Origin of the sequence: Streptomyces botrytidirepellens, assembly GCF_003721215.1 — a bacterium.
GTDB classification, from domain to species: Bacteria; Actinomycetota; Actinomycetes; order Streptomycetales; family Streptomycetaceae; genus Streptomyces; species Streptomyces himastatinicus.
The window spans coordinates 1-54,507 of sequence record NZ_RIBZ01000044.1; the positions used below are offsets into that span (position 1 = coordinate 1).

The window sequence follows — 54,507 nt, forward strand, 5'->3', positions numbered from 1 at the left end:
GGGCGGAGGGGGTGGGGACTGGGGGGTGGGAGTGGGTCGGGCCGGTCACGCGGGCTCCTTGAGCACGCGATCCAGCGGTACGTCCGAGGTCGTGGTGACGGCGGACGGGTCCAGGTCGGCCGGGGTCGGCATCACGCTGCCCGGCAGTTGTACGGCGGCCGCGCCATGGGCCACGGCCGACGCGAGCGCGGCGGCTCCGGTGCCGCCCGCGGCGAGGAATCCGGCGAGCGAGGCATCGCCCGCACCGACGTTACTGCGGACGGCCGTGACCTTGGCCGTGCCAAAGTACGTACCGGTCCCGTCGACCAGCAGCTGACCGTCGGCGCCGAGGCTGGCCAGGACGGCGCGGGCACCCAGCTCGCGCAGCTCCTCGGCGGCCTTGACCGCCTCGCCGACGGTGGCGATCGGGCGGCCGACGGCCTGGGCGAGTTCCTCGGCGTTGGGCTTCACCACATCGGGGCGCTCGCGCAGGGCCGCGGTCAGGGAAGGGCCGGAGGTGTCCAGGGCGATCCTGGCCCCCGCGCGGTGGGCCCGGGCGACCAGCTCGGCGTACCACTCGGGGGCGAGCCCGCGCGGGAGGCTGCCGCAGCAGGCGATCCAGTCGGCGTCGGCGACCCGGCTCCGCACCGCCTCCAGCAGGGCCTCGGCCTCGGCGTCGTCCAGCTCGGGTCCGCTCGCGTTGAGCTTGGTGAGGGTGCCGTCCGGCTCGGCGACGGAGATGTTGACCCGGGTCGAGCCGCGCACCGGCACGCCCGCCGCCTCGATGCCCAGCTCTTCGAGCAGCCGCGCCAGCAGCGCGCCCTCGGGTCCGCCGAGCGGCAGCGCCGCCACGGTGCGGTGCCCGGCGGCGGCCACGGCGCGCGAGACGTTGACGCCCTTGCCGCCGGGGTCGACCCGGTCGGTGGTGGCCCGCAGCACGGCGCCGCGCTCCAGCGCCGGGATCTCGTACGTACGGTCCAGGCTGGGATTGGGGGTGACGGTGAGGATCATGCGCGTGCTACTTCCGTGCCCTGCTTTTCGATGGCGAGGGCGTCCTGTGGGCTGAGCCCGGTGTCCGTGATGAGCAGGTCGACGTCGTCGAGGCCGCCGAAGCGGGCGAAGTGCTCCTGGCCGAACTTGCCGGAGTCGGCGAGCAGCACGACCCGGCGGGCGGCGCTGATCATGGCTTGCTTGACGGCGGCCTCCGCGAGGTCGGGGGTGGTCAGCCCGCTGTCCGGTGAGAAGCCGTTGGTGGCGAGGAAGACGACGTCGGCCTTGACCTCGCCGTAGCCGCGCAGCGCCCAGGCGTCGACGGCGGCCCGGGTGCGGTGGCGGACCCGGCCGCCGACCAGGTGCAGGGCGATGCCGGGGTGGTCGGCGAGGCGGGCGGCGATCGGCAGCGCGTGGGTGACCACGGTGAGCCCGGCTTCCAGGGGGATGGCGGCGGCGAACCGGGCCGCCGTCGACCCCGCGTCGATGATCACGCTGCCGTCGGCGGGGAGTTCGGCGAGGGCGGCGCGCGCGATGCGGTCCTTCTCGTCGGCGGCGGTGCTCTCGCGCTCGGCGAGGTCGGGCTCGAAGTCGAGGCGCCCGGCCGGGATCGCTCCCCCGTGCACGCGGCGCACCAGACCGGCCCGGTCGAGGGCCCGCAGATCACGCCGTACGGTCTCGGCGGTGACCTGGAACTCCTCGGCGAGGGACAGGACATCCACCCGTCCGCTGTCGCGGGCGAGCCGGAGGATCTCCTGCTGACGCTCCGGTGCGTACATGTGGGTTTACGTCCCTTCCATGCCCGAACCTGTGATTTCGCGGCCAGATTACGTCGCCGCTTCCGGAAAGTAAACAGACTCGGGCACGAAACCAACTCGACCGGGCAGACTTGGGTCAGCTTCGAAAGTTCGGGTCCGGTTCGCCCCCACTCATGCGACAGAGCAGTACCTTCAAGGCTCTTCATCGCATTCTTCGCATCCGGGAGCGGACATGACACTCGACGGCAAGGCGGCCCTGATCACCGGCGGCAGCCGTGGCATCGGCGAGGCCATCGCCATCCGGCTCGCCGAGGACGGTGCCGATGTCGCCCTGACCTACCGCGACCGGGCCGACCGGGCGGCCGACATCGTCGAACGGATCAAGGCGCTGGGCCGCCGGGCCCTGGCGGTACGGGCCGACAGCGCGGACCCGGAGGCGCCGCGGGCGGCCGTGGCCGGGGCCGCCGCCGAGTTCGGGCGCCTGGACATCCTGGTCAACAACGCGGGCGTGGGGGTCCTCGGCCCGGTCACCGAGCTGTCGCTGGAGGACATCGACCGCGCCCTCGACATCAACGTCCGGGCGCCGTTCTTGACCGCCCAGGCTGCGGTCGAGCGGCTGTCCGACGGCGGGCGGATCATCAACATCGGCAGCTGCATGGCCGAGCGCATCGCCTTCCCCGGCGGCAGCCTCTACGCAACCAGCAAGACCGCGCTGACCGGCCTGACCAAGGCGCTCGCCCGTGAGCTGGGCCCGCGCGGGATCACCGTCAACCTGATCCACCCCGGCCCGATCGACACCGACATGAACCCCGCCGATGGCGAGAGCGCCGCCATGCAGCGCGGCTTCACCGCGCTCGGCCGCTACGGACTGCCGTCGGAGGTGGCCGCGACCGTCGCCCATCTCGCGGGCGAGAGCGGGCGCTACATCAGCGGGGCGTCGATCGCCGTCGACGGCGGCTTCGCCGCCTGAGCGGAAAACGCGCCACCGGAAAACGCCCCACCGGGAGCCGCCCCGCCGGAAAGCGCCCCACCAGGAGCCGCCCCACCGGGCAACCCGGAAAGGAAGAGCCCCGGCGCTCGGGGGAGTGCGCCGGGGCTCGGTCTATGGGGTCTGTGGCGTGCGATCGGTCCATGCGGACGCTGCGGCTCAGGCCGCGGCGTCGAAGCCGGTCTGGCGGGCCATCTTCTTCAGTTCCAGCAGCGCGTGCTTCTCGATCTGACGGATGCGCTCACGCGTGAGCCCATGCTGCTTGCCGACCTCGGTGAGCGTGCGCTCCCGCCCGTCATCGATGCCGTACCGCGCCTTGATGATGGAGGCGGTCCGGTCGTCCAGGCGGCCGATGAGGTCCTCCAGCTCCTCGCTGCGCAGCAGCGTCATCACCGACTGCTCGGGCGAGACGGCCGAGGTGTCCTCCAGCAGGTCGCCGAACTGGGTCTCGCCCTCGTCGTCCACCGACATGTTGAGGCTCACCGGGTCGCGCGCCCAGTCGAGCACGTCCGAGACCCGCTCCGGGGTCGAACCCAGCTCCTCGGCGATCTCCATGTGCTCCGGCTCGCGGCCGTGCTCACGGTTGAACTCCCGCTGCACCCGGCGGATCCGGCCCAGCTCCTCGACCAGGTGGACGGGCAGCCGGATCGTCCGGGACTGGTCCGCGATCGAGCGCGTGATGGCCTGACGGATCCACCACGTGGCATACGTCGAAAACTTGAAGCCCTTGGTGTAGTCGAACTTCTCCACGGCGCGCACCAGGCCCGCGTTGCCCTCCTGGATCAGGTCGAGCAGGGGCAGGCCACTGCGCGGATAACGGCGCGCCACGGCCACGACCAGGCGCAGGTTGGAGCGGATGAAGACATCCTTGGCGCGGGCCCCCTCGGCCGCTATGGCCTCGAGCTCCTCTCGGCTCGCACCCGCGGCTCCGGTGTCCTCAACCTCCCCGTCCAGGATCTGCTGGGCATATACACCCGCCTCGACAGCCTGGGACAGCTCCACCTCCTTGGCCGCGTCCAGCAACGGGGTGCGAGCGATCTCGTCGAGATACATGCCGACCAGGTCGCGATCGGCGATCTCCCCGCCTGTGGCGCGAACACTGTTGGCCCCATCAGCGCCACCGGTGGTGGCCTGATTGCGGGCGACGGCACGGGTTGCCATGCGTGCTCCCTTACAGATGGATCGGGCGCGGACTATGAACGGACCTTCCCTGGGCGGGTGCCCCGTCCGATGGAAACAACGACTGGAATCCGGACAGAATTCCCAAGCCGCGCCCACCTTTTTACGATCATGCAGTACCCTGTGCCGCCACAGGGGGTTCAGCGCAGCGCAGCAGCGCCGGGAAAGTGCAGGTCAGGGGCGTCCGTCGTACCGGAACGACCACCTTCCCCCCGCTTTCCACCTCGCCTCCCTCTCCACAAGACGGATCCCATGGCCTTCTGGTTGCCCGTACCGGGCTTGCCGGAGGCCGGGCGCGGGTGTGCGCTGGAGGGGAGGAGGTCCCGCCATGAACGGTTCCGTTTCGGCCCCGGCGCGCAGGCGCCACCGGCCGCGTCTCCCCGCCGTGCCGCTCCACCCCGCCGCTTCCTGGGTGGTACCCGTCGTGCTGGGCGTCCTCACCGGCGGCTACGCGATGTTCATCGGCCACAACCAGGGGTCGACGCTGCCCTTCGCCGCACTCCTCGGCGTGGTGGCGGCGGTCGTCATCGGCGCGGTCTGCTATCTGCTCGGCCGGGTCCAGGGACGGCTGCTTCCGGAGGTCCGGGCGGGGCTGTACGGAAGTCTGCTCGGCTGCGTGATCGGCTTCCTGTACTGCCTGAGCGGGGCGGCCGTGGGGCGGGCGACCGGCGTCGGCCTGGGGGTGGCGCTGTCGATGGGGGCGGTGTCGTTCTACATCATCCACGCACGGTCGGACTGAGCCCGCCCCCGGAACCGCCTCAGCCGAACTGCACCGACCGCTTCGCCAGCCCCATCCAGAAGCCGTCGATCACGCTGCGCTGACTGCCCAGTTCCGACTCCGCCGCGCCCATCGTGACGAACAGCGGGGCGAAGTGCTCGGTGCGCGGGTGGGCGAGGGAGCCGCTCGGTGAGGCGTGCTCGAAGTCGATCAGCGCGTCGATGTCCTGCCCGGCGAGTGCGCGCTGCCCCCAGTCGTCGAACTCGGTCGACCAGCCGGGCGGCGTCGGGCCGGTGTGACGCAGCGCGGCCAGGTTGTGGGTGAAGAAGCCGCTGCCGACGATCAGCACTCCCTCGTCGCGCAGCGGGGCGAGCTTGCGGCCGATGTCCATCAGCTTCCGCGGGTCCAGGGTCGGCATCGAGACCTGGAGGACGGGAACGTCGGCGTCCGGGTACATCTCGACGAGCGGTACGTAGGCGCCGTGGTCGAGCCCGCGGTCGGGGATGTCCTGGACGGGCGTGCCCGCGGTGCGCAGCGTCTTGCGGATGCGCTCGGCCAGTTCGGGGGCGCCGGGCGCGGCGTAGCGGACCTCGTAGTAGTGCTCGGGGAAGCCCCAGAAGTCGTAGACCAGCGGAACCGTTGCGGTGGCCCCGATGGCGAGCGGGGCTTCCTCCCAGTGCGCGGAGATCATGAGAATGGCGGTGGGCCGGGGCAGGTCGGCCGACCAGGCGGCGAGCTGTCCGGGCCAGACCGGGTCATCGGCGAGCGGCGGAGCACCATGGCTGAGATAGAGGGCGGGCATGCGCGACACGGCGGCGGCTCCTCGACCAGACGAACACGAGAAAGCTTGAAGTATCAAGCAGTGGCTCAGATGACGGTATCGCACACTTGTTTAAAGTTCAAGAAGTAGACTTACAATGAACGATGTGGACGCCATGAACTCCCCCGCAGACGCAGACGCAGAAACAGCCGCGGACGCAGGCTCGGACACGGCCGCCGACGAGCCCCGCTGGCTGGACGATGACGAGCAGCGCACCTGGCTGGCGTACATCCAGGCCAGCATGTTGCTGGAAGACCATCTCGACCGTCAGCTTCAGCGCGACGCGGGCATGCCGCACGTCTACTACGGCCTGCTGGTGAAGCTCTCCTGGGCGCCCCGCCACCGGATGCGGATGACCGAACTGGCCGAGGCCGCCAAGATCACCCGGTCCCGGCTCTCCCACGCCATCACCCGCATGGAGAAGGACGGCTGGGTGCGGCGCGAGGACTGCGCCGACGACAAGCGCGGGCAGAACGCGGTCCTCACCGAGAAGGGGTTCGGCGTCCTCAAGCAGACCGCGCCCGGCCATGTCGACGCCGTCCGCTCGGCGATCTTCGACCGGCTGTCCCCGGAGCAGATCGCCCAGTTCGGCGACGTCTGCCGGATCATCGCCGACGGGCTCCAGCCCGAGGGCGCCGATCTCCCCTGGCTGCGCTGAGCCGAGACAGCTGAATCGAGACGCACGAAGCCGCGACAGCCGCGACGTACGAAGCCGCGACGTACGACCGCGACGCATCAAGCCGAGGCGCACGCAGGCCCCGCTCCACCGGGCGAACGCCGGGGAGCGGGGCCTGCGCCGTGTGTACGCGGCGTCAGTGCGCCATGGCCGGAACGGCGTCCTCCACCGCCCCGTCGCCCGAACCGGCGACCGCGCCGCCGCCGTCCTGCCGACCGGCGCTGATCAGCGTGGTGGCGATCGCCGCGGACAGCAGCAGGATGCCGACCGCCCAGGCGATGGCCGCGGTGTAACCGTGCACCATCGACTGGAGCTGGAGCAGCTTGGGCGAAGAGGCCGTGGCGACATGGCCCTTGGCGTACGCCGTGGTGGCGCTGGCGGCGATGGTGTTGAGCAGAGCGGTGCCGATCGCGCCGCCCACCTGCTGCGAGGTGTTGACCATCGCGGAGGCGACACCCGCGTCACGCGGCTCGACGCCGTGGGTGGCCAGGCTCATCGCGGGCATGAACGCCGTCCCCATGCCGAGGCCGAGCAGCACGATCGCGGGCAGGATCAGCGCCGGGTACGAGGTGTCGAGGTCGATCTGGGTCAGCAGCAGCATGCCGGCCGCGGCGACCAGGAAGCCCGGGCCCATCAGCAGCCGCGGCGGGACCCTGGTCATCAGCCGGGCGCCGATCTGCGTGGAGCCGGTGATCATGCCCGCGACCATCGGCAGGAAGGCCAGACCGGTTTCGACCGGGCTGTACCCCTTCACGATCTGCATGTAGTAGGTGAGGAACAGGAACAGACCGAACATGCCGATGACGGCGAGACCCAGCGAGGCGTAGACCCCGCCGCGGTTGCGGTCGGTGACGACGCGCAGCGGCAGCAGCGGCGCCTTCACCCGGGACTCGACGATCACGAAGGCGATCAGCAGCACGGCGGCCGCGACGTACAGCGCGACGGTCGGGCCCGCGGTCCAGCCGTCGGACTCGGCGCGAGTGAAGGCGTAGACCAGCGCGACCAGGCCCGAGGTGGCCAGCAGCACACCGGGGACATCCAGCTTGGAGGGGTTACGGCTCTCGGTGGGCTCGCGGATCACGGCGACCGCGCCGACCGCGGCGACGATGGCGAACGGGATGTTGACGAAGAACGTCCAGCGCCAGTCCAGGTATTCGGTGAGCACGCCGCCGAGGATCAGGCCCACGGCACCGCCACCGCCCGCGATGGCACCGAAGACGCCGAACGCCTTGGCCCGCTCCTTGGGGTCGGTGAACATCACGGCGAGCAGCGAGAGCGCGGACGGCGCGAGCAGCGCGCCGAAGACGCCCTGGAGGGCGCGGGCGCCGAGCAGCATGCCGCTGCCCACGGCGGCGCCGCCGAGCGCCGAGGCCGCGGCGAAGCCGACCAGCCCGATGATGAAGGTCTGCTTACGGCCCCACAGGTCCGCGATCCGGCCGCCGAACAGCAGCAGGCCGCCGAAGGCGAGGGCGTAGGCGGTGATGACCCACTGCTTGTTGCCGTCGGAGATGTTCAGGTCGGCCTGGGCCGAGGGCAGGGCGATGTTCACGATGGTCGCGTCGAGGACGACCATCAGCTGGGCGAGGGCGATGAATATCAGCGCTTTCCAGCGCCGGGGATCGGCGTAGGGAGCCTTGTTCAGGGCCGTTTCAGGCATGGGTGGGCCTACCTAGCGGTGCGGAGAGTGAGAAATGGGACGTTTGACACCCGGTGCGGACCGGGCGGAGCCGTTCAGTGAAAGCAGTGGACGAAGGAGAAGAAGACCGAAGGAGAAGAAGGAGAGGAAGGAGAAGACGCAGGAGAAGCGAAAGCCGACGACGCGCGGCGCCGCACACAGATGAAGACCGGTGGACGCGCGAGAAATAAGCGGTGTTCGGTGAACGGCCGGGTGCGAGCTACGTCACGGCCGGTGCTGAAGATCCTCCAAGGTGACGGCGGAGCCGGGGAGTTCGGAGCGCGCCGGAGCCGACAGGCCGTCCAGGAACAGCTGTAGATGCCGGTGCACGAAGGCGTCGAAGTTCACGCAACCGCTGCCGGGCAGCGGCCGGGTGAGCTGAGTGAGGGCGACCATCAGATCGCCGACGTCGATGTCGGCGCGGAGTCGGCCGGCGGCTCGGGCGGCCCCCATCAGGGCGTCGATACCGGCGTCCAGGCGGTCGCGGGCGGCGATGTGGTCAGGGTGCTCCTTGTCGATGCCGTCGGAGAGCAGGGGGCACAGCGCGCCGATCCGCTCATCCGCTGCCGCGTGGACGAAGCGCCCCAGCGCCACGAAGGCGTCGGGCTCCTCGGCCAGGGCCGATTCGGCTTGTTCGGCGACGCGGGACATCACCGACAGGGTCACGTGGTGGATCAGTTCACGGCGGTCCGCGAAGTGCCGGTAGATGGTGGCATTGCCGACTCCCGCCCGTCGAGCGATTTCATCGAGCGGGACCTCGGCCCCGTACTCGACGAGCACTTCGCGTGCGGCACCGATGATCCGCTCCCGATTACGCAGGGCGTCGGCACGCAGCCGGGGTGGCGCCTGCCGTGCGCGATCCGCGGCGCGTGCGGCGGTGGCTCCGGCCATGACAGCTCCCCCTTCCGTGTCCGATCGTCCCTGGTATCGAACGATTCGAGGTTCAACATTTCCGGGGAGTCAGTCCCCGTTTGTGCGATCACCGGTTTAAACGGGGAACCACTCCCCGGAATTTCACAGTCCGTGGGTGACCTGCATCACACCTGAATCGCGGACGTTTCGCCCGCCCGGCCCAGCCGTTTCGCCCGCCCGGACGCACCCCACGGGCGCCCCGGAGCGCACCGGCACACCGTGGGCGGCAATGAAGCAGACCCGCGAGGCCCTCCGCCCTCGAATACGCAGGATCCGCCGAGGCAGCGCGTTCGCCACCGCAGCCGTGCTCACGGTCGCGGTGGTCGCCCCGGCGGCAATGCCGCGTCCGGGCAAACCGGCGGCCGCCAAGCGGGCCCCCGCGCCGGTGACCACGGCGGCGGCCGGGTCACTGGAACCGTGCTCCCTCACCCCCGGGCCCGGGCTCCAGATGTCCGAGGGCATCCCCACCAACCGCGGCTACAGCCGCAGTACGGGGACGGTCAACGCCCTCAACCTGATGATCGACTTCCCGGATGTGCGCGGCAAGGGCACGGCCCGCGAGCGCTTCGAGGAGTTCTTCCCACAGACCTCGCGGTGGTTCGCCCGCAGTTCCTACGGGCGGCTCGACTACCGGCCCGCGATGCCGATCGACCACTGGCTGCGGATGCCGCACTCGTTCCGCTCGTACGGCATAAAGCGCGGCAGCCCCTTCGAGCCCGGCTACCGCAAGCTGGTCGCGGACATAGCGAAGACGGCCGACGACCAAGTGGACTTCCGCCGCTACGACTTGGTGAACGTCCTGGTCACGCCCAACGCCGGGCCGCCCGCCGCGCATGCGGTGCTCTCCGTGACGTACGCCGACAACCAGCGCGCCCCGACCGCGGACGGGGTCCCGCTGGCCAATGTCTCCTTTGTCTACAGCCGTCAGGACGACGGTTCCGGTTCGCTGCGGAAGACCGGCTTCCGAGTCCTTCCGCACGAGAACGGCCACGTCTTCGGCCTGCCCGACCTCTACACCCGCGGCGGCGGCGACAACGTCGGCCACTGGGACGTGATGTCCGAGGACTGGGGCGCCGGCAACGACCTGCTGGCCTGGCACAAGTGGAAGCTCGGCTGGCTCGGCACCCGCCAGGTCCACTGCGCCGCCCACCCCGGCACCACGGTGCACGCGCTGTCCCCGCTGCACCGGCCGGAGGGCACCAAGCTGGTCTTCGTCCCGGTGTCGGACTCCACCGGATACGCCCTGGAGGCGCGCACCGGCGGCGGCAACGACGAGGCGGTGTGCAAGCCCGGCGTCCTGGTGACCTGGGTGGACACCCGCGTCGACTCGGGCGGCGGCCCGGTCACCGTCCTGGACAGCTCCCCCGGCGGCCACGGCTGCACCCAGGAGCGCAACGTCCACCCCGGGCTCAGCGACGCGGCCTTCGGCCCCGGGGAGACGTACCAGGGGGAGGCGGACGGCGTGCGCGTACGCGTCCGCGTCACCGGCCGGGACGCGGACGGTGCCTACCGCGTCGAGGTCACGCGTCGCGCCAGTGCCGGCGCCCGAGGCTGATCAGCAGCAGCTGCTTACGGGCGGTTTCGGCGATCCGCTCATGCTCCCGCTCGTCCTCCTGGGCCTCCATGAACGCGGTCGCCGTCGTCACCATGCGGTCGACGTACAGCTCGGCCAGCATCCGTACGTCCTCCGGCGGCCAGCCCGCCGGGGTGAGCCGGGGCGCGAACGCCGCGGCGACCTCGTCGACCAGCAGGCCCAGCTCGGCACCGATCGCCTCCCGCACCGACCGCACCCCGCCGTGCCGTTCGCGCGCGATGAAGCGGATGTGGGTGCGGTGGTGGCGCACATGCTCGGCGACCGCCTCCATCACGGCGTCGATCCGCTCCTCGTCCCCGTCCCGCTCGGCGAGGATCGCGCGGATCATGCCCTGAAGACTGCCCAGGGACTCCTCGACCAGGGCGACGCCCAAGTCGGCCATGTCCCGGAAGTGCCGGTAGAAGGCGGCCGGGGCCATGCCCACCACCCGGGTCAGCTCCCGCAGACCCAGGCTGCTGAGGCTCTGGTCCTCCAGCAGCCCCAGCGCCGCGTCGAGCAGCGCGCGGCGCGATTTGCGCTTACGGGCCTCACGGATCCCGCACGTGTGACTCATATCATTCCAGTAAACAGGTGTTCGCCGACCTTGGCCAGCCGTACGCGGGGGTAGCCTAGATGTCAGTGAACAGTTGTGAATCCAATTGTTCACTTAATGAGCATCCGCATCCCGGATCCACCCACCATGAGAGAGGCTCACATGCTCTTCATCGTCGCGGCTCTCGCCCTGATGGGGGTTCTGCTGGGCGCGGCGGCACATACCCCGCTCCCGGTCTTCCTCGCCGCTTCCGGCGTCATCGGCGCATGGCTGCTCATCTTCTTCATCCGTGAACGCACCGGACACAAGGGGAGCTGACCCATGGCACTCACCGCACCCACCCGCACCTCGCCGGTCCGCGCGCGCCAGGACGCCGACGGCATGGCCGTCGCCTCCTTCGTGCTCGGTCTGATCGGCACCCTCCTCTTCAACGCGGTCTTCGGCCCCTGCGCCATCGTCCTGGGGACGCTGGCGATCGCCCGGGAGACCAAGCGCCGGGGGCGCGCGCTGCTCGGCATCGCACTCGGCATCGCGGACGTGATCCTGCTGGTCGTCCTGATGACGCTGGACCAGTCGGTCTTCTGGCAGTTCGGCAGCTGATCGCCCCCACCCCTCCCAGCGGCTCCTGGTGGCCCTTCCACTGAGTGGAAGGGCCGTTGCCCGTGCGTGAGCCGCGTCACCACGCTGCTGTGCATGACCGCATTCGCACGGAACCAGTGGTACGTCGCCGCCTACGGCCGGGAAATCGGCCGCGAGCTGCTGGCGCGCACCATCCTCAACGAGCCCATCGCCTTCTACCGCACCGAGTTGGACGGCACCGAAGACGGCGACGAGTCGACCGGCACCGTCGTCGCGCTCGCCGACCGCTGTGTGCACCGCCGCTATCCGCTCTCGGCCAGCCGTCTCGACGGCGACAAGGTCGTCTGCGGCTACCACGGCTTCACCTACGACACCACCGGCACCTGCGTGTTCGTGCCCGGCCAGAAGCGCGTCCCGCGCACCGCCCGGGTCGCCTCGTACCCCGTCGTCGAGCAGGACTCGCTGGTCTGGGTGTGGATCGGCGATCCGGCGCTCGCCGATCCGGCCACGATCCCCCGCGCCCCCTGGCTCGCCGATCCGGGCTGGACGACGGTCGGCGGCATGGAGCCGATCGACGCGGGCTACGGGCTGCTCGTGGACAACCTGATGGACCTCTCCCACGAGACGTATCTGCACGGCGGCTACATCGGCACCCCCGAGGTCGCCGAGACCCCCATCACCACCGAGGTGGACGAGGGCGCGGGCATCGTGCGGGTCAGCCGCCACATGGACGACGCCGCCTGTCCCCCCTTCTACGCCCGCTCCACCGGCATCGAGGGCCGCATCACCCGCTGGCAGGACATCGAGTACCACGCGCCCTGTCTGTATCTGCTGCACAGCCGCATCGCCCCGGTCGGGGTGCTGCCGGAGGCCGACGGCTCCGATCCGAACGCCTTCCATGTGGAGATCACGTACGCGATCACGCCCTCCACGGACCGGACCGTCTACGACTTCTGGGCCGTCTCACGGGACTTCGCGCAGGACGACGACGAAGTCACCACCTTCCTCCACGACTTCAACCGCACCGTGGTGCGGCAGGACGTGGACGCGCTGAACCTGCTCCAGAAGGCGCTGGACACCGAGCGCGAGGGCTACCAGGAGCTGAGCATCAACATCGACACCGGCGGCCTGGCCGCGCGCCGCATCCTCGCCCGCCTCGCCGCCGAGGGCGAGCAGCGCACCGGCGAGCAGGGCACCGGTGAGCAGGGCACCGGTGAGCAGCGCACCGCCACACCGTCCACGGCGGTGTCCGCCCCGTGAACACCGCCGAGGTCTACCGGATCGACTGGCTGCCCGGCACCGACGTGCTGCACGGCGTCTGCCACTGCGGCGCGGAGCGCACCGCCGAGGACCCGGTCGAGCTGTGGCAGTGGATGCTCGCGCACCCCGACGGGCACAGCCCCGCTCCCCTACAGAAAGGCACCGCCGCGTGAGCAGCGTCACCGAAAACCAGGAGTACGACGACACCTTGCTGGTGGCCGCCAGGGCCGACGCGACGCCGGACGTGGTGACGCTCGCACTCCGTCATCCGGCGGGGCACGAGCTGCCCGGCTGGGAGCCCGGCGCCCATGTCGACCTCGTCCTCGACGACGGGCTGGTCCGCCAGTACTCGCTGTGCGGGGACCCGGCGGACCGTACATCCTGGCGGATCGCGGTGCTCCGCGCACCCGACGGACGCGGCGGTTCCGCCCGGGTCCACGACACGCTCACCGAGGGCGCGCGGGTACGGGTGCGCGGGCCCCGCAACCACTTCGCGCTGCGCCCGGCCGCCCGCTATCTGTTCATCGCGGGCGGCATCGGCATCACGCCGATCCTCCCGATGACGGCCGCCGCCGAGGCCGCGGGTGCCGACTGGACGCTGCTGTACGGCGGGCGCACCCGCGCCTCCATGGCCTTCGCGGACCAACTGGCCGACGCCTACGGCGGGAAGGTGCGGCTGGTGCCGCAGGACGAGGCGGGGCTGCTCGATCTCGCCGCGTATCTCGCCGAGCCCGATCCCGGCACCCTGGTCTACTGCTGCGGCCCGGAACCGCTGCTGCGGGTCGCCGAGGAGCGGTGCCGCGCCTGGCCCGCGGGCGCGCTGCGCACCGAGCGGTTCCAGCCCCGTCCGGCGGACGGGAGCGACGAGATCGGCGCCAACGGCGGGGCGGAGCAGGCGGACTCCGGCAGTTTTGAAGTGATCCTCGACCGGTCCGGACGCTCCCTCACCGTCGAACCCGGACAGAGCGTGCTGCGTACGCTGGAGGCGGCGGGGGTGCCGGTTTTGTACTCCTGCGAAGAGGGCACGTGTGGTACGTGCGAGACGGATGTCATCGAGGGAGAGGTGGACCACCGCGACTCCGTACTCACCGACGAGGAGCGCTCGTCGGGCGAGACGATGATGATCTGCGTCTCGCGCTGCCGGGGCCCGAAGCTGGTGCTGGACCTGTGACGCCCCTGTGAAACAGCGCTGAACGACCGCTTACGCCTCTCAAATAATGGGACCGGGTGCCCCCGCCCACTGGACAAACAGGTTGGTTAGGCTAACCTAAGTACGCCTTCGGGGTGACGCCCCCTGGGCACGGTCCCCGTACGTCGTGAGAAAAGGCACCACCATGCGGTCCACGCGCCACGCCAGAGAACTCCCCCTCTCCCGCCGCGGCCTGCTCGCCGCGGGCGGCGCCACCGGACTCGGAGCCCTCGTCACCGCCTGCGGCGGCAAGGGCGGTTCGGGATCCGGCGGCGAAAAGGGCGGCGGCTCCTGGTCGTTCACCGACGACCGCAAGAAGAAGATCACCAACGATGGCCCTCCCCAGCACATCGTCGCGTACGTCGCCTCGGCCGCCGCGCTCCATGACTTCGGCATCGACAAGCAGATCACCGGCGTCTTCGGCCCGACCAAGCTCAAGAACGGCAAGCCGGACCCGCAGGCCGGGGACATCGACGTCGACCGGCTGACCAGCCTCGGCCAGACCTGGGGCCAGTTCAACGTCGAGAAGTACGCCTCGCTCAGCCCCGATCTGCTGATCACCAACATGTTCGACCCGGGCGCGCTCTTCTACATCCCGGACGACAGCAAGAAGAAGATCCTCGAACTGGCCCCCAGCTGCGCCATCACCACCGGCCGGGTCTCCATGCTGGAGCCCATCAAGCGCTACGCCGCGCTGGCCGAGGCCCTGGGCGCCGACCTCAAGGCCAAGAAGGTCACCGACGCCAAGGCGCGCTTCGAGAAGGCGTCCGAGGAACTGCGCAAAACCGCCAAGTCGCACAAGATCCGGGTCATGGCCTGCTCCGCCAGCGCCGATCTGTTCTATGTCTCCAACCCGGAGATCAGCGCCGACCTGATGTATTTCAAGGAGCTTGGCGTCGACCTCGTACAGCCTGGGAAGCCCGACAAGGGCGGCTACTTCGAGAGCCTGAGCTGGGAGAACGCCGACAAGTACGACGCGGATGTGCTGTTCCTGGACAACCGCACCGCGACCCTCCAGCCGGGCGCCCTGAAGTCCAAGCCGACGTGGTCGAAACTGCCCGCCGTCAAGGCGGACCAGATCACGCCCTGGAGCAGTGAGCCGCGCTTCTCCTACGCCGGTGCTGCCCCGCTCATCGAGTCCCTCACCAAGGCCATTCAGGACGCGAAGAAGGTCAGCTGACGCGGCCGACCGGCCACCGGCGCTGACCACGGCACGCCGACCACGGCACGCTGACCACGGCAAGCGAAGGGAAGACGTCGCTCCCATGACCACCGCAGCCACCACCACCCGCCCCTCCACCGCCGTACCGTTCCGCTTCTTCGACGCGCACGTCGTACGGACCCGGGCGCTCGGCCCGTCCATGTCCCGGATCACCTTCAGCGGCGCCGACCTCGGGGACTTCACCGCCGGCGGCCGGGACCAGCGCTTCAAACTGTTCCTGCCGCACCCCGGCCAGCCCGCGCCGGTCGTGCCCGTCGAGGACGGCGACGGCTGGTTCGCCAGCTGGCGGAAGATGGACCCGGCCGTCCGCGGCATCATGCGCTCGTACACCGTGCGCGAGCAGCGCCGCGAACCCGACGAGATCGACGTCGACTTCGCGCTGCACCACGACGGCGGCCCGGCCGCCCGCTGGGCCGCGCGCGCCGAGAGCGGCGACCGCGTCACCCTGCTGGGCCCGGTCGTCGAGGACAACGGCGGTGTCGACTTCCGGCCGCCGTCCGGCACCGACTGGGTGCTGCTCTCCGGCGACGAGACCGCGCTGCCCGCCGTCGCCGGCATCCTCGACTGGCTGCCCGCCGGCACCCCCGCGAAGGTGTGGATCGAGGTGCAGCACGCCGAGGACATGCAGGAACTGCACACCGAGGCCAACGCCGACATCACCTGGCTGGTCCGGGACGGCGCCACCCCCGGCTCCCCGCGCTCCGCCCTGCTGCTGGACGACGTACGCGCCACCCAGCTGCCCTCCGGCACCCCGTACGCCTGGGTCGCGGGCGAGGCCGGAACCGTCAAGGAGATGCGCCGCCATCTGGTGCGCGAACGCGGCTTCGAGCGCAAAGCGGTGACCTTCACCGGCTACTGGCGGCTCGGCACCTGCGAGGAACAGCTCGTCGAGGAGGCCGTGAGCGGCACCGGCCCGAAGTCCGACGACTGACCCGCGCCCCTCTTCCTGACCGCTCCCCTCCCCCTGCCCGCTCCCTCACTGGCCGACGGGATTGACGAACGCCGAGGCGCGCCACCGCGCGCCCGGCTCCCCCGGTCGGCGCCCCGGCATGCCCGCTCCCACCCCACAGCGCCCCTTACACCCCCACAGCACGCCCGCAGACGCGCCCACGCCCGCGCGTCCGCATGCTCCAGGAAGGACAGACCGTGAGTTTCCTCGCGCAGACCGCTGAGGACCCGTCGTCGGAGTCGATACCCGGGGCGGCGGATGGCAGGACCCACCTCTTCAACGACCGTACGGCGGAGAGCTACCGGCGCTCCGTGACCGACGGCGTCGGCCTGGTGGCCTCCACCGTCGCCCGCACCGACCGCCCGTTCACCGGCGTCACCCCCGGTGAACTGGCCCCCGAGATCTCCGGCATCGACCTGGAACAACCGCTGGGCGACCCGCACGCCGCGCTGAAGGAACTGGAGCGCGTCTACCTCAAGGACGCCGTCTACTTCCACCACCCGCGCTACCTCGCCCACCTCAACTGCCCCGTGGTCATCCCGGCGCTGCTCGGCGAGGCGGTCCTCTCGGCCGTCAACTCCTCCCTCGACACCTGGGACCAGAGCGCGGGCGGCACCCTGATCGAGCGGCGGCTGATCGACTGGACCGCCGAGCGCATCGGCCTCGGCGAGGCCGCCGACGGCATCTTCACCAGCGGCGGCAGCCAGTCCAACCTCCACGCGCTGCTGCTGGCCCGCGACGAGGCCTGCAAGCTGGTGGAGAAGGAAGCCGCAGCGGCCGGGGAGCCCGTACCCCCGAAATCCGAGATCCTGCCGCGGCTGCGCATCCTCACCTCCCAGGCCAGCCACTTCTCCGTGAAGAAGTCCGCCGCCATCCTGGGGCTCGGCTACGAGGCCGTCATCGCGATCCCCTGCGACCAGGACCGGCGCATGCGCACCGTCGCCCTGGCCCGCGAACTGGACCGCTGCCTCAGTGAGAACCAGGTGGTCATGGCCGTCGTCGCGACCGCCGGGACCACCGACTTCGGCTCCATCGACCCGCTGCCCGAGATCGCCGAGCTGTGCTCACGGCACGGCTCCTGGATGCACGTGGACGCCGCGTACGGCTGCGGGCTGCTGGCCTCCCCCACCCGGCGCCACCTGCTGGACGGCATCGAGCGCGCCGACTCGGTCACCGTGGACTACCACAAGTCGTTCTTCCAGCCGGTCAGCTCCAGCGCCGTCCTGGTCCGCGACCGCGTCACGCTCAGCCACGCCACGTACCACGCGGACTACCTGAACCCCGAGCGCAGCGTCGAGAAGCTCATCCCCAACCAGGTCGACAAGTCCATCCAGACCACCCGCCGCTTCGACGCGCTGAAACTGTGGCTGACCCTGCGCATCATGGGCGCGGACGCGATCGGGGCGCTCTTCGACGAGGTCGTGGACCGGGCCGCCGAGGGCTGGAACCTGCTGGACACCGACCCGCGGTTCGAGGTCGTCACCGAGCCGCAGCTGTCCACGCTCGTCTTCCGCTACGTGCCCGGGGACGACTCCGACGCGGACCTCGTCGACCGCGCCAATCTGCACGCCCGCGAGGCCCTGGCCGCCTCGGGCGAGGCCGTGGTGGCCGGGACCGTCGTGGACGGCCGTCACTACCTGAAGTTCACGCTGCTCAACCCGGAGACGTCGCTGCGCGACATCGCGTTCGTCCTCGACCTCCTCGCCGAGCACGCCGGTCAGTACCTGGCCCTGCACATCGAGCCCGAACTCAGCCACTCCCGCGCCAGCTGAGAGCCGCTGACCGCACGTCCCCTCGGAGAACCACCGTGTCCACCCCGCACATATACGACTTCGTCGCCGTCGGGCTCGGCCCCTATAACCTGGGCCTCGCCTGCCTCACCGAGCCGATCGAGGACCTCGACGGCCTGTTCCTGGAGAGCAAGCCCGACTTCGACTGGCATCCGGGCATGCTGCTGGACGGCGTCACCCTCCAGACCCCGTTCATGGCCGACCTCGTCACCCTGGCCGACCCCACCTCCCCGTACTCCTTCCTCAACTACCTGAAGGAATCCGGGCGGCTGTACTCGTTCTACATCCGCGAGATCTTCTATCCGCTGCGCGCCGAGTACAACAAGTACTGCCGTTGGGCCGCCGGGAAGCTCTCCAGCGTCCGCTTCGGCCACGAGGTCACCGGCGTCACGTACGACGAGGCCGACGGCCTCTACACCGTGCGCTCCCGGCGCCCCACCGGCGAGACCACCGAGCACCGCGCCCGCCACCTGGTGCTCGGCACCGGCACCCCGCCCTTCATCCCGGAGACCTGCCAGGGTCTCGGCGGGGACCTGCTGCACAACGGGCGCTACCTGGAGCACAAGGAGGCGCTCCAGGCCAAGGAGTCCATCACGATCGTCGGCAGCGGGCAGAGCGCGGCCGAGATCTACCAGGATCTGCTGGCCGACATCGGCAGCCACGGCTACCGCCTCAACTGGGTGACCCGCTCCCCGCGCTTCTTCCCTCTCGAATACACCAAGCTCACGCTGGAGATGACCTCGCCGGAGTACGTGGACTACTTCCACGCCCTCCCCGAGGACACCCGCTACCGGCTGGAGTCCGAGCAGAAGGGCCTGTTCAAGGGCATCGACGCGGATCTGATCAACTCCATCTACGACCTGCTGTACCAGCAGAGCCTGGACGGCCCGGTGCCGACCCGGCTGCTCACCAACACGTCGCTCACCGACGCCTCGTACGACGAGTCCACCGGTACGTACACCCTCGGGCTGCGCCACGAGGAGCAGGAGCGCGACTTCTCCCTCACCACCCAGGGCCTCGTCCTCGCCACCGGCTACCGCTACCGGGTGCCCGCCTTCCTGGAGCCGGTGCGCGACCGCATCCGCTGGGACGACCACGGCCGCTTCGACGTCGCCCGCAACTACAGCATCGACACCACCGGCCGCGGCATCTTCCTCCAGAACGGTGCCACCCAGGCGCACAGCCTCACCTCCCCCGACCTGGGCATGGGCCCGTACCGCAACTCCTGGATCATCCGCGAGCTGCTGGGCCGCGAGCACTACCCGGTCGAGAAGTCGATCGCCTTCCAGGAGTTCGGCGCGCCGGAGGGACTCCTGACATGACCGTCTTCGAAACCGTCTTCGAACGCCACGACGACCGCCTCGGCACCTTCGCCCTGCGCACCCTCGACCCGGCCGCCGACGCCGCGCTGCTGCACCGCTGGGTGACCCACCCCAAGGCGTCCTACTGGATGATGCAGGACGCGAGCCTCGCCGACACCGAGGCCGAGTACCGCAGGATCGCCGACCATCCGCACCACGAGGCCTTCATCGGCCTGCACGAGGGCGACCCCGCCTTCCTCGCCGAGCGCTACAACCCGGCCGAGGTCGAGCTGGTGGGGCTGTACGAGCCCCGCAAGGGTGACGTCGGCATGCACTTCCTGTGCGCGCCGACCGACACCCCGGTGCACGGCTTCACCCTCGCCGTGATCACCACCGTCATGGAGTTCTGCTTCGGCGACCCGGCCGTCCGGCGCGTCGTCGTCGAGCCCGACGTCCGCAACGACGCGGTGCACGCGCTGAACGCGGCGGTCGGCTTCGACGTCGTCGAGAAGATCGTCAAACCGGAGAAGGACGCCTACCTCAGTACCTGCACGCGCGAACGCTTCGCCGCCGCGCGCGCCGCCCAAGGAGTATTCCGATGAGCCCCCGCGACGCCGTCGCCCACCTCACCCCCGACCTGTGGGAGCGGGCGGGCCGCCTCCTCCTGCGCAAAGCGCTCGCCGAATTCACGCACGAGCGCCTGCTGAAGCCCGAACTCGCCGACGACGGCCGGTACGCCGTCCCCGGCGACGACGGCACGGTGACCTACCGCTTCGCCGCCCGCGTCCTCACCCTGGACCACTGGCTGGTCGACGCGGACAGCATCACCCGCCACGGCCCGGACGGCGCGGAGCGCCCGCTGGACGCCCTCGACTTCTTCATCGAGCTGCGCGGCACCCTCGGCCTCAGCGACGACATCCTCCCCGTCTACCTGGAGGAGATCAGCTCCACCCTCTCCGGAACGGCCTACAAGCTGGCCGCCGAGCCGGTCGGCGCGGCCCGGCTCGCCAAGTCCGGCTTCCAGGAGATCGAGACGGGGATGACCGAGGGCCACCCCTGCTTCGTCGCCAACAACGGCCGGCTCGGCTTCGGCATCCACGAGTACCTCTCGTACGCCCCGGAGACCGCGAGCCCCGTCCAGCTGGTCTGGCTGGCCGCGCACCGCGACCACTCCACCTTCACCGCCTCCACCGACCTGGACTACGACGCGCTGGTCCGCGCCGAGCTGAGCGAGGAGACCCGGGCCCGCTTCGCGGACACCCTCAGCGGCCAGGGCCTCGACATCGCCGATTACCACCTGCTGCCGGTGCACCCCTGGCAGTGGTGGAACAAGCTGTCCGTCAGCTTCGCCGCCGAGGTCGCCCAGCAGCGGCTGGTCTGGCTCGGCACCGGCGAGGACGAGTACCTCGCGCAGCAGTCGATCCGTACCTTCTACAACACCAGCCACCCGTCCAAGCACTATGTGAAGACCGCCCTGTCGGTCCTCAACATGGGCTTCATGCGGGGCCTCTCGGCCGCCTACATGGAGGCCACCCCGGCCATCAACGACTGGCTGACCGGCGTCATCGCCGCCGACGACGTCTTCCAGGCCGCCCGCTTCTCGATCATCCGCGAGCGGGCCGCCATCGGCTACCACCACCGCCAGTACGAGGCCGCCACCAACCGGTACTCCCCGTACCGGAAGATGCTCGCCGCCCTGTGGCGCGAGAGCCCCGTGCCGTCCCTGGAACCCGGCCAGCGCCTCGCCACCATGGCCTCCCTCCTCCACACCGACGCCGACGGCGGCTCCTTCGTCAGCGCCCTCATCGAGGAATCCGGCCTCACCCCGGCGGCCTGGCTCCGCGGCTACCTGGACGCCTACCTCACCCCGGTCCTGCACAGCTTCTACGCATACGACCTGGTGTTCATGCCGCACGGCGAGAACGTCATCCTGGTCATCGAGGACGGTGCCGTCCAGCGCGTCATCTTCAAGGACATCGCCGAGGAGATCGCGGTCATGGACCCGGACGCGGTCCTGCCCCCGGCCGTCGAGCGCATCCGCGCGGACGTCCCCGAGGACAAGAAACTGCTGTCCGTCTTCACCGACGTCTTCGACTGCTTCCTGCGCTTCCTCAACGGCATCCTCGTCTCCGACGGGCTGCTCGAGGAGGACACCTTCTGGCAGACGGTCGCCGCCTCCGTCCAGGGCTACCAGGACGCGATGCCGCACCTCGCGGACAAGTTCAAGCAGTACGACATGTTCGCCGAGGACTTCGCGCTGTCCTGCCTCAACCGGCTCCAACTGCGGAACAACCGCGAGATGGTCGACCTCCAGGACCCGGCGGGCGCGCTTCAGCTGATCGGCACCCTGCGGAACCCGATCGCGAAGTTCCGCCCGGAGGGCTGAGCGCGCTATGGGCACCGCCACTTGGTGTGGCGGTGCCCGTTGTGTTTTACGACCCTCCGGTGCCGAAGTACGGCCGGCAGACCCCACCGTCATAGTCCGTGGCAATCTCAAGCACCTTGCTGCCGTCCTCTGATGGCAGGAGGCTGGAGCTGTAGTTGGGGCAGGAGTCCAGCTTGTCGGACTTCACCGCGACGGGCGCCGGGATCTCGCGCCACGCCCCTTCCCCGCCCTCGCTGTTGGTCCAGATCGTGCGCCCGCTGGCCTCGGCCCGGCTGCCGTCCTTGGTGTACATCGCCTGACCCACCAGCAGCAGCTTGCCCTGCGGATTCCCCTCCTCCGGCGCCCAGGCCAGATTCGGCGCGTGCAGGAAGTACTTCCCGTCCTCCGTCTCCGCCCGGGTGCCCAGGTCGGCCGGGTCGCCCCAGTCCCACCCGTCGCGAGACGTCCGCAGATGCGCCACGCACGCGTACTTGCCCCCGGCCGCGCAGATCTCGTACGACATGACGTACGTCCCGTTCGGCAGCTTCCGCACGACCGCCATCCCGGGCCGGTCGGACTCCAGCTTGCTGGTCACGGTGTCGCGGGCCCCGCTCCACGAGACGCCGTCCTTTGACCGTACGGCGACGAGCTTCTGGCTGTGGCGCGGATCGGTCTCGTCGGAGTAGTGGCAGACCAGGTTCCCCTCGGCGTCGATGGAGAACTCCGGCTCCCACAGCCCCTTGGCGTTCGACGCGGTGGCGACCGTCGACAGAGGGCTCCAGTTGCGCCCGTGATCGGTGCTCTTGAACACCCGGATCGACATCCGGCGGTCCGGCTTCTCGTCCTGCCCGAACGACGCCGCCCACAGCAGCGTCCCGGCGGGCATGTCCCCGACCTGCTGCGGCAGCTCGTAGAGCGTGGCGCAGCACAGCCCCTTGCCGTTCGCGGCCTGCGGTGCGGAGACGGTCCCCACCTGGCGGAAGCTCCCGCCGCCGTCGGTGCTCTCCTGGATCTCCCCGACCCCGTTGCCGCCCTCGTGCGAGACGGACGAGGCGAGCACACGCCCGTTCGCCTCCCCGCTGTGCTGCAACCGGATCGCCCGCGGATACAGCGACCCACCCTCCCCCAGCGGCTTGGCGGCCGCCTTCTGCCCGGGCGCCTGCCCGGGCGCCGCGTTGTTGCTCACCGCACCCTTTCCGGTCTGCTCACTGTCCTGCGAGGGGTCACCGCTGCACGACGTGAGGAAAAGCGCGGTGAAAGCGGCCATGAGCGATATGAGAAACGCCGGGCTGCGCGGGCGTGAACGGGTCATCGTGCTTGTGGACATGGGGCCTTCCTGGGGGGTGGAGTCAACGACCTCTCGCAGTCGATGTTCTGACGGCTCGCCACGTAACCCTGCATCGATTTCCCACATCGCGCAAATCACAAAAGACGCCCGATTTTCGTTAGTGGCACGTTAGTGAATCAACAGCGATTCGTCAGCGCCGACGGGCAGCCTTGGTGTCACGGTGGCTGCACCCAAAACGCCAAAAGGAAATTGACGAGAGGCACGATGGCGGCGACGGTGCGGCCACATTTCCGTACAGCACTCGGCCCCCTATTTCGCAATAGGCGCCCACTCGGCGGCATAATGCTGCGCTCGTTCCGCGGGGCGGCGCTCACATCGGCAGGTGGCGGGCGAAGAACGACCGTACGAGGTCGCGAACGGCGGGCACGGTGACCCGTGGGTCCGCCCGCCCGACCATGGCGGCGCGTCCGGCAGCGGTCATCAGACCGGCCCTGTGGAGCTGGGGGACGAGGGCCGCGTAGTCGGTGAAGACCCAGTGCGCGGCGTCGTCGAGCTGCCGCCGGGCAACGGGGCCCGCGTGAGCGAGGAGCGCTGCCCAGGACCGGTCCAGCCGGGCGTTGCGGAAGCCGTCGGTGCCGACCAGGAGCAGCGGCCGGTCCGTACCCTGCCGGGCCACCGGCAGCAGTTCGCCGTCCATCTGGTCGAGATACCCCTCCAGGTTGGCCGCGGCGGCGATCCGCCGGTCCTCGTGGAGCGCCTGCGCGGCCGCGGTGCCGCCCGCGGAGTGCCCGTAGACCCCGACCCGGTCCAAGCCGAGGGCGTCGAGGACGAAGCGGAGGTCGGCGACCCGGGTGTCGATCATGGTGCGGAAGGCGGCCGCGTCGGGCGGCCCCTGCAGCGCGGTCGGCCGGACCCGTTCGCGGCCCGGCCGCTCGTCGGGGAACTCCACCTCGCTCGCGTCCCCGGGGTGATCGACGGTGAGGACCGTCCAGCCGTACGAGGCGAGATCCACCGCGAGGGAGACGCCCATCGTGCGGGCGTCGCCCCCACCGGGACTGTAGAGCAGCACGGGGCGCCGCCCGGGCAGGGGCGGAGCGCCGGTCCGGGCATGGGTGAGCGTGGCCGCCCAGTCGACTCCGGCCACCGGCAGCTGCGGATGCATCAGCGGACCGATCTCCGTGAACAGCGCGGCAGCGCCCGGCGTCAGCTGCGGGGCCCGCGGAAAGCCGCGTCCGGGGGCGACGGGCCGCAGGACGGTGACCATGAGCTCGCGTACGCCGATCCGGGGCTCCCACGGGTCGTTGCGGGAGCGATCGAGGAGGTGCAGCGTCGTGGCACCGACGGCGTACGGCCCTTGGGGCGCCGGGAGACGCAGGCCGGGCGCGGCGGCGGAGACCGGGACAGCGGCCAGCAGCGGAGCGGCGGCCCCGGCGAGGGCGGCCTTGGCGAACAAGCGCCGACCGGGTGTGAGGAAAGAAGCCATGAACGGCATCCTGGGAGCAGCCTCTGTGCCATGGCGAAGCATTCGACCGGGCCCGAAAGGCTGGCGCGGAGCGGGGGGATGTGCGTGATCCGGATCCACTTCACGGCGGACGATCTCGCCCGGGTGCGGTTCGCGCCACGGCCGTCGCCCGTACCCGAGCTGCACGCGGCCCTGATGATGCTGGGCTCCCCGGAACCGCTGTTCGGGCGCTGGCGGCACCGACTGCTGCGCAGCCTGCCGCGCACGGTCGAACCGCTCGCGGACCTGGCACCGGGTGGGGTGGCCCCCGCCTTCCTCGACGTCCTCGGCGACACGCCGGACGAGGGCTTCGCGCTGATCAGATCGGCCCGCCCGGAGTTCGTACGGGCAGGGATCGAGCAGGTGTACGCGACGCGTCCCGCCCCGCCGTGGATCCGCGCCCTGCACGCCGGGGACGCCGACGCCTGGCGGACACTCGGCCGGGCCCAGCGGTCGGCGTACCAGTCCGTCCTCGCACCGGTGTGGTCCCTGGTCCAAGACCTGCACCGAGCAGAATTCGCCCGCCATGCCCTCACGGTCACCGAACAGGGCCTCGGCCCCGCCCTGACCGCCCTGGCCCCCGGCTCACGGCTGCGCGACGGCGTCTGGGAATGGCCCCTGCCGGGCGTTCCAGACGTGCGCGAGATCCGGCTCGACGGGCGCGGGCTGATCCTGCGGCCCACCTTCCACTGGCGCCGCGGCCCCCTCGTCCAGGACCGGCCGGACCGCCCGGCGGCACTCGCCTACCCGGCAGGCATGAGCCTCCCGCTCACCCCGCCCCGACGCAACCCGCCGGACGACCCCCTCGCGGACGTCCTCGGCCGCACCCGGCTCGCTCTGCTCCGCACCTTGGACGAGCCCCACACCACCACGGCCCTCGCCCGCCGCCTCGGCGTCAGCAACGCCACGGCCTCCACCCACGCCACGGCCCTCCGCAGCGCCGGCCTCCTCACCACCACCCGCAGCGGCCGCTCCGTGCACCACGCGCGTACGCCCTTGGCAGAGCTGCTGCTGACCGAGCCTCGCCTGCGGCTGGAGGAGAGCTGACCGAGGAGAGGGCGGACCCAGGCACCCCCTGCCAGTGCCCGGCCTGGTGGCTTTTCGTCAGGCGTCACTTTTCTCATAGAGGCTGATGTGGCGCCAACTGGTGGCGTCGTACGGTTCGCCGTCCCATCCTCCCCACCGGTCGCGCAGCCGAAGGCCCGCGATACGAGCCATGAGGTCGAACTCGGGCGGATACGCCAAGCGCAATCTGATGGGGCTGAAGGCGAGACCGTCGACGCCGAGGTGGACGTGATTCTCGTCCAGGATCTGGGTGACCGGGTCATACCGGCAGACACCCAGCCCGACGCGGTCGGCCTCAAGGCGCTCGACGTCGATGAACTGGTGGCCCGGCTGAGCGGGGGCCGTCGGCACCCGGCACTCCAGGACGAACACGCCGTCGTCGGCCAGGTGGCGCGCGGCGTTCTCGAAACACCGCACCTGGTCGTCCTGGGTCAGCAGATTGCCGATCGTGTTGAACACCAGGTAGACGAGCCCGTACGTGCGCCCGGTGGTAACCCGGGACATGTCCCCCATGGTCACCTCGACCCGGTCGCCGCCCGGCTTCTCGCGCATCCGGTCGACCATGTGCTGCGACTGCTCGATGCCGTCGACGCGCACCCCGGCCGCCCGCAGCGGCAAGGCGATGCGCCCGGTGCCCACGGCAAACTCCAGCGCGTCGCGGGGACCGGCCAGCCCGGCGAGAAACCTGACCGTCTCCTCCTCGTCTCCACGCGCGTCAGCGTCGTAGGTCCGGGATGTCTCGTATCCGAAGCTCGTCCTGGGGTCGAAGCCCTTCATACACGTCCTTCCGACACAGGCGCTCTTCAGCGGTCAGCCCCAGCCTGGCGAGGCAGCAAGATCGTTACCACCGAATATCGCCGGCCCACTACCCACAGGCACGGCTCCGCTACCGAGCAGGACAGCACGACGTTGGCAACCTGTTCCGCACCCCGATCCCGAACCCGGTAGGCTGACCCTCGGCCGCCATACCAGCGACCATGCCTCCGTAGCTCAGGGGATAGAGCACCGCTCTCCTAAAGCGGGTGTCGCAGGTTCGAATCCTGCCGGGGGCACCATGGGATAGGCCGTTGACCTGGGGTTTCTCCCCCAGGGAGGCGTCCTGCTCGGCCTCGGACTCCGCGCCGGGGCCGTTTGCGTGGGCGGACGGGGAGTTGATCCCCCGGGTTACTCTCAACGAGTGAAAACCCTGCATCCAGCGCCCCGGCCGACCCCACGCTCCCGGCCGTGCCAAGGCAGCCAAGGCCCGCAGCGCCGCGCAATGCACCGCCGCCCCGGCCCCCGCGGCAGTGGCCGGTCCACCGCTTCAGTCGCCACACGCTCGGCGAGCACACCGCGCAGGATGTGGTCGAGTTCGCGGCTGAGCTCCTGATCTCCGGGTTCTCCAGGCCCGTACGGCCCAGGCGGTAGCACCCCATGGGCCGTACCGCACGGTCCCCGTGACCGCCGAACGGCTCGTCGGCCGTGCGGGGAGGCTACCGATCTCCGGGATCAGTCGAGCTCTCCAGTGTCCTCGAGGTGCTTCATGAACGCGGCAGCGATCCGCGGACGGGGCGCCTCTGGAACGGGGGTGTCCGGCAGCTCGGCTTCCAGACCCCATTCCGTGTTGAAGGCGACGGCCACGCCCGTCGGCACCACATTGTTCGAGAGCCAGACGGCGAAGGCGGCCGCTGTGTGAACAGTGCAGTCCATGACGGACACCCCCTCGGGTGCAAGCAAGGCCATGCCTTCAAGCTCTTCGTCGTCCAGGGTGATCCCGAAGTGCATGGACGATCCGCTGACCGGGCCGTCAGAGCCATCATCGATGCGGATGAACTCCTCAGGGTCGCGCTCGCGCAGCAGGGTCTCCAGGCCCTCGTAGGTCAAGCCCCAGCTCTGCCCCTCCGGCGGGCTGAAGATGTACATGGTGCGGAGTTCGGCGATCTCTTCCGGTTCCATCGTGGCGCTGTGCTTCCTGTGCGGCTGGGCGGCGGTGGTCAGGGTACGTAGCGGGCGTGGCCTTTGACACCGTAGGCGGCCATCATGACGCGCCAGTACTGGACCGACTCCTGGTTGTTCGTGACCGTCTCGACGCCTCGCATCTCCGTGTTCCTGGGGTCGTCGAGAGCGGCGGCGTACTTTTTGAGCTCGTCGCGGTCCGAGCGGTAGAGGAAGTCCTTTTTCCCCTTCTCATGGTTCTCGCGGAGGTCGTCGAGCGAGCGGTAGCAGCGCTGGTTGGGTTTGTTGACGTACTTCGCCTCGACTGCCATACCGTCGAGATCGCGGAACCCGTCCACCATCAGCGTGTTCCCCTTGCTGTGGCCGGGCGGAATAGGGACCTCGTACTCTGGGTAGCCGGCCACGCGCTTCTGATAGGCGATCTCCGCCGGCCTGCCGCCCGAGACATCGCCCGGCCGTAGAGAACTCAGCCAGGTCTGGAAGTCGTTCTGCTCCCCAGGCGTGAGCGGCGGAAAGCGAGGGTCGGGCGGCGTGCCCGGGGAAATCGGCTGGACACGCGGGCCCTTAGGAGGGCGATAGGCGGCCGGGACCAGGGTCGGGACGCGGATCAGCGGAGCCAGGAACGGCGGCAGACCTGGCAGGAGGCCGTCATTGTCGGGCTGCGGCATCTTCACCCTCGACTTGGAAGTATCCAAGGCAGCGGGGATCTTGCCGAGGGCGGCGATCCGCGTGTCACCGGCAATGGCCTCGTGAAGGCCGCCGTCGTGACCGTCCCCTCCGAACCTGGGCTGTTCCCAGGGCCAGAGAGGCTCTCCGGTGAGGGGCATGGATTCCATGGCCCGACGGTCCTTGGCGGCCTCTATGTGACCGGCGTAAGCATCGCAAGCGTTGGCGAGCATCTTGCAGGCGGTGGGAAGGTTCGCCATGAGCGTCTCGTCCGCGCCCACCTCGCTCGGCGGCGCGGCCTTGCCGACGAACTTCTTGAAGAAGTCCTCGACCGCGTCGGCGGTCTCGCCGACCTGGTCGAGGTTGGCGGTCTTCCAGGCGGTGTCGGAGTCCCAGTAGGCGTCTTCGAGGATCTTGGCGGCGCTACGCCAGGTCTTGGCGACGGCGTGGAGTTTGTCCGGCTGGCCGAGGAAGCGCTCGTTGAAGAAGTACTGGTCGGTGCCGCTGGTTTCGCCGACGACATCAGGCAGGTCCTCGGCGTTGTGGCTGGCACGTGGGTTGCAGTCGGGTCCGGACGGCTGCGGGCCGATCCCTGGGTCCTGAGGACTCTTGCCAAGAAGCTCCGCAGCTGTCTTGCTCTCGTGCTTCAGGAACTCCTCAGACGCTTTGACTAGGGCCCCGGCGCCGTTGGCCATCACCTGATGGGCAAAGCCGGACTTGTCGAAGACCGTCTTCACGGCCTCCTTGTACACGGCGGCAAAGGCCCGCCCCGCCTCGTCGTCACCCGCCATCCCACCGTGCTCGTTGAGTTCGGTGAAGAGCAGACTCAGCATCTCGAAGATCAGATCACGCAGCCGCACCATCGACCAGGACGCGTTGACGAAGTTCGACGTCTGATGCCGGAGATCCAACGTTCCCCCGCCCTCCCCGCAGAGCCACAACGGATGCCCACGGCACCGTACACGAGTGCGAACTGTGCGTACACGAACGACGATTGACGCCGCGTGTCGCAGACAGCCGACGAAGCGAATTCGGGGAGCCGTCTGATCGGGCCGAAGCGGCGGGCGCGGGGTGATCAGGCGAACAGCTGGGAACCGAGCGGGTGCTGCCGGTCGAAGCCGGGGAGGATCAGGAACGTCGCGCTGGCGGTTGTGGTGGTGAATCGCAGCAGTGCGTCGGAGGTGTCCATGTGGGTGAGGGTGGCGGTGAAGGTCCGCAGGTCGTTCTGGAAGCTGATGAAGAGCAGGCCGGGGGCGGGCTCGTCGGTGCTGTAGGAGCGGCGGAGCATGAGGCCGGCGCCGACCACGGAGGGGTTCGCCCTGCGCACGTGGGCGTCCGCGGGGACGAGATAGCGTCCGTCCGGTGTCTTGGCGCCGAGTTCCGGGCCCGAGGCGACGGGGCCGCCGGAGAGGGGGACGCCGCTGGCCCGGCGCCGCCCGAAGACCGCCTCCTGCTCGGCTACGGACAGGGCGGCGAACCGCGGCAGGTCGAGTTCCATGCGCCGCAGTACGGCAAGGGTGCCACCGGCGACCGCGGGGGGTCCGGCCAGCCACAGGTCGCGTCGTTGTTCGGCGGCCGTGTGCGGGCCCACGATGCCGTCGATGAAACCGAGCGGGTTCCGCGGCGCGGTGAGGCCGTTGCCGACGGGCACGTTCGCACCGCGGCGTGCGGACTGCCGCCAGCGTTCGTGGATGCGGTCACCGGCCTGGTCCAGAAGCGCGGCGGCGACGACCGGTAGGAGCAGCGCGTCGCTGGCGCAGATCTGCATCAGCAGGTCACCGCCGCGTGCCCGCGGGGCGATCCGCTCGCGGGAGAACCGCGGGAGGTCGGCCGCGCCGGGCAGCGACGCGTCGGCCGTGCGCACCAGCCGGGGGCCCACGCCGACGGTCACGGTGAGGTCGCCCGGCGACAGGCCCAGCAGCCGCGGGTCGTTGCCCGCGATGAGTGTGCGGATGGCCTGGCCCAGTTCGGCCAGTAACGGGCCGGGAGCCACGGTGGCACCGAGGTCAGCCACCACGGCCAGCAGGTTGCGCTGGGCCGGCTGGGGGAGCGTGATGCCTGCCTGATGCCGGCCCGTCGCCACAACCGGCGTCGGCGTGGCCGCGGCGGTGGGGGCGTGCCGGCCTGGCCGGGCGGAGTCCGATGTGCACCCGGCGGCCAGGCCGGCGGCCACCATGGTGCCGGTGACATCGAGGAACGCGCGGCGCGACGGATGGTGATCGGCTCGATGCATGGGGTGCAGAGTGCCACACCCGAATCGTGCGCGCCGGTCAATCTCGCCAATTATGGCGGGTAATTGGACGTTCTGCCAGACTGGGGCCCATGCCTCGATTAGCTCTTCGCGTGGTGGCGGCGGTACTGGGCACGCTGACCCTTGTGGTCGGCTGCGGTGGCGGCGATGGCGGCGATGGCGGATCGGGCAAAGGCCGGCGGCCGACCGGTGCGCATGTGACGATCCGCGTGCCTGCCGATGCCCCGACGATCTCGGATGCGGTGTCCTTGGCTCGGCCCGGTGACCTGGTGCTGGTCGCTCCGGGCGTGTACCACGAGTCGGTGAAGATCAATACGGCTCGCATCACTCTTCGCGGCGCGTCCCGGCACAAGGTCGTCATCGACGGGCGGTTGCGGCAGCCGAACGGTGTCGTCGTCGCGGCGCCCGGGGTGGCCGTGGAGAACCTGACCGTGCGGAACAACACGCAGAACGGGGTGCTGGTCACCGGTTCAGCGGCGGCGGCCGCCGGGCTGCCGGGGCAGAGCGGCGGCTACGACACCGGCGATGAGCCCGTCACCTTCCTGAAGTCGTTCCTGGTCTCGTATGTGACCGCGACCCGCAACGGTCTGTACGGCATCTACGCGTTCTCCGCGCAGAACGGTGTCATCGAGCATTCGTACGCGTCAGGCGGGGCCGACTCGGGGATCTATGTGGGGCAGTGCAAGCCGTGTCACATCGTCGTGCGGGACAACATCGCCGAACTCAACGCGGTCGGCTACGAAGGCACCAACGCCAGCGGCGACATGTACGTGGTCCGCAACCGCCTTGTCGGCAACCGGGTCGGCCTGACCACCAACTCCGACCACCAGGAGAAGCTGCTCCCGCAGCGGGGCGCCGTCATCGCGGGCAATCTGATCGCCGCCAACCAGCAGCGGGCCACCCCGCAGCAGGCCGACGGCGGGTGGGGCACCGGCATCGGCGTCGACGGCGGCAGCGACAACCAGTTCGTCCGTAACCGCGTCGCCGACAACAGCAACGCCGGGCTGGTGATCACCGCCACCGCCGACATACCGTCGGTCGGCAACCAGATCGTGGACAACACGTTCACCCGCAACGGCGTCGACGTCGGCTGGACGTTCCCCACCGCCACGCGGGGGCGGGGCAACTGCCTGCGCGGCAACGATCTGCGCACCACGGTGCCCGCCCGGCTCGCGACAACCGCGTCCTGTCCGCTGCCGGCCAAGTCGCCCTCGCCGGCCGGCAGGTGGACGATGCCGACCGCGCCCGGGGGCATCCCGTTCACCAAGGTCGCGGCGCCCGGTCCACAGCCGCAGTTCCCCCACGCCACCACTGAGGGCGCCACCGTCGTCCCGGCCGTTCCGGCCCCGCCGGACATGGCAGACATCCCGCTGCCGCCGACGTCCCTGCTTGCCGCGGACGCGCGGGTGCGGGCGTCCTGAACAGCGGCTACTGGGTCGGGGTGACTCCGGGCACCGGCTTGACCGGAAGGTACTTCTGGGTGTCGAAATCGATGACCACCGGCCGCGACTCGGAACCCACGCTGACGCGGACCCGGTGCATGGTGCCGTCCGAGCCGACCCAGTAGCGCACCCGGCCCGCCGTACCGGAGCGGTCGCGGGAGGACGGCCCGGTCATGACGTCCACCCGATGCCCGTCCACCCGGTCTCGGCCCAGCCAGGCGGCGCCGTTCTGCGGCAGCAGTTCGGCGTTGTCCGGCCGGTCGCTGCCGAGACCGAGTGCGATGGCCAGCGAACTGTCCAGCGTGCTGCCGGACGACTGGAGCGGACGGCCGTACCAGCCCGAGCGGGGCGGCGACGCGGGTGCGTGCGCCGGGGCGTTCGCCATCGGGTGGACGAACACCGAGGTGGCCGTCCACTCGATCAGGCCGTCGCTGGATGTGTCGCGCCCGGTGCCGTGCACCACGCCGTAACCGAGCTTGCGTTGGTAGTCGACCGACCCGGTCACGATCAGGCCACCGGCGGTGCCCGGCACGGTGATCGTCACCGCGCGGCCGTGCGCCTCGTAGTTACGGAACCGGGTCATCGCCAGCCGGTTCACCTCATCCGACGTCAGTGCGCGCGGACCGCTGGGGCCAGAGCCGCCGTCGACGACCAGGAACGCGGCCACCGCGACGGCCACCATGGCGATGACGGCTGCCGCCCAGCGTGGCCGCAACCATCGGCGCCGGTCAGCCGCACGGGCTGGTCGAGCTTGCTGGGTTCTGACGCTCCGCACACGGCCCGACGCTGACACTCTTCTGATTTCCCCTCTCCATCACCACGCTGCTCGGTCGCCTTACGGTCGCGGCGGCACTGGGCAGTCCGGTGGCGGACGACTCCAAGGCCGGCCCTCGTGGACCGGCCGAGACGTGATCTGCCTGACCGCGCCATACGGATCGCGGGCAGGCAGATCACTGTTGTTCGGTTCGTTCAGTGTTTCTGGGCGCGGCGCTTCCGGCTCATGAACGCGATGAACAGGCCCGAACCCACCAGCAGACCGACGAGGGCGATCACCTCTGGCAGCCCGGACATACCGGTGTGCGCCAGCGAACCCCTGCTGCCACCGGAACCCGTACTCCCACCGGCCGGGCCCGAGTTGGCAGGCGGCGCGCCTGACGGTGGCGAGGCCGGGCCCGGTGGTGAGGTCGGGCCCGGGGCCGGTGGTGAGGTCGGGTTCGCGGTATCGGTCGGGGTCGGGGTCGCGGGATCGGTCGGGTTCGCGGTATCGGTCGGGGTTGGGGTCGGGTTCGCGGTATCGGTCGGGGTCGGAGTCGGGGTCGGCGTTGCCTTGGGGATGTACACCCCGGCGTCGATCGTGTGATCGACCCCGCCCGGCTTGTCCGGCGCCCTGACAGGCGCGGAGCCGTTGCACAACTCCCCGGTGGTCGGCGGGGTCACGTTGGAGTCATGCGCACGGTTGGCACCGGCCCGCGGGAGCGTGAACCGCAGCTCGCTCGCCGGGGGCTGCTCGGGCACCTTGCTGGTGTCCGCGGTGCACACGTCGAACTGCACCGTGTACTTCGCGCCCGGCGTGAGCTCGTACTGGGCGCCGACACCACCGAAGTAGTACTCGCCGGCGGCATTGGTCCTGGTCGTGGCGACCTGTTTGCCGTCCGCGTCCAGCAGGTTGACCGTCGCCCCCGGCAGCAGCACGTGCCCCGGGTCCTGGATCCCGTTGTGGTCGCCGTCGAACCACACGACGTTGCCGATCTGGACCGGCGCGTTCGCCGCCGCGTACGCGATGTCACCGAGCCCGCCGGCCTTGCCGAACCCGCCTTGTTCCCGGCTGACGAACTGGAACCCGTTGGCGGTCGGGGCGTTGCCCGGGCCCTGGCCGGTCGTGATGTCGTGGTACCCGGTCCCAGAGGTCGCGACGTCGACGACCGGGTCGAACTCCGTGCTGACGACCCACTGCTGCTGCGGGATATAGGCCACCGACCCCAGCGCGGTCTCCTGGTGCGCGCCGCGAAAGAAGTCGCCCGGGAAGTATTCGGCGACATCGGCGGGCTGGCCGCCATTGTTGGCGGGGGTGGCGTGGTTGGGGCAGCTCCCGGTCCCTTCCCACTGGTATTCACCGGTGGGAGTGGCGCAGACCATGGTGATGTCACCACCGGACATGGCGCTTTCCGCCGTGTCGTTCCCCGGGCGGGGGTCCAGCCCTCCCCAACTGAGCACGTCCATGAACCGGTCGCGGAAACCCAGGATCATCGAGCCGTCGCGGCCGAAGGCGAGGGAGGCCAGCTCCGGCTGCGGATCGATGAAGACGTTGCCCGCCTTCCGGTCGTCCCACGTGTCCAGGCTGGTGTTCCACGGGTTCCAGTGGGTGGCCTTGTCGCCGGAGCCGAAGACGCTGCCGCGTTTGTCCGTGAGCGGGTGGCTCAGCACGGTGGTGAACCGCTTGCCGTCGTAGGTGGAGACGAAGGCTTTCAGGTCCGCGCGCTGCTGCGTGCTCTCCGCGCTGCACACGCCGCCCACGTACAGCGTGTTGTTGTGGACCTGGAGACCGAACGGCCGCCAGTCGTCGGGGCTCGCACACCCCGGGTCCGGGATCGGGACCGTCGCCTCGGGCTCCGAGGCGGTGGCCCCTGTCGCGTCGAAGCTCACCAGGCTGCGGGTCCGCAGGTTCACCGCGTACAGCGTGGAGCCGTCCTCCGACAGGGCCAGGCCACCGATGCTCTCCTTGCCCGGCGCGTCGGTGAACCCGGGGTCCTTGATCATGTTGGCGGTGTCGTGCTGCGTCACCGCGGCGTCCGGCACCCGCGCGAACAGCTGTGGCGCACCCGAGCCGTTGACCGGCACCGTGTAGATCGCGCCCCCGCCCTGCGGTCCGTACGGGGCGTACCGGCGGGCGAACGCGCTCTGGAACAGCCGGGTCCGGTCCTTGTCGTACGCCAACCCGAACGTCGTACCCACCTGGTCCTGCGTGGCCAGCGTGGTCGGGCACGCCACATCGGTGGGACACGTGCCCCGGCTCTTCGTCCCGAACGCCACCAACGCCCGGTTGTCCGTCCCGTTGGCGCCGTTGTGGACCGGCACGAAGTACCGCGAGTCCGGCAGCGCGTAGTCGGCCGGATCCCACACCCCCGTCACCACCGAGGCGTTCTTTCCGTCCGACACATCCACGAACGACGTGAAGCTGTCGAAGTGGTTCTCCGCCGTCGACGCGGGCGCCGCCCGCAGATAGTCGCTGTACGGTGCCGGGACGCTGACGTCGACGCGGTATTGGCCGCCGCTCAGCACCGTCGACTGCGCCACCACGACCTTTCCGGTGGCATCCGTGACGCCCGTGACGACGTGCCCGGCGGGGTCGGAGATCTGCACCTTCATGCCCCGCTGCGGCACGTCCATCGTCTTATTGATCACGCCGGTGCCGAAGAAGTCGCGCAGCACCTCAACCGTCAGCGTGCCGTCGGCGGTCGAAGCGGCGGCCGGTCCAGCCGTCGCCCCCACGGCGCCGCCCGCCAGCAAGAGAACAGATAACCCTATGCGCGCCAGCGGCCCCGCGAGTCTGCGGGCCGACCGGCGTGAGTCTCTGCCGACTCGGTTCATGGCATCACACTCCACATGTCTCTTGTGGTGAAAACGAAGCCCCCGCTTGTCGCCGCACGTCCACTTCGTGGCCTCAGACGCGGATGCCTGCCGCGAACGCCACGGAAAAGAAAAAGGGCCCAGCGCTGTTGCGTGGACCGCTTTGCGATGATCGTTTGAGGGTAATTGCGGATGAGCCGTAAGCGCCGTGTCCCAGGAAAAGCGAACGCGTGTTCAGAGCTGTGAGCAGGGCCGCCCCGGGTTGCGTCTTTTCGCAGCTCAACCACGGCACCCTCGCCCCCACCGCCTACCTCACCGACCGCCATCGCGAGCAGCGCGCGATATCTTATCCGCTGGAGTCTCGCCGTCACCAGCAGAAGCCCTGGCATCCATCGGAATCCGTGATGATCCCGAGCGCCCGGAGAATGGCGATCGGAAGAATGTGCGACAGCCACGTAACGGTCGGATCCGGTCCGTTGGGTGCGATTACGCCCGGGTGACGCGTCGGGAACGCCCTCGTCAGGCAGGGGTGTTGTGTAGCCGGGATCGGCCCCACGGTTCGCCTGTTTCATGATTGTCGGGCGTCATATTTGTTATGTGGAAAGAGTGTTCGGAAGGTGCTCCTGGCCAGGATGTGAGGGGGGGGAGGCCCACGGTGGATCGCTTCAGAGGCCTCGTACGGCGTCGGTGAGCGCTTCGTCGAGGATGGCGACACCGCGGGCGATCTCCTCGTCGCTCGCGGTCAGCGGCGGCGCGATGCGGAAGGTGCCTCCCATGCCGGGCAACTGGACGATGTTCATGTGCAGCCCGAGTTCGAAGCAGCGCCGGGTGACGGCCGCGCCGAGCCGGTCGGCGCCCCCGGCGCCCAGCACCTGGTCGCCGGCCAGCTCCACCCCCGCCAGCAGCCCGCGGCCGCGGACATCCCCGACGACGTCGTGGCGGGTGGCGAGACCGTCGAGCCCCTCACGCAGCGTCGTGCCGAGCCGGCGCGCGCGCTCGTCGAGGCGGTCGCGGACCAGCACGTCGAGGACGGTGTTGCCGACGGCGGCGGGCAGCGGGTCGCCGGCATGGGTGGTGAGGAACAGAAATCCCCGGTCGTGTGCTTCCTGCTCGATCTCCGAGCTGGTCAGCACGGCGGCCAACGGCAGCCCCGCGCCGAGCGTCTTGGACAGCGTGAGGATGTCCGGGACGACACCGTCGTGCTGATGGGCGTACCAGTCGCCGGTGCGGCACAATCCGGTCTGAGCCTCGTCGAGGATCAACAGCATGTCCCGTTCCCGGCACTTCTGCGCCAGGGCGGCGAGATAGCCCGGCGGGAGCTCGATGATGCCGCCGGAGCTGAGGATCGGTTCGACCAGGCATGCGGCGAGACTGCCGACCGACTGCGCGTCGATCAGGTCGAAGCCCAGGTCGAGTTGGCGGCGCCAGTCGAGCGAGCCGTCGGCGTCGACGATGTCGGGGTGGAAGCGGTCCGGAACCGGCAAGGCGAAGTTGCCCGGCGCGGCGGGTCCGTAGCCCCTGCGCCCGGCGCTGTAGGTGGCGTTCGCGGCGGCCTGGGTCATCCCGTGCCAGGACCGGGCGAACGAGACGATCTCATGGCGGCCGGTGACGAGTTTCGCCATCCGCACCGCGGCCTCGTTCGCCTCCGCCCCGGTGGTCAGGAGCAACACCTTCTCCAACGGATCGGGCAGGGTCTCTGCGAGCCGGCGAGTGAGCTCGATGACCGGGCGGCTGAGCATGCCGCTGTGGAGGTGATCGAGGAGGGCGACCTGCTCGCGGACCGTCGCGACGATGTCCGGGTGAGAGTGTCCGAGGATGGCGCTCATCTGGCCGGAGGTGAAATCGAGCAGTTCGCGACCGCTCTCGGTGAACACCGATGTGCCCGCGGCGCGAGCGATGACCTCCGGAGTGAACGCGGCTTGTCCGGAATAGCGGATGAGGTGGCGCTCCGGGGCGCCACCGGCTGTCTCGGCTGTCTCGGCTGTCTCGGGAAGCATGTGACCGACGTTAGGGACGCACCGCTGCGCGCGTCCATCGCACAGATCCGACCACCCTGTTCGGCAGAACCGTACAATCGGGCGCATGCTCAACTCGGGGCGTCTGCGGCTGCTCAGCCTGCTGGAAACCCTGGGTACCGTCCGCGCGGTCGCCGAGACACTGCACCTGAGCGCCTCGACGGTGTCCCAGCAACTGGCGGTGCTCGAGACCGAGACCCGATGCCGACTGCTGGAGCGGACCGGGCGGAATGTGCGGCTGACCCCGGCCGGTCTCCTGCTGGCCCGTCGGGGCCGGGAGATCCTGGACCAGATGGCCGAGGCCGAGGCCGAGTTGCACGCCTTGAACGACGAGCCCATCGGCACCGTCCGGCTCGGGGTGTTCCAGAGCGCGATCTACACCCTCGCGATGCCGGCGGCGACCCGCCTGGCCACCACCCACCCGCGCCTGCACCTCGAACTGATCGAGTCGGAGCCGCACGAGAGCGGCGCGGCCCTCCGCTCGGGCGAGGCGGACGTCATCGTCACCACCACCGATTACGCCGGCCTCTCGTGGGGTGCGGACCTCGAGATCATTCCCCTGGGCATCGACCCGATCGTCCTGGTACTGCCGCCCGACCACCCGCTGGCCTGCCGTACGACGGTGAATCTCGCGGCCTGCGCGGAGGAGACGTGGGCGTGTGACCGCCCGCAGTCGTACATGGCGGATCTGACCATGCGGCTGTGCCGCGAGTCGGGATTCGAGCCCCGAGTGGCCTGCAGGTTCAGCAACTACCTGATGCTGCTGCAACACGTCGAATCGGGCCGGTCGATCACCCTGCTGCCCGCCCTGGCCGTCACACCGGACCACGCCGTCGCCACGCGGCAGCTCAGCACACCGGTACACCGCAACGTCACCATCGTGGTGCGGCGCGGCACGACGCAGCGCGCCGCGGTGAACGCGGTCGTCGCGGCGCTGCGCAACCATCCCGAGATCCCGGCCCTCTCCGCCCCTGTCCGGCGCCCCGAACAGCACCCGCCCATGCCGTAGGCCAGGCCCGAATTCCGGGTCCCGTCCCATCCCGCCCACCGCCGGGCGGTTGGCGTTCGAGACCGTGACGACCAGGCGTCCCACGCTCTGTACGCGGCCGCAACGGACAGGGCTGCTCGGCACCAAGTGGCACCGAGCAATCGTTCACATGAGCCACGCCCTGGTGACGCTGTACTCGACCCCCGGCATCGGCGCGGCTCGTGGGCTGGTCGACGCCGCGGTACGCGACGCCCGCAACACGGGCGACAGCGTCCGCGTACGGGCCCGAGCCCATGCGCTGCAGGCCGAGATCGCCGCCCGGTCCGACGCCGAGCGGCATGCGCAGACCGCGCTGGCGCTCGCCTGGTACGACATCGAACGCGACGCGGACGGCGATCCGATGCCTACGAGCTTCAGCGCTGATCACCTGCGGGGCTTCGAGGGCTTGTGCGAGTTGCACGTAGACGGCTGCCTGGCCATCAACCCCTGATCGCAGACGACACCACGACCGAAAATGTCCTGCCGGGTACGTACCCGGCAGGACAGTGTTCCGACTGTCGAGCAGTGGATTACTTGTGGACGATGCGGAACGTCGCGGTTCCGGGGGTTCCGCGGGTGTCCACCTGATAGCTACCAGTGGGCACCTTGTACGATCCCATCTGGAAAGCGTCGCCCTTCTTTAGGCCCTGGACATACGCCAATTCGCCGACCTTGATCGAAGGCCGCCAAGCAGAGCAGTGGCCAGGAGCGACTGCGGCCGTGTGCTTCCTTGTGGTGAAGGCGACGAACGAACGGTAGCCACTCGCGTGGTTGCAGACACGCACCTTACCGTCGGCCGCCGGCGCGGCCGAGGCGGCTGGAGCGGTCACGGCGACCGCGCTGGCAATACCGGCCAGACTCATCGCACCGAAAGCGATACGCCGAGCGAAGTGGTTACTCACAGCATCTCCATCGTGTCGGAAAGTGGATGTATCCGTTTGGGCAGACACCGAAGCCGCACCCGCCTGCGCCGACCCCATGCCGATGGCGGTGGCCGCCGCGGCACTGGCCAGAACGGCTGCTGACCTGGTGAACTCAATTCCCACCTTTCCTGACGGCAGTAATGACTGACTAACCGGCACCTAACGTTCGCTGCCGTGTGACTAACGTGCCGCCGCGCGGCCGAGCCGCTCGGACGCCCGCGACGCCCCCAATCGCCAGCCGCCCTCGAACGCGTCGCCCGCCGCCTTGCAGACCGCCCGCCCGCCCATTCCGGCCGTCACCATCGCCGTGCCACCAACCCAAGCCGACAGGTCACCTGTCAGTGACGTACGCACGGCTCGAATACCCACCCGCGCTTGTTGCCAGGGGACGTCAGTCCGCGGGGTGATCCCCCTCCGCCGTTGGGGGGAGCGGTGTGCCGCATCGTCCGACCTTCCGGTCCACGCGCTCGAGCTTGGTCCAGCCCGTCCAGCCTCGTTCCTTCAGCAGCTCGATCAGTCGGCGAGCGGGCGGGATGGTGTCGAAGGCCAGGGTGTCCATCAGCGCTGCGAGCGGGGGCTCCAGGTCGCCGTCGTCGACGTAGTCCTCGCCCGGCCGTAGGCCAACTGCGCGAAATAAGTAGCCAGTTCGTCGGCCAGGTCGGTCAGGCGGGGGTCGTCGTCGGGGCGGTCGAGGGCCTGGGTCAGGGTGCGGTAGAAGCCGATGAACCGCGGGTCGGCGATCTGCTGCCGCTTGCGGGCCATCCACTCCGGGGCCCGCTCGGGTGAGTGCGCGGCCAGCGGGATCCAGCCGTCGCGTTCGACCTGGACGATCCGTTCGTCGACGCCGAGCGCCCGCAGGCGGTCGAGGAACTCGACCACCTCCGGGGCAGGGCCACGTTGTCCCCGGCGGCGAGGCGGGCGATCCGTTCGCGGTGGCGTTGCCGCTCCCGGATCTCCGCGCGCAGCCGCTGGTCGATGTCCGTGACCGCGGCGGCGAACTCCTCCTCGTCGGCCTGGAGCAGCTCGCGTACGCGCGCCAGTGGGACCCCGGCCTCGGCGAGGGTACGTATCTTGATCAGCTCGACCACGGCGCCCGCGTCGTATCTCCGGTAGCCGGAGTGGTCCCGCTCCGGCTCCGGCAGCAGCCCCTTGGCGTGGTAGTGCCGCACCGCGCGGAGCGTCACTCCGGCGTACGACGCCAGTTCGCCGATGGTCAGCATCCGGGCAGCTTACGAATGATCTCCGCGATGTGCGGGGCGTGGGTGAAAGCCAGGCGGTGGTCGGCGTCGAGCCGGGTCGTAGAGGTATGCGGTCGTTCGCGTACGAGCCGTTCGATGCCCGCGCGCCAGAGGCGGTTGTGCCGTGGCGCACGGCCCTCGGTGCTGTCCCCCCGCGAGGGAGGTCGACATGATCAAGCTGATGGGGTGGTCGATCTTCCGGTAGCGGTCGAGGATCGCGGACCGCACCACGTCGATTTCGAGGTTGAGGTCGTGGATTTGCTGGGCGGTGAGCAGCACCTGGTGCGCGGTGCCCTTGTTGTGTTCGGCTCCTTGCGCCAAGTTGTCCGCCATCGCGCGGAACTCCGCCTGGTCGGGCTCGGTGATGAACGGTTCGGGCAGCGGGTTCGCCCCGTCGATGAGGACGAGCCCGGCGACGGCGTCAGGGTGCTCGGAGGCATAGTGCACGGCCAGGTTCGCGCCCAGCGAGTAGCCCACCAGCAGCGGCGGCGAGGGCGGGTCGAGGTCCGCCAGGATGGCGACGAGATTGCGGCAGGGTCAAGACGGCGGCCTCGTGAAGCGTTCGGCGGCGTCCCAGAGTTCGCCTTCGCGCCGCGGGTCGTAGGACTCCTCGGACGAACGGGCCTCGCGGCCGCGGTCGACGTACGAGCCGGTCGGCGCCCTGGTCGTACCGAGCACGAGGTCGGCGAGGTGACGGCCCGCGGCGCCGCGGGTGGTGGCGAACGGGGTGAGGGTCATCGCGGGCAGGATGCGGCGCATCGCGAAGCGGGAGAGGGGGCCCGCGTGGCGGGCGAGGCCGGTGCCGGGGACGAAGCCGGGGTTGTACGCGACGGCGTCGATGCCGGCCGGCAGGCGGCGCGCGTACTCGTGCACCAGGTAGATCGCGGCCAGCTTGCTCGTCGCGTACGCGGTGCGCCCGGCGGCGGTGGTGTGCGGCCGGGCGAAGGCGCCCGTACGGGCCAGGACGTCCGGGGACTGCCAGGCCGGGCCGGGCACCATGCCCAGGTTGTGCCGGACGTCGCCGAAGTGGGTGTCGCTGGCTGTGATCACGATCCGGGCGGGCCCGGTGAAGCGGTCCTGGAGCAGGCGGACGAAGAGGTGGTGGGCGAGCACGTTGACCGTGAAGGTGGACTCGAATCCGTCGGGGCCCTCGGTCAGGGCGTTGGTGTGCTGCACGCCCGCGTTGCCCACGAAGCCGCGCAGCGGCGGGAGCTCGCCGCTGTCAAGCCGGGCGCGGATCTCGGTGGCGGCGGTGCGGACGCTGCGGAGGGAGCCGAGGTCCGCCGGGACGTACGAGACCGTACGCCCGCCCGCGGCGAGCCGTGCGCCCGAGGCTTCGCGGGCGACGACGAGGAGGTGCGCGTCCGGCGAACGGCGCAGGATCTGCTCCGCGGCGACGCGGCCGATGCCTCGGCTGGCGCCGGTCATCACGAGGGTGTGCTTCACGGGAGGCTCCTTCACTGCTCCGCCCGGTGTGGGCGTGCCCCTACGTTCGCCGCGCCTCTCCCCGCCGACCAGTGCCGTGCCCGTCACTAGGACTGGCAGTACCCAGGCTGATCTGGCGCGCGGCGGGCGAGAATGCGCCCATGGGTTCCTCCCGCTCCTCCGGCTTCGCCGCGCTCCTGCGCGCCTGGCGCGACCGTCTCTCCCCGGCCGACGCCGGTTTCGCCGTGACGCCCGACCGCCGTGCCCCGGGGCTGCGCCGCGAGGAGCTGGCGCAGCTGGCCGGGCTCTCGGTCGACTACGTCCTGCGGCTGGAGCAGGGGCGCGCCACGAACCCCTCGGCCCAGGTCGTCGGCGCCCTCGCCCGTTCCCTCCAGCTCTCCCGCGCCGAACGCGACCAGCTGTACCGGAGCGCCGGACTCCTGCCGCCGCGGGACGGGACGGTCAGCGCCCATGTGCCCGCGGGAATCCAGCGGCTCGCCGGGCGCTTGGGCGACGTACCGATCGGGGTGTTCACCGCCGACTGGACCCTGGTGTGGTGGAACGCCACGTGGGCCGCCCTGCTCGGCGACCCCACCGTCCTCCCGCCCTCCGAACGCAACCTCGCCCGCGCCCTGTTCGGCAGCGGTGTCGCGCACGCCGCAATGATCACTGTGCAGTCCGAGCGCGGTCAGGACGCTTTCGAGGCGTCGATCGTCGCCGACCTCAAGGACGCCGTGTCCCGCTACCCCCGCGACGTCCAGCTCGACCGTCTCGTCAGCGAGCTGCGAGGCGTGTCCGACGCCTTCGCGCATCACTGGTCCGCGCAGATGGCCGCCGTCCAGCACACCACCGACCGGAAGACGATCCGGCACCCGGAGGTCGGCGACATCCTGCTCGACTGCGACGTCCTCATCGTCCCCGGGGCGGACCTGCGCATGGTGACGTACACGGCGGCGACCGGGAGCCGTGACGCGGCCAAGCTCGACCTGCTGCGGGCCACGGGTGGCCGTACCACCCCCGCGCTCCCCTGACCGGCGGCTGCCGGGGGGCCTACTTGCTGTGCACGATCTGGATCAGATTGCCACAGGTGTCGTCGAGAACCGCGGTGGTGACCGAGCCCATCTCCAACGGTTCCTGAGTGAACTGCACCCCGAGCTCGCGCAGCCGGTTGAACTCCGCCTGCACGTCGTCCACGGCGAAAGAGGCGGCCGGGATGCCGTCCTGGACCAGCGCCGCCTTGTACGGGTGCACCGCGGGATGGCCGGACGGCTCAAGCAGCAGTTCGGTCCCGTCGGGCTCTTCGGGCGAGACCACGGTCAGCCACCGGTCCTCGCCCAGCGGGACGTCGTGCTTCTTCACGAAACCAAGAACGTCGGCATAGAAGCGCAGGGCCTTCTCCTGGTCATCGACGAAGACACTGGTCAGGTGGATCTTCATGGGGCCTTCTCCTGTGCATCGGGCCTGAGCCATCGGGTCACGATGCGCTCGAGGGGTTCGGTGTTCACGTCGTGGAACTTGTAGCGGCCCTGGCGCCGCGAAAGGACCAGGCCCGCGGATTCCAGTACGGCCAGGTGCTGGCTGACCGCCTGGCGGGTCAGCCCCAGGCCGTGCTTGGTCACCAGCCGTGTGCAGATCTCGAACAGCGTCTGGCCGTCACGTTCCACCAGCTCATCGAGGATGCGCCGACGGGTGGGGTCGGCCAGTGCCTTGAAGACATCCTCCGTCACACCCCCAGCATAGGCAAGTGGCTGCTTGCCTATCAAGCGTCATGAGGCCCATCCCCGCCAACTGGCCGACCGCGCCGTAGGGTTCGGATCATGGTGACTGCGACAGTGCGCGAGTGGCACGAGGAGGAAGGGTGGGGTGTGCTCGACTGCGTCGAGACTCCCGGTGGCTGCTGGGGCCACTTCTCCCACATCGAGGTGGCAGGATTCCGCACGCTGTCACCAGGGCAGCACGTCGAGCTCGAATGGGAAGCGCCCGGCTTCGAACAGGACGGGTACGAGTACCGCGCGGTGCGCATCGTTCCTCGGGACGGTCACGGCGGCTGAACGCGCCGCCTACAGCGGTTCGCCGGGGATGGCCAGGTAGGCCGCGCGCAGGTGGGCGAGCAGGGGGTGGTCCGTGGCCATCGGGGTCCCGTCGATGCGGGAGATGGCGCGCACACCGATGCTCGTGTTCGTCGCGAAGGCGGCGTGCAGGTGCGGTACGTCCGCGAGCGTCACGGGGGCCGTCGTGTACGGGGCGTGCTGCTGGAGCAGGGCCATGGTCACTCCCGGCAGGACGTCCGCCTCGGGTCAGACGACGCCCTCGTCTCCGATGAAGCCGACGTTCCACGTTCCGCCCTCGGAGATCCGGTTGTCGGGGCCGACGAAGAGGGCATCGTCGTACCCGTCGAGCTGCGCCGTACGGCGGGAGTGGAGCGAGCCGAACAGACCCAGGTGCTTGACGCCCGGCACATCGCGTTCGTAGCCGATGGTCTTCACCCGCAGCGGAGGCAGCGGCAGCGACGCCGCGGGACGCACGGTGACGAGGATGCTCGGCGTATCGGCCTTCGCCGGGCGCCCCATGTCGACGTCGGGGTCGAAGACGCTGACGCGGACGACGAACGACCCGCTGCGCCCGCCCGCCGCCTGCCGGACGTACCGCCGGACCAGCTCGGGGTCGAGCTCCGCGCCGAAGACCGCCTTGCAATCCCGCACCACGCGCTCAAGGTGCAGCCCCAGGCCGCGGACGCGCTGATCGTCGACGCGCATGCTGGTGAAGTGCCCGTAGTTGGTGAGCGCCAACGTCAGCAGGGCGTCGGGATCCGCGGGGCGTCCGTTCAGTTCGGCCATGACTTCAGCATGGCAGGGGTCGGTGACCTGCTGCGCACGATCGTCTCTGACGCAACCGGTAAGGCCTCGGAACTTTTCGTGATTCTTTCCGGAAGGCCATTGACTGTTGACGTGGGCAGCTCAAAACTGCGTGAGCGGGGGGCGAGGAGGGATCACGCAGATGAAGGACGCACCGGCCACTCGCAGACGCGGCCGTTTAGGGCTGCTCGGCCGATTCCGGCTGCTCGTCAGCGCGGCGTGTACGACGGTGCTGGTTGCCGTGGCGGCGTTGGTGCTGCCCGGCACCGCGCACGCCGACACGGTCATCACCACGAACCAGACCGGCACCAACAACGGGTACTACTACTCGTTCTGGACCGACGCGCCGGGGACCGTCTCCATGACCCTGGCCTCCGGTGGCAGCTACAGCACGTCGTGGCGCAACACCGGGAACTTCGTCGCGGGCAAGGGGTGGAGCAAGGGCGGGCGCAGGAGCGTGACGTACTCGGGCACGTTCAACCCGTCCGGCAACGCCTACCTGGCGCTGTACGGGTGGACGTCGAACCCGCTGGTGGAGTACTACGTCGTCGACAACTGGGGCACGTACCGGCCCACGGGGACGTACAAGGGCACCGTCACCAGCGACGGCGGTACGTACGACATCTACAAGACGACGCGGTACAACGCCCCCTCCGTCGAGGGCACGCGGACCTTCGATCAGTACTGGAGCGTCCGGCAGTCGAAGCNCCGTCGAGGGCACGCGGACCTTCGATCAGTACTGGAGCGTCCGGCAGTCGAAGCGGACGGGCGGGACGATCACCACCGGCAACCACTTCGACGCCTGGGCGCGCGCCGGGATGCCGCTGGGCAGCTTCAGCTACTACATGATCCTCGCGACCGAGGGCTATCGGAGCAGCGGGAGCTCCAACATCACGGTCAGCGGTGCCGGTTCGGCCCCCACAAAGGCGGCCTGCAACGGGTACGTCGGGCTCACCTTCGACGACGGCCCGACCGCCAACACACCGGCCCTGCTCAACTCGCTCAGGCAGAACGGGCTGCGGGCCACGATGTTCAATACGGGGCAGAACGCCGCCGCCAACCCGGCCCAGGTGCGTGCCCAGGTCAGTGCGGGCATGTGGGTCGCCAACCACAGCTACACCCACCCGCACCTGACCCAGCAGAGTCAGGCGCAGATCGACTCCGAGATCTCCCGGACGCAAGCGGCCATCGCGGGCGCGGGTGGCGGCACGCCGAGGCTGTTCCGGCCGCCGTACGGCGAGACCAACGCGACGGTGAGGTCGGTCGCGGCCAAGCACGGCCTGACCGAGATCCTCTGGGACGTCGACTCGCAGGACTGGAACAACGCCAGTACCGACGCCATCGTGCAGGCCGCGGGCAGGCTCACCAACGGCCAGGTCATCCTTATGCACGACGGCCCCGCCAACACCCGCGCCGCGATCCCCCGCATCGCGCAGGGGCTGGCCGCGCGCGGCCTCTGCGCCGGGATGATCTCGCCGCAGACCGGCCGCGCCGTGGCCCCGGGGGCGTAAGAAGATCAGGCGTTCAGCGCGTCGATTAGGGCCTTCGTCACCTCCTCGGTCGTCGCCGTGCCGCCCAGGTCGCGGGGGAGGACCCCCGCGGCCGTCGTCGCCTCGATGGCCTTGTGCAGGCGGGCCGCGGCGTCGGGGAGGCCGAGGTGCTCCAGCATGAGGGCCGCGCTGCCGACCGCGCCGATGGGGTTGGCCAGGCCCTGGCCCGCGATGTCGGGGGCGGAGCCGTGGACGGGCTCGAACATGCTGGGGAAGCGGCGCTCGGGGTTGAGGTTGGCGCTGGCGGCGAGGCCCAGGCTGCCCGCCAGGGCGCTGCCGAGGTCGGAGAGGATGTCGGCGTTGAGGTTGGAGGCGACGACGACCGACAGGTCCTCGGGGTGGAGGACGAACTTCGCGGACATGGCGTCCACGAGGACGCTCTCGGTCTCCACGTCCGGGTAGTCGGCGGCGACGCGCCGGAAGACGTCGTCCCACAGGACCATGCCGTACTGCTGGGCGTTGCTCTTGGTGACGGACGAGACCTTGCGGCGGGTACGGGTGCGGGCCAGGTCGAAGGCGAAGCGGAGGATGCGTTCGCAGCCGACCTCGGTGAACAGGGCGGACTGGACGGCGACTTCGCCGCCCGGGCCGCGGCCGGAGAGGTTGCGGCCGCCGAGGCCCGCGTATTCGCCCTCGCTGTTCTCCCGGACGACGACCCAGTCCAGTTCGGTGGTGTCGGCCTTGCGGAGGGGGCTGGTGACGCCGGGCAGGAACTGTACGGGGCGGATGTTGGCCCACTGGTCGAAGTTCTGGCAGATCTTGAGGCGCAGGCCCCACAGGCTGATGTGGTCGGGGACGGTGGGCCAGCCGACCGCGCCGAAGTAGATGGCGTCGAAGTCCTTGAGGCGGTCCAGGCCGTCGTCGTCGATCATCTTGCCGGTGCGCTCGTAGTAGCCGCAGCCCCAGGGGAACTCCTCCCACGCGAAGGCGAAGGCGTCGTCGGTGTTCCGGGAGTCCTCGGCCAGCGCGTCCAGGACGGCGCGCCCCGCGGCGACGACCTCCTTGCCCACGCCGTCGGCGGGGATGGCGGCGATGCGGAACGTACGGGGGGCGGCGGTCATGGGTGCCTCCGGCTCGCTGTGGTGGGGTTGGTTCGAGTCAACACAGGGCGGTCGTGGCGCGTCCAAGACCTGGTTTCGATGCGACGTATAGGTCTGGCCGATGGGTCGGGCGTCAGTCGGAGCGCGCGGTGTCGCGCGTGCGCCGCGCGGCCAGGGAACCGGTGAGGGACAGGAAGGCCCGTGCCGCCGGGGTGAGGTGCGCGGGCAGGCTGACCATCGTCACGTGCAGCTGGGCGGTCGGTTCCAGGGGCGCCACCGCCGCGCCGCAGCGCCGGGCGAGCCGGGTCCAGGACGAGGGCAGGACGGCGACGCCGACCCCGGTGAGGGCCAGGGGCAGGATCGACGTCCGGTGGTCGACGACCGTCACGATCTGCGTGTCGCTGCCGCCCGCGGTGGCGGTGATGTCGTCCACGATGCTGCGCATCAGGCTGCCGGTGCGGGAGGCGATGAGCTTCTGCCCGGCCAGGTCCGCGGGCCGGATCGTGACCCCGTCGTCGATCGCCCCGCCGGGCGCGGCGACGACGACGAACGGCTGGTCCTCCACGTGCAGGACGTCCAGCCCGGACGGGTTCACGGGGCTCGCCGAGCCCAGCAGGCCCAGCTCGCAGGCGCCGCTGCGCACCAGGGCGACCACCTCGTCCGGGGTGAAGGCGGCCTGGGTGCTCACCGTCACGGACGGGTGCAGCTCGGCGAAGCGGTGGATGAGGGTGGTGAGCGGTTCGATGCCGGGCGAAGGCATGGTGGCGACCTCGACCGTGCCGCCGTGCAGCCCCGCGAGCCCGGCGGCGGTGTCGCGTACGGCGGCCAGGTCCCGCAGGACGCGCCGGCTGGGCTCCAGCAGCTCCGCGCCCGCCTCGCTGAGGACGACGCCCCGGCCGACCCGGTGGAAGAGGGCCACCCCGAGGTCGGCCTCCAGGGTCGCCATGGCCTGCGACAGCGACGGCTGGGCGACGTGCAGGGCGGCGGCGGCCTTGCTGAAGCCGCCGTGTTCGACGATGGCCAGGAAGTATTCGAGCTGCCGGGCGTCCATGGTGCCTCCCCGGGCGGTGCTGGCTGCGGCTGCCGGGTCAACCTATCCGCCCCCGGGCCGTGCCGGGCTGCGGCTGCCGGGTCGACCTGTCCGCCCCGGGCCGTGCTGGGCTGCGGCTGCGGCTGCCGGGTCAACCTGTCCGCCCCGGCCGTCGCTACCCGATCCAGCGGTCGGCGAGGGTCCGTCCGCACCGGGCGAGCAGCCGCGCCGACAGCGCGCTGTCGCTCGCGCAGTCCTGGTCGGTCAGGTCGGCCAGGGCCTGCACGGACCGGAAGTGGGCCGCGGTCCGGTCGGCGGGCAGCGTGCACCGCCCGGCGACGGCGTGCACCGGTACGCCCTGCCGATGGGCCCGGCGGGCGAGCGCGACCGGCAGCTTCCCCGCCAGGGACTGCTCGTCGAGGCTGCCTTCGCCGGTGATGACGAGATCGCTCGCGGCGAGCAGCGCGTCGGCGCCGAGCAGGGTGAGGAAGTAGTCGGCCCCCGAGCACACCCGTCCGCCCAGCAGCATCCCGGCGAAGCCGAGGCCGCCTGCCGCCCCGGCGCCGGGCGTACGGGCGAGGCGGGCCGCGTCGGGGACGCCCGCCGTCTGAAGACCGCGGACGAAGGAGCCGAGGGCGTCGTCCAGTTCGCGTACGTCGCGCGCGGACGCGCCCTTCTGGGGGCCGTAGACGGCGGCCGCGCCCGCCGGTCCGAGCAGCGGGTTGTCCACGTCCGTGGCGAGGACGAGGTCGACACCGGCCAGCGCGGAACGGGCTTCGGCCAGGTCGGCCGTACGGAGGCCCGCGAGCCCTCGCCCGCCGGGCCCGATCGGCGTGCCGTCCTCGCGGGACAGCACGGCGCCGAGGGACTGGAGCAGACCCGCGCCACCGTCGGTGGTGGCCACGCCGCCGAGTGCGAGGACGACCGTGTCCGCACCGCCCGCCAGCGCGTGCCGCACGGCCTGGCCGAGGCCGCGGCTGGTGGCGGTGAGCGGTGCCGTACGGCCGTCCGGCAGCACGCCGAGCCCGCAGACGGCCGCGGCTTCGACGACGGCCGTACGGGTACGGGCGTCCACCGCGACGCGCGCGGTGAGCGGCAGCCCGGTCGGACCGGTCACCGTGACCGTCTCGGGGCGGAACCGGCCCGAACAGGCGGCGGCCACGCTCCCCTCTCCCCCGTCCGCGGGCGCGAGCCGGTGGACCCGGGCGTGCGGGGCGCCGTCCAGCAGGCCGCGCTCCAGCGCGAGGGCGACGTCGTCGGCGGAGAGGGAGCCCTTGAACTTGTCCGGGGCGATCAGCACGGACACCATCAGGGGGTCGCTCCGGCGGTACGGGCAGGGGGCGCCGGGACGGCTTCCGGCTCAGGCTCGGGCTCGGCGGCCGTCGAGGGCTCAGCGGCCGTCGAGGGCTCAGCGGCCGTCGGGGGCTCGCCGCCCTTCCCCGCCAGCACCCTCCGCGCCCGCCCGACGTCCAGGCCGTTCTCCCAGCGGGCGACGAACAGGGTGGCGACGGCGTTGCCGAAGAAGTTCACCAACGCCCGGCACTCCGACATGAACTTGTCGATCCCGAAGATGAGCATGATGCCCGCCGCGGGAACGTGCCCGGCCGTCGACAGCGTCGCGGTGAGCGCGATGAAACCGCCGCCCGCGACGCCCGCCGCGCCCTTGGACGTCAGCAGCATCACGGCGAGCAGCCCGAGCTGCTGGGTGACGGACAGGGGCGTGTCCGTGGCCTGCGCGATGTAGAGGGTGGAGAGCGAGAGGTAGATCGCCGCGCCGTCGAGGTTGAAGCTGTAGCCGGTCGGGACGACCAGGCCGACCGTGGACCGCTCGACGCCCATGAACTGGAGCTTGCGCATCAGTCCCGGCAGGGCGGGCTCCGCGGTGGACGTGCCCAGGATCAGGAAGAACTCCTCCTTGAAGTAGCGGACGAGCTGGAAGATGTTCAGCCGTACGTACGCGGCGAGCACGCCGCCCAGCACCACCACCACGAACAGCGCGGAGGTGACGTAGAAGAGCAGGATCAGCGACCCGAGGCTGGTCAGCGTGGACAGGCCGAACTTCCCGATGGCGTACGACATCGCGCCGAACGCGCCGAGCGGCGCGGCCTTCATGACGAACGACAGCACCTTGAAGACGACCTCGGTCAGCCTGCCCACGCCCGCGATGACCGGCTCGCCGACCTTCCCGACCGACTTCAGCGCGATCCCGAAGATCACCGCCAGGAAGATCACCTGGAGGATGTCACCCTCGACGAACGGCCCGAAGAAACTCTCCGGCACGATGTTGGTGAGGAACTCCCACCAGTGCTGGTGCGCGCCCTGTTCGATGTACTGTCCCGCGTCGCCCGAGGTGTCCAGCGTCGAGGGATCGGCGTGGACGCCGTCGCCGAGCCGGAAGATGTTGATGGCGACCAGCCCCGTGAGCAGGGCCACGATCGTGCCGATCTGGAAGTACGTCAGCGCCTTGATCCCGGTGAGGCCGACCTTCTTCAGGTCGGCGACTCCGGCGATGCCGCCGATGATGGTCAGGAACACGATCGGCCCGATCAGCATCTTCATCGCGGTGATGAAGGTCGTGCCGATCGGCTCCATGGCGGTGGCCAGATCCGGCCACCGCCAGCCCAGCACGATGCCGATCACGATCGCCGCCAGCACCTGGATGTACAGCTGCCGGTACCACGGTTTCGCCACGGCTCGTTCCGGGGCGGCTCGCTCTCGGTCCGGGGTATGCGTCATTGCAGCCTCCCTGATCGCGCGAGACCGAGCCCGATCGGTCCGCGCCAGCTTGCGCCACAGTGAACCGGGCCACAGCTCAGGGGGTCCACGACCAAAAATCGATGCCCCGCATAGGCGGGGCCTATCTGTTCTGCCGGTGGGTCGCCTACCGGTCGGCCTGCCACGTCGACGTCGAAGTGCACGGCGACGCGCAAGCAGCCGGCCGCCGCGCTCCAGTCGAGCAGGGGCCGCGTGGAGGTGCGCAGCTCATCGGGCCCGAACGAGGAGATGCCCCACTCGGCGACGTTGGGCAAGCGACGGCGGCGCCACCGGCCGTACCAGTGGCGCCGCCTCGTCTGTGTGGGTGGTCAGTCCCGGATCTCCGAACCGACGCGGAGAATCCCGACCGCGCCGCCCTGAGTGCCGGGGCACTTCCGCTTCGAGGTCTTGCCGTTCCAGACCCAGGGGCCGTAGAAGGTGGTCTCCACACCCCGGGTGTCCACGCAGATGATTTTCACGCGGTGCGCGCCGAGATGCCCCAGACCCGAGCAGTAGGAATAGCCGGTGGTGCCGCCCCTCGACCACGCATTGCAGTCGGCGGACCGGGTTGATACATCGCCGTCGTCGTTCGCCATGGCGTTCGGCGCGACGAGACTGGCACTCATGGCCAGTCCGGCGATGGCGAGGAAAGACTTCTTTCGATTCATGCCGGTGTCCCCCTGATGTGCGAAAACTACGCCTGGATTCGTGGTGCGGTGATCGCGCGTCAGAACAACTCGACCTGGTAGCCCGCCTTGTAGACGCCTACCGCGCCACCCTGAGTGCCAGGGCACTTACGCTTGGACCAGTCACCGCTCGTGCCCATCCGCCACGGGCCGAAGAAGGAGGTCTGTACGCCGCGGGTGTCGATGCAGGTGACCTTTACCCGATACCGGTCGAACCTCGCCAGGTCGGCGCACTTCGCGTACGCGGTGGTCTCCGTGTGCTTCGTGGTGCAGACGTACTTGACGCTCACGTCGTCGTCCGCGGCAGCAGCGGCAGGCGCGAGCATCGCGCCCGTGGTCATGACGGCAGCCGCGATGGCCGCGATGGAGCCGACTTTGCTCCTCATTCAAAATCCCCCGTTTTCATTTTTCAGGCTGAGCCTGTTTGCGGTCGCGGAACTTTGTACCTGCGCCCGTTCGCCGGGCGCAAGGGGTTTGCGCCACCCAATCCCAGGGAGTGCCGACCTCCCGTCATATCGGGCAAAGTCATGCCTTTGCATTGCCATCGAGGACCAAGCGGAAGTGCCTTGCCGACGCCCTGACTTCACCCATGACGTCTGCTAGCTTTCCCGCCAAGCACGATCACTTCGATCACGCGAAACGGGGAGCAATTTTGAGGTTCAAGACCATCGGCGTGGCAATTGTCGCGTCACTCGCGGTATTCGGGGGAACTCAATCGGCATCCGCTGCCGACTGGCTCACCGCGAAGGCACCCACCTACAAGTCCGGAAAGGTCACGGCAAAGGCGACCATGCTCGGTCCGCAGCCCGCGGGCACGAAACTGTGCGTATCCCTCCTGGTGGCCCACCCCTACTACCCCGACATCGAGGTGGCCCAGAAGTGCAAAACGATGCAGGCCGGGTCCGTGAGCGTCACCGCCAAGGTCGGCACCTGCGGTAAGTACTCGAGCTTTGCCAGCGCCAAGCGGGGCGGCTCGGGGAAGTCCTCCATCCGTAAGTCGAATCCCGCCATTTACTGCAAGTAAGCAACAGCGGTCGGCAGGCCCCCGTCTCCACGGGGGCCTGCCGTCGTGCGCCGTCGTGCGTCCTGGTGACCCCGACCCCCGTGCTCGAAAAATATGTAGACCGGTCTATTGTGATGGCATGACGGGGACCAAAGGCGCCATGACCAGCGCACGGCTCGCGGAGTCGATGCTCGAACTGATCCAGCTGCACGGCTACAGCGGTACGGGACTCAACACGGTGGTGGAGCACTCGGGCGCCCCCAAGGGGTCGCTGTACTTCCACTACCCCCAGGGGAAGGAGGCGCTCGGGGAGAAGGCCGTCGAGCTCGCGGCCGAGCGGTTCGGCTCGCTCGTCACCGACTCGGCGCTGGATGCGGCCCCGCCGGGCCAGGTGGTGCGCCGCGTGCTCGACACGCTGGCCGGGATTCTCACCGAGAGCGACTTCCGTCTCGGGTGCCCGGTCTCGGTGGTGACGCTGGAGATGGGCGCGCAGAGCGAGCGGCTGCGGGACGCCTGCGCGAACGCCTTCGAGTCGTGGATCGGGCCGGTGACCGAGTACCTCGTCGCCCACGGCCGCCCTCGTACCGACGCCCGCGCACTGGCGACCGCCGTGGTCAGCATGGTGGAGGGGGCGGTGATCGTGTCGCGCGCCCAGCGGTCCACCGAGCCGCTGCGCTGCGCCGCCCGGGCGCTCGCCGTACTGCTGGACGAGGGTGACGAGGGTGACGAGGGTGACGAGGGTGCGGAGGCGTCGGCATGAGCGCGGTCGAGGACCGGCACGCACTGGTGCTGGGCGCCACCGGCTTCCTCGGGCGCCACCTGGTTCTCGCGCTCGGCCGGGCCGGCGTACGGGTGAGCGCGGCCAGCCGGAGCCACGCGTCGTACCGGCGGCTGGCCCGATGGCTGGCCGAGCGCGGGCACGAGAAGGCCCCGGCCGACCTCCGGGTCGATTTCGCGGAGCCGTCGCCGATCCAGGGCGCGTGCGACGACGTCACCGAGGTCTACAACTGCGCCGGTGCCTACCGGTTCGGGATGTCGGCGGACGACGCCCGCCGCGCCAATGTCGACAGCGTCCGCGCGGTCGTCGCCTTCGCGGCGCAACTGCCGCGCGTGCGGCGCCTGGTGCACGTCTCCGGGTACCGGGTGGGCGGGCAGGACCCCGCCCTCTGGAGCGACGAGCGGAGAGCGGCGGCCTACCGGGCCCTCGGCCCCTACGAGGCGTCCAAGGCCGAGGCGGACGCCGTTTTCCAGGCCCTGTCCGACGAGTTGGGCGTTCCCTGGTCCATCGTCAGCCCGGCCAGTGTGATCGGCGACAGTGTCACCGGCGAGTCCGACCAGTACCTGGGGCTCGCGTCGAGCGTGAAGGACCTCTGGCGGGGCTCCCTCCCGGCGCTACCGGGGAACGCGTCCACGTTCGTACCGGTGGTCGCGGCCGACTACCTCGCCCGGTTCATGGCCCTGCTCCCGGTGGACGACGCCGCCGAGCGCGCCTCGTACTGGCTGCTGGACGACGACACTCCCCCGCTGCCCGACCTGCTCACGCTCATCGCGGAGCAATACGGGATCACGGCGCCCCGGGTACGGATTCCCGTATCCCTGGTCAAGCGTCTGCCACGGCGGCTCACCAGGGCCGATCCGGAGACCCTGACCTTCCTGTCGAGCGACCGCTACCCCACCGATACGGCGCACGCCTTCGCCGCCCGCCACGGGCTGACCATGCCCGACGCCGTCACGACGATCCGCCGCTGGGCCGACCACCTGGCCGCGCAC

52 protein-coding genes, 1 tRNA gene and 3 pseudogenes (1 of these 56 only partly in view) are annotated in these 54,507 nt (G+C 70.3%); 27 read left to right on the plus strand and 29 right to left on the minus strand.

Annotation, left to right across the window (positions count from 1 at the left end):
* Positions 1-45: 45 nt before the first annotated feature.
* Entirely contained in the window at positions 46-990 is a 945-nt protein-coding gene (gene pfkB, locus EEJ42_RS02895) for a 1-phosphofructokinase (RefSeq protein ID WP_123098456.1), read from the minus strand.
* Entirely contained in the window at positions 987-1,748 is a 762-nt protein-coding gene (locus EEJ42_RS02900; RefSeq protein WP_123098457.1) for a DeoR/GlpR family DNA-binding transcription regulator, read from the minus strand. Before EEJ42_RS02900 ends, pfkB begins: the two co-directional genes overlap by 4 nt.
* A gap of 211 nt (positions 1,749-1,959) precedes the next feature.
* Between EEJ42_RS02900 and EEJ42_RS02905 the strand changes: the two genes are divergently transcribed.
* Positions 1,960-2,697: an SDR family NAD(P)-dependent oxidoreductase gene (locus EEJ42_RS02905; protein ID WP_123098458.1), complete on the plus strand. Its 738-nt coding sequence runs from the start codon at positions 1,960-1,962 to the stop codon at positions 2,695-2,697.
* A 177-nt stretch (positions 2,698-2,874) separates the two neighbouring features.
* On the opposite strand, the gene EEJ42_RS02910 is transcribed toward EEJ42_RS02905, so the two are convergent.
* Positions 2,875-3,876 carry a sigma-70 family RNA polymerase sigma factor gene (locus tag EEJ42_RS02910; protein ID WP_123098459.1) on the minus strand — a complete coding sequence of 334 codons (1,002 nt, stop codon included), beginning with the start codon at positions 3,874-3,876 and terminating at the stop codon, positions 2,875-2,877.
* Positions 3,877-4,222: 346 nt separating this feature from the next.
* Here EEJ42_RS02910 and EEJ42_RS02915 point away from each other — a divergent pair, with 346 nt between their 5' ends.
* Positions 4,223-4,633, plus strand: coding sequence for a hypothetical protein (locus tag EEJ42_RS02915; RefSeq protein WP_246095990.1), 411 nt, complete (start codon positions 4,223-4,225; stop codon positions 4,631-4,633).
* 19 nt (positions 4,634-4,652) lie between these two features.
* Here EEJ42_RS02915 and EEJ42_RS02920 read toward each other — a convergent pair whose 3' ends face one another.
* Complete coding sequence (locus EEJ42_RS02920) at positions 4,653-5,414, minus strand: dioxygenase family protein (RefSeq protein WP_123098507.1); 762 nt, start codon at positions 5,412-5,414, stop codon at positions 4,653-4,655.
* 133 nt (positions 5,415-5,547) lie between these two features.
* Between EEJ42_RS02920 and EEJ42_RS02925 the strand changes: the two genes are divergently transcribed.
* Entirely contained in the window at positions 5,548-6,090 is a 543-nt protein-coding gene (locus EEJ42_RS02925; RefSeq protein ID WP_123098508.1) for a MarR family winged helix-turn-helix transcriptional regulator, read from the plus strand.
* A 154-nt stretch (positions 6,091-6,244) separates the two neighbouring features.
* Here the strand turns inward: EEJ42_RS02925 and EEJ42_RS02930 are convergent, their stop codons facing one another.
* A complete protein-coding gene (locus EEJ42_RS02930) occupies positions 6,245-7,765 on the minus strand; it encodes an MFS transporter (RefSeq protein WP_123098461.1) in 1,521 nt (506 codons plus the stop codon).
* Between the two features lie 243 nt (positions 7,766-8,008).
* The gene (locus EEJ42_RS02935; protein WP_123098462.1) at positions 8,009-8,674 is read right to left on the minus strand and encodes a TetR/AcrR family transcriptional regulator; all 666 of its coding nucleotides are present in this window, start codon (positions 8,672-8,674) and stop codon (positions 8,009-8,011) included.
* Positions 8,675-8,924: 250 nt separating this feature from the next.
* On the opposite strand from EEJ42_RS02935, the gene EEJ42_RS02940 reads away from it, so the two are divergent.
* Positions 8,925-10,250: a M6 family metalloprotease domain-containing protein gene (locus EEJ42_RS02940; RefSeq protein ID WP_184502908.1), complete on the plus strand. Its 1,326-nt coding sequence runs from the start codon at positions 8,925-8,927 to the stop codon at positions 10,248-10,250.
* Here EEJ42_RS02940 and EEJ42_RS02945 read toward each other — a convergent pair.
* Positions 10,216-10,842 (minus strand): TetR family transcriptional regulator, encoded by a 627-nt coding sequence (locus EEJ42_RS02945; protein ID WP_123098464.1) that lies wholly within the window; start codon positions 10,840-10,842, stop codon positions 10,216-10,218. The two genes, EEJ42_RS02940 and EEJ42_RS02945, sit on opposite strands and share 35 nt — an antisense overlap.
* Positions 10,843-10,968: 126 nt before the next feature.
* On the opposite strand from EEJ42_RS02945, the gene EEJ42_RS50580 reads away from it, so the two are divergent.
* The 11 genes from EEJ42_RS50580 (at position 10,969) to EEJ42_RS02990 (ending at position 21,497) form a co-directional block, all read left to right on the plus strand.
* Complete coding sequence (locus EEJ42_RS50580; RefSeq protein WP_179931904.1) at positions 10,969-11,139, plus strand: hypothetical protein; 171 nt, start codon at positions 10,969-10,971, stop codon at positions 11,137-11,139.
* 3 nt (positions 11,140-11,142) lie between these two features.
* Positions 11,143-11,421: a DUF4190 domain-containing protein gene (locus tag EEJ42_RS02950; RefSeq protein ID WP_123098465.1), complete on the plus strand. Its 279-nt coding sequence runs from the start codon at positions 11,143-11,145 to the stop codon at positions 11,419-11,421.
* Between the two features lie 93 nt (positions 11,422-11,514).
* Positions 11,515-12,660 carry an aromatic ring-hydroxylating dioxygenase subunit alpha gene (locus EEJ42_RS02955; RefSeq protein WP_123098509.1) on the plus strand — a complete coding sequence of 382 codons (1,146 nt, stop codon included), beginning with the start codon at positions 11,515-11,517 and terminating at the stop codon, positions 12,658-12,660.
* A complete protein-coding gene (locus EEJ42_RS50585) occupies positions 12,657-12,833 on the plus strand; it encodes a hypothetical protein (RefSeq protein ID WP_184502909.1) in 177 nt (58 codons plus the stop codon). The genes EEJ42_RS02955 and EEJ42_RS50585 overlap by 4 nt, the downstream gene beginning before the upstream one ends.
* Positions 12,830-13,831 carry a PDR/VanB family oxidoreductase gene (locus EEJ42_RS02960; RefSeq protein ID WP_425472840.1) on the plus strand — a complete coding sequence of 334 codons (1,002 nt, stop codon included), beginning with the start codon at positions 12,830-12,832 and terminating at the stop codon, positions 13,829-13,831. The genes EEJ42_RS50585 and EEJ42_RS02960 overlap by 4 nt, the downstream gene beginning before the upstream one ends.
* Before the next feature lie 163 nt (positions 13,832-13,994).
* Entirely contained in the window at positions 13,995-15,029 is a 1,035-nt protein-coding gene (locus EEJ42_RS02965; RefSeq protein ID WP_123098466.1) for an ABC transporter substrate-binding protein, read from the plus strand.
* Between the two features lie 85 nt (positions 15,030-15,114).
* Positions 15,115-16,002, plus strand: coding sequence for a siderophore-interacting protein (locus EEJ42_RS02970; RefSeq protein ID WP_123098467.1), 888 nt, complete (start codon positions 15,115-15,117; stop codon positions 16,000-16,002).
* A 215-nt stretch (positions 16,003-16,217) separates the two neighbouring features.
* On the plus strand, positions 16,218-17,792 hold the full coding sequence (locus tag EEJ42_RS02975; RefSeq protein WP_123098468.1) for a pyridoxal phosphate-dependent decarboxylase family protein: 1,575 nt from the start codon (positions 16,218-16,220) through the stop codon (positions 17,790-17,792).
* A gap of 35 nt (positions 17,793-17,827) precedes the next feature.
* Entirely contained in the window at positions 17,828-19,132 is a 1,305-nt protein-coding gene (locus EEJ42_RS02980) for a lysine N(6)-hydroxylase/L-ornithine N(5)-oxygenase family protein (RefSeq protein WP_123098469.1), read from the plus strand.
* Entirely contained in the window at positions 19,129-19,713 is a 585-nt protein-coding gene (locus EEJ42_RS02985) for a GNAT family N-acetyltransferase (RefSeq protein ID WP_123098470.1), read from the plus strand. Before EEJ42_RS02980 ends, EEJ42_RS02985 begins: the two co-directional genes overlap by 4 nt.
* The gene (locus EEJ42_RS02990; protein ID WP_123098471.1) at positions 19,710-21,497 is read left to right on the plus strand and encodes an IucA/IucC family protein; all 1,788 of its coding nucleotides are present in this window, start codon (positions 19,710-19,712) and stop codon (positions 21,495-21,497) included. The genes EEJ42_RS02985 and EEJ42_RS02990 overlap by 4 nt, the downstream gene beginning before the upstream one ends.
* Before the next feature lie 46 nt (positions 21,498-21,543).
* On the opposite strand, the gene EEJ42_RS02995 is transcribed toward EEJ42_RS02990, so the two are convergent.
* Together EEJ42_RS02995 and EEJ42_RS03000 are read right to left on the minus strand one after the other, a co-directional pair.
* A complete protein-coding gene (locus tag EEJ42_RS02995; RefSeq protein ID WP_246095991.1) occupies positions 21,544-22,743 on the minus strand; it encodes an exo-alpha-sialidase in 1,200 nt (399 codons plus the stop codon).
* A gap of 391 nt (positions 22,744-23,134) precedes the next feature.
* Positions 23,135-24,247, minus strand: a complete 1,113-nt coding sequence (locus EEJ42_RS03000) for an alpha/beta fold hydrolase (protein WP_123098473.1) — start codon at positions 24,245-24,247, stop codon at positions 23,135-23,137.
* Between the two features lie 84 nt (positions 24,248-24,331).
* Between EEJ42_RS03000 and EEJ42_RS03005 the strand changes: the two genes are divergently transcribed.
* Positions 24,332-25,312: an ArsR/SmtB family transcription factor gene (locus tag EEJ42_RS03005; RefSeq protein ID WP_123098511.1), complete on the plus strand. Its 981-nt coding sequence runs from the start codon at positions 24,332-24,334 to the stop codon at positions 25,310-25,312.
* A gap of 57 nt (positions 25,313-25,369) precedes the next feature.
* On the opposite strand, the gene EEJ42_RS03010 is transcribed toward EEJ42_RS03005, so the two are convergent.
* On the minus strand, positions 25,370-26,107 hold the full coding sequence (locus EEJ42_RS03010; protein WP_123098474.1) for a class I SAM-dependent DNA methyltransferase: 738 nt from the start codon (positions 26,105-26,107) through the stop codon (positions 25,370-25,372).
* A gap of 202 nt (positions 26,108-26,309) precedes the next feature.
* On the opposite strand from EEJ42_RS03010, the gene EEJ42_RS03015 reads away from it, so the two are divergent.
* Positions 26,310-26,385 (plus strand) — tRNA-Arg (locus tag EEJ42_RS03015).
* A gap of 433 nt (positions 26,386-26,818) precedes the next feature.
* Here the strand turns inward: EEJ42_RS03015 and EEJ42_RS03020 are convergent.
* From EEJ42_RS03020 to EEJ42_RS03030, 3 genes are all read right to left on the minus strand, one after another.
* Positions 26,819-27,265 carry a hypothetical protein gene (locus EEJ42_RS03020; RefSeq protein WP_123098475.1) on the minus strand — a complete coding sequence of 149 codons (447 nt, stop codon included), beginning with the start codon at positions 27,263-27,265 and terminating at the stop codon, positions 26,819-26,821.
* A 38-nt stretch (positions 27,266-27,303) separates the two neighbouring features.
* Positions 27,304-28,842, minus strand: a complete 1,539-nt coding sequence (locus tag EEJ42_RS52285) for a restriction endonuclease fold toxin-2 domain-containing protein (RefSeq protein ID WP_246095992.1) — start codon at positions 28,840-28,842, stop codon at positions 27,304-27,306.
* Positions 28,843-29,006: 164 nt separating this feature from the next.
* Positions 29,007-30,164 (minus strand): Dyp-type peroxidase, encoded by a 1,158-nt coding sequence (locus EEJ42_RS03030; protein ID WP_123098476.1) that lies wholly within the window; start codon positions 30,162-30,164, stop codon positions 29,007-29,009.
* 227 nt (positions 30,165-30,391) lie between these two features.
* On the opposite strand from EEJ42_RS03030, the gene EEJ42_RS03035 reads away from it, so the two are divergent.
* Positions 30,392-31,603, plus strand: a complete 1,212-nt coding sequence (locus EEJ42_RS03035; protein WP_123098513.1) for a right-handed parallel beta-helix repeat-containing protein — start codon at positions 30,392-30,394, stop codon at positions 31,601-31,603.
* A gap of 7 nt (positions 31,604-31,610) precedes the next feature.
* Here EEJ42_RS03035 and EEJ42_RS03040 read toward each other — a convergent pair whose 3' ends face one another.
* From EEJ42_RS03040 to EEJ42_RS03050, 3 genes are all read right to left on the minus strand, one after another.
* Positions 31,611-32,306, minus strand: coding sequence for a hypothetical protein (locus EEJ42_RS03040; RefSeq protein ID WP_184502912.1), 696 nt, complete (start codon positions 32,304-32,306; stop codon positions 31,611-31,613).
* Positions 32,307-32,593: 287 nt separating this feature from the next.
* Positions 32,594-35,113: an SdrD B-like domain-containing protein gene (locus EEJ42_RS03045; RefSeq protein WP_123098515.1), complete on the minus strand. Its 2,520-nt coding sequence runs from the start codon at positions 35,111-35,113 to the stop codon at positions 32,594-32,596.
* Between the two features lie 743 nt (positions 35,114-35,856).
* A complete protein-coding gene (locus EEJ42_RS03050; RefSeq protein WP_123098477.1) occupies positions 35,857-37,188 on the minus strand; it encodes an aspartate aminotransferase family protein in 1,332 nt (443 codons plus the stop codon).
* A gap of 85 nt (positions 37,189-37,273) precedes the next feature.
* Here EEJ42_RS03050 and EEJ42_RS03055 point away from each other — a divergent pair, with 85 nt between their 5' ends.
* Both EEJ42_RS03055 and EEJ42_RS03060 read left to right on the plus strand, forming a co-directional pair.
* On the plus strand, positions 37,274-38,215 hold the full coding sequence (locus EEJ42_RS03055; RefSeq protein WP_123098478.1) for a LysR family transcriptional regulator: 942 nt from the start codon (positions 37,274-37,276) through the stop codon (positions 38,213-38,215).
* Positions 38,216-38,363: 148 nt separating this feature from the next.
* Positions 38,364-38,684, plus strand: coding sequence for a hypothetical protein (locus EEJ42_RS03060; protein WP_246095993.1), 321 nt, complete (start codon positions 38,364-38,366; stop codon positions 38,682-38,684).
* Positions 38,685-38,763: 79 nt separating this feature from the next.
* On the opposite strand, the gene EEJ42_RS03065 is transcribed toward EEJ42_RS03060, so the two are convergent.
* From EEJ42_RS03065 to EEJ42_RS52305, 4 genes and pseudogenes are all read right to left on the minus strand, one after another.
* The gene (locus tag EEJ42_RS03065; protein ID WP_123098479.1) at positions 38,764-39,135 is read right to left on the minus strand and encodes a hypothetical protein; all 372 of its coding nucleotides are present in this window, start codon (positions 39,133-39,135) and stop codon (positions 38,764-38,766) included.
* 412 nt (positions 39,136-39,547) lie between these two features.
* Positions 39,548-40,376 (minus strand): annotated as a pseudogene (locus EEJ42_RS54435) (MerR family transcriptional regulator).
* Positions 40,377-40,385: 9 nt separating this feature from the next.
* Positions 40,386-40,871, minus strand: coding sequence for an alpha/beta fold hydrolase (locus EEJ42_RS52300; protein WP_246095996.1), 486 nt, complete (start codon positions 40,869-40,871; stop codon positions 40,386-40,388).
* A 60-nt stretch (positions 40,872-40,931) separates the two neighbouring features.
* On the minus strand, positions 40,932-41,840 hold the full coding sequence (locus EEJ42_RS52305; RefSeq protein ID WP_123098480.1) for an SDR family NAD(P)-dependent oxidoreductase: 909 nt from the start codon (positions 41,838-41,840) through the stop codon (positions 40,932-40,934).
* A 140-nt stretch (positions 41,841-41,980) separates the two neighbouring features.
* On the opposite strand from EEJ42_RS52305, the gene EEJ42_RS03085 reads away from it, so the two are divergent.
* Positions 41,981-42,850 carry a helix-turn-helix transcriptional regulator gene (locus EEJ42_RS03085; protein ID WP_123098481.1) on the plus strand — a complete coding sequence of 290 codons (870 nt, stop codon included), beginning with the start codon at positions 41,981-41,983 and terminating at the stop codon, positions 42,848-42,850.
* A 19-nt stretch (positions 42,851-42,869) separates the two neighbouring features.
* Here the strand turns inward: EEJ42_RS03085 and EEJ42_RS03090 are convergent, their stop codons facing one another.
* Positions 42,870-43,256 (minus strand): VOC family protein, encoded by a 387-nt coding sequence (locus EEJ42_RS03090; protein ID WP_123098482.1) that lies wholly within the window; start codon positions 43,254-43,256, stop codon positions 42,870-42,872.
* Positions 43,253-43,546 (minus strand): ArsR/SmtB family transcription factor, encoded by a 294-nt coding sequence (locus EEJ42_RS03095; protein ID WP_123098483.1) that lies wholly within the window; start codon positions 43,544-43,546, stop codon positions 43,253-43,255. Before EEJ42_RS03095 ends, EEJ42_RS03090 begins: the two co-directional genes overlap by 4 nt.
* 90 nt (positions 43,547-43,636) lie before the next feature.
* Here EEJ42_RS03095 and EEJ42_RS03100 point away from each other — a divergent pair, with 90 nt between their 5' ends.
* Positions 43,637-43,870, plus strand: coding sequence for a S1 domain-containing protein (locus EEJ42_RS03100; protein ID WP_123098484.1), 234 nt, complete (start codon positions 43,637-43,639; stop codon positions 43,868-43,870).
* Between the two features lie 9 nt (positions 43,871-43,879).
* Here EEJ42_RS03100 and EEJ42_RS03105 read toward each other — a convergent pair.
* A pseudogene (locus tag EEJ42_RS03105) lies at positions 43,880-44,656 on the minus strand (aminotransferase class IV family protein).
* A gap of 379 nt (positions 44,657-45,035) precedes the next feature.
* Between EEJ42_RS03105 and EEJ42_RS53715 the strand changes: the two are divergent.
* Positions 45,036-45,263: pseudogene (locus EEJ42_RS53715) on the plus strand (glycoside hydrolase family 11 protein); the annotation flags it as partial.
* Between the two features lie 88 nt (positions 45,264-45,351).
* Complete coding sequence (locus EEJ42_RS52310; RefSeq protein ID WP_281291387.1) at positions 45,352-46,185, plus strand: polysaccharide deacetylase family protein; 834 nt, start codon at positions 45,352-45,354, stop codon at positions 46,183-46,185.
* A 5-nt stretch (positions 46,186-46,190) separates the two neighbouring features.
* On the opposite strand, the gene EEJ42_RS03120 is transcribed toward EEJ42_RS52310, so the two are convergent.
* The 6 genes from EEJ42_RS03120 to EEJ42_RS03150 form a co-directional block, all read right to left on the minus strand.
* Positions 46,191-47,285, minus strand: a complete 1,095-nt coding sequence (locus EEJ42_RS03120) for a tartrate dehydrogenase (protein ID WP_123098485.1) — start codon at positions 47,283-47,285, stop codon at positions 46,191-46,193.
* Between the two features lie 112 nt (positions 47,286-47,397).
* The gene (locus tag EEJ42_RS03125) at positions 47,398-48,315 is read right to left on the minus strand and encodes a LysR family transcriptional regulator (protein ID WP_123098486.1); all 918 of its coding nucleotides are present in this window, start codon (positions 48,313-48,315) and stop codon (positions 47,398-47,400) included.
* 154 nt (positions 48,316-48,469) lie between these two features.
* Complete coding sequence (locus EEJ42_RS03130; protein WP_123098487.1) at positions 48,470-49,603, minus strand: glycerate kinase; 1,134 nt, start codon at positions 49,601-49,603, stop codon at positions 48,470-48,472.
* Positions 49,603-50,985 carry a C4-dicarboxylate transporter DctA gene (gene dctA / locus EEJ42_RS03135; protein ID WP_425472841.1) on the minus strand — a complete coding sequence of 461 codons (1,383 nt, stop codon included), beginning with the start codon at positions 50,983-50,985 and terminating at the stop codon, positions 49,603-49,605. The genes EEJ42_RS03130 and dctA overlap by 1 nt, the downstream gene beginning before the upstream one ends.
* A gap of 392 nt (positions 50,986-51,377) precedes the next feature.
* The gene (locus tag EEJ42_RS03145; RefSeq protein WP_123098489.1) at positions 51,378-51,716 is read right to left on the minus strand and encodes a hypothetical protein; all 339 of its coding nucleotides are present in this window, start codon (positions 51,714-51,716) and stop codon (positions 51,378-51,380) included.
* Positions 51,717-51,775: 59 nt separating this feature from the next.
* Positions 51,776-52,120: a hypothetical protein gene (locus tag EEJ42_RS03150; protein ID WP_123098490.1), complete on the minus strand. Its 345-nt coding sequence runs from the start codon at positions 52,118-52,120 to the stop codon at positions 51,776-51,778.
* Between the two features lie 203 nt (positions 52,121-52,323).
* Between EEJ42_RS03150 and EEJ42_RS50155 the strand changes: the two genes are divergently transcribed.
* From EEJ42_RS50155 to EEJ42_RS03160, 3 genes are all read left to right on the plus strand, one after another.
* Positions 52,324-52,758, plus strand: a complete 435-nt coding sequence (locus EEJ42_RS50155) for a hypothetical protein (RefSeq protein ID WP_148081831.1) — start codon at positions 52,324-52,326, stop codon at positions 52,756-52,758.
* A gap of 118 nt (positions 52,759-52,876) precedes the next feature.
* Complete coding sequence (locus tag EEJ42_RS03155; RefSeq protein WP_123098491.1) at positions 52,877-53,497, plus strand: TetR/AcrR family transcriptional regulator; 621 nt, start codon at positions 52,877-52,879, stop codon at positions 53,495-53,497.
* Positions 53,494-54,507: the 5' portion of an alpha/beta fold hydrolase gene (locus tag EEJ42_RS03160; protein ID WP_123098492.1), read on the plus strand. 762 nt of this gene lie beyond the right edge of the window; only the first 1,014 of its 1,776 coding nucleotides appear in the window; the start codon lies at positions 53,494-53,496; the stop codon falls past the right edge of the window. The genes EEJ42_RS03155 and EEJ42_RS03160 overlap by 4 nt, the downstream gene beginning before the upstream one ends.

Coding starts and splice junctions, on each gene's coding strand:
- pfkB (WP_123098456.1), bottom strand. CDS start 990: ATGATCCTCACCGTCACCCCCAATCCCAGCCTGGACCGTACGTACGAG.
- EEJ42_RS02900 (WP_123098457.1), bottom strand. CDS start 1,748: ATGTACGCACCGGAGCGTCAGCAGGAGATCCTCCGGCTCGCCCGCGAC.
- EEJ42_RS02905 (WP_123098458.1), top strand. CDS start 1,960: ATGACACTCGACGGCAAGGCGGCCCTGATCACCGGCGGCAGCCGTGGC.
- EEJ42_RS02910 (WP_123098459.1), bottom strand. CDS start 3,876: ATGGCAACCCGTGCCGTCGCCCGCAATCAGGCCACCACCGGTGGCGCT.
- EEJ42_RS02915 (WP_246095990.1), top strand. CDS start 4,223: ATGAACGGTTCCGTTTCGGCCCCGGCGCGCAGGCGCCACCGGCCGCGT.
- EEJ42_RS02920 (WP_123098507.1), bottom strand. CDS start 5,414: ATGCCCGCCCTCTATCTCAGCCATGGTGCTCCGCCGCTCGCCGATGAC.
- EEJ42_RS02925 (WP_123098508.1), top strand. CDS start 5,548: ATGAACTCCCCCGCAGACGCAGACGCAGAAACAGCCGCGGACGCAGGC.
- EEJ42_RS02930 (WP_123098461.1), bottom strand. CDS start 7,765: ATGCCTGAAACGGCCCTGAACAAGGCTCCCTACGCCGATCCCCGGCGC.
- EEJ42_RS02935 (WP_123098462.1), bottom strand. CDS start 8,674: ATGGCCGGAGCCACCGCCGCACGCGCCGCGGATCGCGCACGGCAGGCG.
- EEJ42_RS02940 (WP_184502908.1), top strand. CDS start 8,925: ATGAAGCAGACCCGCGAGGCCCTCCGCCCTCGAATACGCAGGATCCGC.
- EEJ42_RS02945 (WP_123098464.1), bottom strand. CDS start 10,842: ATGAGTCACACGTGCGGGATCCGTGAGGCCCGTAAGCGCAAATCGCGC.
- EEJ42_RS50580 (WP_179931904.1), top strand. CDS start 10,969: ATGAGAGAGGCTCACATGCTCTTCATCGTCGCGGCTCTCGCCCTGATG.
- EEJ42_RS02950 (WP_123098465.1), top strand. CDS start 11,143: ATGGCACTCACCGCACCCACCCGCACCTCGCCGGTCCGCGCGCGCCAG.
- EEJ42_RS02955 (WP_123098509.1), top strand. CDS start 11,515: ATGACCGCATTCGCACGGAACCAGTGGTACGTCGCCGCCTACGGCCGG.
- EEJ42_RS02965 (WP_123098466.1), top strand. CDS start 13,995: ATGCGGTCCACGCGCCACGCCAGAGAACTCCCCCTCTCCCGCCGCGGC.
- EEJ42_RS02970 (WP_123098467.1), top strand. CDS start 15,115: ATGACCACCGCAGCCACCACCACCCGCCCCTCCACCGCCGTACCGTTC.
- EEJ42_RS02985 (WP_123098470.1), top strand. CDS start 19,129: ATGACCGTCTTCGAAACCGTCTTCGAACGCCACGACGACCGCCTCGGC.
- EEJ42_RS02990 (WP_123098471.1), top strand. CDS start 19,710: ATGAGCCCCCGCGACGCCGTCGCCCACCTCACCCCCGACCTGTGGGAG.
- EEJ42_RS02995 (WP_246095991.1), bottom strand. CDS start 22,743: ATGGCCGCTTTCACCGCGCTTTTCCTCACGTCGTGCAGCGGTGACCCC.
- EEJ42_RS03000 (WP_123098473.1), bottom strand. CDS start 24,247: ATGGCTTCTTTCCTCACACCCGGTCGGCGCTTGTTCGCCAAGGCCGCC.
- EEJ42_RS03010 (WP_123098474.1), bottom strand. CDS start 26,107: ATGAAGGGCTTCGACCCCAGGACGAGCTTCGGATACGAGACATCCCGG.
- EEJ42_RS03020 (WP_123098475.1), bottom strand. CDS start 27,265: ATGGAACCGGAAGAGATCGCCGAACTCCGCACCATGTACATCTTCAGC.
- EEJ42_RS03030 (WP_123098476.1), bottom strand. CDS start 30,164: ATGCATCGAGCCGATCACCATCCGTCGCGCCGCGCGTTCCTCGATGTC.
- EEJ42_RS03040 (WP_184502912.1), bottom strand. CDS start 32,306: ATGGTGGCCGTCGCGGTGGCCGCGTTCCTGGTCGTCGACGGCGGCTCT.
- EEJ42_RS03050 (WP_123098477.1), bottom strand. CDS start 37,188: ATGCTTCCCGAGACAGCCGAGACAGCCGAGACAGCCGGTGGCGCCCCG.
- EEJ42_RS03055 (WP_123098478.1), top strand. CDS start 37,274: ATGCTCAACTCGGGGCGTCTGCGGCTGCTCAGCCTGCTGGAAACCCTG.
- EEJ42_RS03060 (WP_246095993.1), top strand. CDS start 38,364: ATGAGCCACGCCCTGGTGACGCTGTACTCGACCCCCGGCATCGGCGCG.
- EEJ42_RS03085 (WP_123098481.1), top strand. CDS start 41,981: ATGGGTTCCTCCCGCTCCTCCGGCTTCGCCGCGCTCCTGCGCGCCTGG.
- EEJ42_RS03090 (WP_123098482.1), bottom strand. CDS start 43,256: ATGAAGATCCACCTGACCAGTGTCTTCGTCGATGACCAGGAGAAGGCC.
- EEJ42_RS03100 (WP_123098484.1), top strand. CDS start 43,637: ATGGTGACTGCGACAGTGCGCGAGTGGCACGAGGAGGAAGGGTGGGGT.
- EEJ42_RS03120 (WP_123098485.1), bottom strand. CDS start 47,285: ATGACCGCCGCCCCCCGTACGTTCCGCATCGCCGCCATCCCCGCCGAC.
- EEJ42_RS03125 (WP_123098486.1), bottom strand. CDS start 48,315: ATGGACGCCCGGCAGCTCGAATACTTCCTGGCCATCGTCGAACACGGC.
- EEJ42_RS03130 (WP_123098487.1), bottom strand. CDS start 49,603: ATGGTGTCCGTGCTGATCGCCCCGGACAAGTTCAAGGGCTCCCTCTCC.
- EEJ42_RS03145 (WP_123098489.1), bottom strand. CDS start 51,716: ATGAATCGAAAGAAGTCTTTCCTCGCCATCGCCGGACTGGCCATGAGT.
- EEJ42_RS03150 (WP_123098490.1), bottom strand. CDS start 52,120: ATGAGGAGCAAAGTCGGCTCCATCGCGGCCATCGCGGCTGCCGTCATG.
- EEJ42_RS50155 (WP_148081831.1), top strand. CDS start 52,324: ATGACGTCTGCTAGCTTTCCCGCCAAGCACGATCACTTCGATCACGCG.
- EEJ42_RS03155 (WP_123098491.1), top strand. CDS start 52,877: ATGACGGGGACCAAAGGCGCCATGACCAGCGCACGGCTCGCGGAGTCG.